The organism is Paenibacillus hubeiensis, from assembly GCF_032334105.1.
In the GTDB taxonomy this organism is placed as follows: Bacteria; Bacillota; Bacilli; order Paenibacillales; family Paenibacillaceae; genus Paenibacillus; species Paenibacillus hubeiensis.
The window spans coordinates 749,730-807,400 of sequence record NZ_JAVYAE020000002.1 but is presented as its reverse complement, the minus strand read 5'-3'; the positions used below and the strand labels follow the sequence as shown (position 1 = coordinate 807,400).

Genomic DNA, 57,671 nt, shown 5'->3' with positions numbered 1-57,671 from the left:
GGAGATATTTTTTACACGTTACTCGGGTGCTTGATCTTAACGGCCGCCTATCTGGTCGTTGGATATGCCCGGAACTACGCGCATTACCAAGCGTTGAATGAAATAACCGGTAACGGCGGTAACGGCGATGACGTTATGGTCGCTGCCATACCAAAACCGCTCAGTTATGAGCAAAGGCTGTATACAGCTTTGGCGAGAAAGCTTCATCAAGCGAAGCTGGATACCTTGCGGAAGTGCCATGAGGAGCGGAAGGACTATCATGACTTTATCATGTCTTGGATTCACGAGGTGAAGCTTCCCATCACGGCCGCCCATCTGTTGATGAGAAACAGTGCCGGCAAGTCGGCTGAGGAGCTCGTGTATAAGCTGGAGGATGAAGTGAATAAAATCGATCATTATGTAGAACAAGCGCTCTATTATTCCCGGATCGATTCATTTTCGAGGGATTATCTGATCGCCGAGGTTTCTTTGAACCAGATCATGCGGGCATGTGTCCGCAAGTACGCCAAGCTATTCGTTGCCAAACGGATCCGGTTTACCATGTGGGAAGAAGAACACGCGGTTCACAGTGACGCCAAGTGGCTTGGATTCATCGTCAACCAAATCATCACCAACGCCTTGAAATATACAAACCAAGGAGGTGCCGTTACCTGCTCCCTCGAGGACAATCCAAGCGAGAAGCGGCTTTTGATTCGGGATACCGGCATCGGAATCCTCCCGGAAGACCTCGGAAGAATTTTTGATAAAGGTTTCACCGGATCAACAGGCAGAAATGACGCAAAATCAACGGGTTTGGGATTGTACTTGGCCAGCCAGATGGCCGGCAAGCTGGGGCACCGGCTGTCTGCGCGATCAGAAGCGGGCCAATATACAGAGCTTGCGATCAGCTTCCCTAAATCGCGTAGCATTTATGGAAAGGTGTAACGTTACTTGCTGAGAACGCTGAAGGCTGCTTTAAACGTGTAACGCCGCTTAAATCTCCCGCAAGAGAATGGCGGCGTTTTTTATGCCGTTCATCCCTACTTATGTTTACCTTCCAATTGGTTGCTTATCTGAAACAGCTGCTCTGTTAATTCTATCCCGGTCTGTTCTCCTATGATATTGGAGTACCGATCAAACTTCGATATCCGGTTGAAGCTCTTTCCCCTTGTCTGTGGAGTAAATCAGCGACATTCTGCCTTTTTGTTCAGCGTACACCAGGCCTTTAGCCGGTAATGAACCGGCGACTGGTTATTTAGTTTTGTTTGAATGTGATAGAACGTTTCAGACTTTATCGTAGAATAAAACGATTCGATGGGGCATTATCAGCGTGCGCACCCTTGCAGGACATGCTCATGGTAATGCCTTTTCCCTTTACAGCTTCTTGATATGCCTGTTGTCAGCCTTTCAAAACAATGGGGATTGGAAAAAAACAGCTATTCCGGTTGGGTGTGAATATCAGGAAACAACTGCAGGCCTTTCCTTGTTCTGCATAGCTCCTAATGCAGACCATGCCGACGTCATGTACAAGTGTGCGATCCCGTGCGCAACAATAAAAAAAAGCCCGGTCACTTTGAACTGCACCCCAATTGTTAGACACACTCTAACAGTTGGAGGTGCATTTTTTTTATGACTAAATTTACGAAGGATAGGAAATTGACGATAATTCAAGGGTATGACCCAGATCTTCTATCACAGATGGAATACGCAAATCAAATGGGCGTTACCAAGTCCCAATTCCAATATTGGTTGAAGCTCTTTGAAATGCATGGCGAGTCTGCCTTTACTAACGTCTATACAAATTATACGGCAAGCTTTAAACTGGACGTACTCAATCATTTAGCTCAATCCAACGCTTCTCTCATGGATACCGCTGCTTTGTTTAAGCTCCCGGACTTCTCCATGTTGTATTTCTGGCAGAGAAAGATGGAGTCAGGCGGTATAGAAGCCCTTGAGCCAAAAAAGAAGGGGCGTCCATCCATGAAGAAAGATTCCAATTCATCTACCAAACGATCCGTAGTAGAAGGGTCTGTTGAAGCACTCGAAGAACGGATCAAGCAGCTCGAAATGGAAAATGAGTATCTAAAAAAGTTGAATGCCTTAGTTCAAAACAAGGGAAAATCACCAAACAGGACAAAGCACAAGTCGTCTGGGAACTGAGGCATAAATATCCGGTGTTGGCACTCGTACAACTGGCTGGTATCCCGCGAAGCACCTATTACAACATCATTAAGCGTATGAACCAACCAGATCCGAATGCCGATTTGGAAGCGGAGATCCAATCCATCTACGCAGAACATGACGGACGCTACGGTTATCGCCGCATTCGTGATGAATTGGCGATCCGTGGGTGGAAAGTGAACCACAAGAAGGTTCAGCGGCTCATGAAGAAAATGTCTCTTCAATGCCTGGTTCGTATGAAAAAGTATAAGTCATATAAAGGGACCGTCGGCAAAGTTGCACCGAATCATCTGGATTGCCAGTTCACGGCGGAGGCACCCAATGAGAAGTGGGTGACAGACATCACGGAGTTTAAGTTATTTGGAGAAAAGCTGTATCTATCTCCCATTTTGGACTTGTTCAACGGGGAGATTATCACCTATACCGTGGGTTCACGCACAACGTATTCTCTGGTGTCGAAATGCTGGATGAAGGGCTGAAGCGTCTGCCGGAAGAGCACCATCTTCTTCTTCATTCCGACCAAGGATGGCATTATCAAATGAAGCCGTATTGCCATGCGCTTAGGTCGAGAGGCATTCTCCAAAGCATGTCGCGAAAAGGGAATTGTTACGACAACGCCGTCATAGAGAACTTCTTCGGCATTCTCAAGTCGGAGTTTCTGTACTACAACGAGTTTGAAAATGTGGAACATTTCAAAGAAGAACTAAAAAAATATTTGGAATACTACAATACCAAACGGTTGAAGGCAAAAATAAAAATGAGCCCGGTACAGTACCGAACTCATTTTGAGAAAGCTGCCTGATGAAATCACCGCGTCTAACTTTTGGGGGTCACATCAAATTAGCGACTTCAATGGGAACATGTTCTTATCCCTCGACAATTCAGAACGAATCGTTGAACGTATCGCTACCAGCGATGTATGCTCTGACACGTCTGTCTAAAAAAAATAATAGATTCAAGCGTTATCCGAATTGATAAAAAATCCTGCATTCTCCTTAACCCACTCTGCGAACGTATACGGTTTGTGTCCTGTTACTTCCTCCACTGTCGACATAACGGTATAAGCAGATTTAGGCGGATTAAGGTGCCAACGAATCACGTAATCTATTGCATCCTCCTGAACACCCATTTTCCTCATCTGTTCACGTTCTTCTTCTTCAGAGCTTTCGATAAATTGAATTTCACGTCCAATAACCTCACTGATTATCCGAACTTTATCTTGAACCGACAAACTCTCAGGCCCTGTTAATGTATATATATGACCTGCATGACCTTCCCCAGTAAGTGCAACTGCTGCGACTCTTCCAATATCGGCTTCATGGACAGGAGCAATCCGTGATCCTCCGAACAGGTCTCGAACAACCCCCTCGGAGCGTATAGAGTTCGCCCATTTCCGTGCGTTTGCCATAAATTCAAAAGCTTGAAGCTGCGTCCACACCAGACTGCTTGACTCAACCGCCTTCTCAAAAGGGCCCTTCTCTCCGTTCCACAAAACGGTAACCCTTCGCACCCCGGCCTTCTCAGCAAGCTCAACGATTTCTGGTCCTGTTTGTAACGGGGCATATTCGGCACCTGTTGTAATTAAATGCATGCCGCAGATGCCAACCAACGCAGAGACTAGCGTACTTGGATCACTTAAATCTCCCGCGACAACCTCTACACCATGAGGAAGATTGGCTTGCTGCGGATTACGTGTCAATGCACGTACCTTTTGCCCCCTTTGAAGAAGTTGGTCCACGACATGCCGCCCTACGGTTCCCGTTGCCCCAGCAACTAATATAGTCATTTATTATCCTCCTCCCGTTTTTGCACCATCCGATTGATTTTTTCAGCCAAATTGAACTTCGCTTTGGTTAAAGCATCCAATTGTTGGTCAATCTCGTGCATTTTCGACTGATACATAAGCAGCAATTCCTCACAATAGACGTCTTTATCTTTATGCTCCTGTTGCTCAGGAAATCTACAGAAGATAATGTCCCGAATTTGGTCAGTTGTCAGCCCTAAACCTAAATAAAGCTGAATGGTGTTAATGGATTCGATCGCCTTTTCGTCATATTCTCTATAATTATTTTCTTGACGAGATGCTTTGATCAATCCTTTCTCCTCATAATAACGAATCGAACGGGCACTAACGCCAGTTATTTTTCTTACCTTTCCGATCTTCAAAATGATCACCTCATCGATTGGGAACGTTAGCTTAATTATAAAGCTTCACATTAATGTAAAGGTCAAGAAAAAAGATTAAATAAAAAAGAGCCCCTTAGGGGATGGCAATTAGTCAGTCATAACTCGCAGGATGTTGTTCGGTTTCGTAATATTTGCTGTAATAAACTGCCCGTTAGTTTAATGGAATAGCTTTAAAATCCAGTTAGATATTTATCTAATCGGAAATCGGAACATGTTCTTGTCCATTACGGCAATCGGTACAAGTTCATGTCCTTCGATAATAAATCAGGTTGAAATGATTGTATCGCTTGTATTCCATCTGCTCCATTTGATGCGATACGTGTTTGATACCCCTCTATAGAAAGGCCGTATGAAAGTAAATCTGCAATAGGTGCGTCATCTTCAATGATTAGAATTTTTGCTTTGTTCATTTTGATCCTAGTCTCTTAAATTACTAACGTCTGGAAAGCATCGCTGACAATGTCTCTTATCTTAAAGATCTATTTAAAAATAATCAATTTCGTTGATGTTCACTCAGTCATAGATAGTTTCACCTAATTTTCAAAAGTAAAATGAAATAGGTTGTAGAACTTATTCAACTGGAAGCATCATCAAAGTATTCTACACTTTCTTTAGGTATTTATAAAATCGGCAATCTGACTATGATTTATCCTTGGCTTGGGCTGGTTGTTTGTATGGATTTTAAGGTGGCTTGTACGGTAGTGGTCCGAAAGAAAAAAAGGCAACCCCTCGGAATCAAGAAGAGGTTGCCTTTTTGCGTTTGTATTCGATCAGAATCGTTTGTATATGCGCCGACCTTAAACTTTAAGTTCAAGTGCGAAAACTTGATTCAAATGTCTGCGAAGCTTGGCGATATGTTGTTCGATATCCGGATTAGTGATCACATCGTGGATGCTGAAACTTGCCAACGGCTCCATGCCAATGAAGCGTTGAGTAGCGTGAATGTGCTCCAATGTCCCTTCCAAATCCAACCCTTTGAAGAAGCCTTCCGAGTTGTTATATTCGCTCTCCGGAGCATTCCAAGTCGTGGAGATCATGTACTTCTTCCCTTTCAACAGTCCGCCTTGCCCATACTTTTCGGCTCCTTGGAACATCACGCCATATTCATAGACTTCATCGATATACTTTTTGAACAGCGTAGGCAATGAGAACCAGTAAATTGGAGTTTGAAAAATAATCGTGTCGGACCACTTGAATTTCTCCTGTTCTTCTTTGATATCGTAGCCGTCTTGAACAACCGTCGTTTTTATGTTGTATTTTTCCGACAAGTTGGAAATCATCTCGTCAACCAACGTTTTATTCAATCTTCCTTGCGAATAGGGGTAGAACTGATGACCGTTAATAATTAAGATATTATTCATGATGATTTTCTCCTTTAATCTCTTTGGATTTGTGAATGTGTTAAAATTGAAGCATAATAAGTGATGGCTTTATCTTAACTTGATTCGGTTCATCCAAGAAGAACTGTGTTTATATCATTGTTCCCCCTAACGTTATTCGCGATTCTATATTTCGCAATCCTAATACTGAGAGTATCAGCTTGAAAGGAGCGTTCTGCTATGAGCGACGATCAACGCCGTCAGGAGCTCGGGCAATTTCTTCGTACGCGACGGCTTCGGCTCTCGCCGGAAGAAGCGGGCCTGCCACACACCGAATTTACGAGAAGACGAACGAAAGGACTCAGGCGCGAAGAAGTTTCAGCGCTTGCCGGGATTTCGCTGCCTTGGTATACCTCTTTGGAGCAGGGACGTGATATCAACGTTTCCGACCAGGTGCTGGACAGTCTGGCTCGCGTTCTTCGCCTTGACCAAGATGAGCATCACCATCTCCATTTCCTTGCAAATCCTCGCCAAAACGCCTTCATTCCGAAGGAAGAGGAGCCCGCGGTGTCTTCTCCGCTGAACTATTTATTGGATCAGATGCCGCTCTGCCCCGCTTACATTACCGACGCGAAAATGAATGTACTAACTTGGAATCGTCTGGCTCTCTCGGTATTCGGCCCTTTCGGTACGGCCAACAGCCGCGAACGCAATATGATCTGGCGCATATTCATGCTGTCATCCTACAGAACGATGTTCATCGACTGGGAAGACTTGGCTGCATCTCTCCTCGGCCACTTCCGCGTGATGTACAGCCAGAATCTCGAAGATACTTGGTATACGGAGTTCATCGTGGAAATGAAGGAGAGTTGCCCCGAGTTTGCAACCATGTGGGAGAACTACGAGGTTCGTTGCACGAGCAAGCACCCGCAAGCGATTACGCATCCGCGGGCTGGATTACTGAACCTGTCAACGCTTGTCTTGCCAGTTCAGAACGGAAGCGGGCAGTTCCTGCATGCTTATACGCCTGATCTGCAGGATGGCTCGGCTGAGCGCCTAGCCCAACTCGCGGAGGAAATGACGGTTAAGCAATAAACAGCAAAGTTGTTTAAGCACCGGCCTATAAACGGCCGGTGCTTTTTTTCGAATAGCAATTTTTTGTTGACTAATCTAATATACGACAATCTCATCCACTTGAGCCTGATGGTCAGCAACTCGTAGGTGAGATTGTTCTTGTTTCTTCCAACATCCGAATCGGGCGGTCTTCAGCACTCTTACAGTAGCGCCAAAAATCGCCTTACCTATGATAAGGTTCACCACGATTGATCTTAGAGTATCCTGCCTGTTAGTTAAGTGAATCGAAGAGCGAGATATCGATTAGATATATACCTAATCGATAATAGGAACAAGTTCTTGTCCCTCGAAACTGATTGCTTGCTGCAACAACGATTTTAACGTGGGTTGTAGGTTAGCGGTTCGATAGAAAAAAGCAAACTCTTTGATCAAGAAGAGCTTGCTTTTTTAGTTTGTATTCGATCAGAATCGTTTGTATATGCCGACCTTAAACTTTAAGTTCAAGTGCGTGGGAAACCCAGCAAACATTTAAGAAGGTGTTACAAATCATGGAAACCAACCTGAAACTCCGAAAGAAGTCCCCTTCAGCCATTCCGGTACATCAGCTGCACCTTACAATCTGCTGATTTCTCCCCGAGATCCGTGCGGTAGACGGTGATTCCATGTGGATTTTTCACCCCACGTCGATTACAATGAATTTAACCATTCTGATCAGAAGTTTAACTAAAAATATCATTAGGAGAATCAACAAATGATCAAATCCCAACGCATCAATCAGATTAAAGAATACGTTTTTGAGCATGAATCAGTATCCCTTGAGGAACTGGTCGAGCATTTTGGGGTATCCAAAAATACGATTCGCCGGGATGTTCAATCCCTGGTAGATTCCGGAATAATAAAAAAAGTGTACGGCGGGGTATCTGTCAATCATTCCAAGCTTGTTGTCTTCAATGAACGTCGTGACCAAAACTTGACCAAGAAGCAGGAAATCGGCAAGCTGGCTTCCCAGTTCGTGGAGGACGGCGACGTTATTTTTGTCGATTCGGGTACGACGACTCTGGAGCTTCTTCCCTACATTCATCACAAGCAGCTCACGATTGTCACCAACAATTTCGATTTTATTCATGAAGCCAAGCCGTATCCTTCCCTTTCCATCTTTTCAACCGGCGGCATGCTTGAACGCAAAACGAATTCTTTTGTCGGGTTCCAAAGCATCGAGCTTCTTAAGAAGTATAATATTAACAAAGCATTCGTAGCGTCCACGGGGATTTCGATTACAAACGGTGTAACCAACTCGTCTCCGCTGGAGACCGACATTAAAAGCACGGTTGTGGAAAAGAGCCTGAACGTGTACCTGATGATTGATGACAGCAAATTCGACAAATACGCGATCACGACGTACTGTTCCCTCAGCGACATTGACTACCTGATCACCAATAGCGTGCCAAACATAACCTACCAGCAATACGCATCAGAACACGGGATCACCATCGTGACACCATAACGACCGAAACCCAAAAGCAGCACGTTCCATTCCTCTGTTTGGCACAGAATGGAACGTGCTGCTTTTTTGTTGGCCGTTATTTGGCTTTCAAGCTGAGCGCTTTGCCGCTGGAACCGAATTCCCGGATTTTGGAGCGCACCGTTTCTCGAATGGCTGCTCTGGCAGGCGTCAAAATGGTCCGCGGTTCCGTTGTTTCCGTATCCGCTGCAAGAGTCTTACGCAGCTGATGAGACCAAGTTGTGACGCATTCGGTGTTGATGTTCACTTTGGCATGACCCAGTTGGATTGCTCGCTGCAATTGGTGCCGCGGAATGCCTGAGGCGCCGTGCAGTACAAGCGGAATACCCACCATTCCGGATATCACTTCCATCTCTGCGAAGCCAAGCTTTGGCTCCCCGACATATCTGCCGTGGACGGATCCTAGGGCAGCCGCAAGAGCATCAATGCCTGTTTCCTCCACGATCCGTTTGCATTCATTCGGGTCCGCATATTGGATGCCGCCGATCAGGCCATCTTCCATGCCGCCCACAGTGCCAACCTCGGCTTCGACGGAAACGCCTTTGGTGGCTGCATATGCTGTGACTTTTTTTGTATCTCGTATATTGTCGTCGATTGGACCATGGGACCCGTCGAACATGACGGAAGTAAACCCCGCGTCAATGGCGCGCAGACAATTCTCGACCGTCTTGCCATGGTCGAGATGAAGGGCTACGGGTACCTGAATCTTTTTCTCTTCAACCAGCACACTTACCATTGCTGCAACAGTCCGGTAACCGCCCAGAAAATCAATGAGCCGATCCGATGCCGCTACAATGACCGGCGCCTCTTCCTGCTGCGCCGCATCCAGAATGGCATGAACCCAGGATAGACCGTTTACATTGAATTGGCCGACACCGTAATTCTCCTCTTTTGCTTTCTGCAGCATTTCCTTCATGGATACCAAGGGCATGACCATCACCTCCCATCACTCTCTTTGCTAGCCGAGGCCCAGCCCTTCTTTCATTTTTTTCAGCATAATTGCGCTTGATTCTTCCGGTTTGTCGCTATATGCAAACACTGCATTCGTAGCAATGCCATCAAACTTCATCTCGCGCAGCTTGCGGAACAATGTATCAAAATCAACGTCGCCTTCACCGATGTTCAAATGCTGGTGCACCGTCACCTTGGCGTCCGGCGGATTGACAATGTAGCGCAATCCGTATGCGGCCTTATGGTTAAAGGTATCCGCAAACAGCACATGATCCAAGAGATCCCCCGCTTCATCCAGCATTTTGGCAATATCGCCTACGCCGTCATCATAGAAGAACGTATGGGCAACGGAGTATACAAGTTTGATCCATGGGCGATCAAGCGCACGGATCATATCGATCGCGCCGGTATTGGTCTCAATAAAATCATAAGGATGCGCTTGCAGGTTAAGGCGAATGCCTTCCTTCTCGAAGACCGGGATCAGTTCGTCCATCGACTTGACAAACTTCTCTTCACAGATAAAGGGTTCATATTTGGAGCCGCTGAATTCGCTATTCATCAAATCCACGTCCAGCTCAACGGCGATTTCAATGGCACGCTTCCAATTCCGAACGGCCGCCTGTCTTCTCTCTTCATCCGGTCCAGCCCAGTGGTACAGCGGCAGAAGGGAAGAAAATTTCAGGCCCGCCTCGCTCATCCATTTTTTGACCTGCTTGATCTTCGCTTTATCCACCTTGGGATATTTGTAAAATGGACAGAAATCCTCGCGAGGCGAAAGCTCGATATATTCATAGCCCAGATCGGCGACCTTGAAAATCATCTCTTCCATCGAAAGGGAATCCCTGAAATGCGTCGGATCGTATGCCAGCTTCATGCTTGTTCCTCCTCTTTGCCTGTATTGGATTTAATACTGCTTCGATTTTTTCAACATGTCTACCTTCCGCTGGTATGCACGCTGTATCCCCTCTCGTTCCGATACTTCTGCCACTCCGACATGCCACCAGCTATCGTAGCCATCTGTCATCGTTTTGGGCAGCACTTTCATCTCGATCAAGGTGGAATTCGGCTGCTTCTTTGCATCCTCCAAGGCCGTTATCAGCTCTTCCACGGTGTTGGCGCGGTAGACCTTTGCTCCATACGCTTCCGCGATCTTGGCGTAATCAATGTTCATGATCCGGTTATCCCGTGTTCTGAATTCGCAGTAATAGCTTCCTGAGCCATGATCCATTTGCAGGTTGTTGATGCATCCGAAGCCGGCGTTGTCGAACAGCAAGACGTTGATTTTTTGGTGATACTGGATCGCCGTGACCAATTCGGAGTGCAGCATAAGGAAGCTGCCGTCGCCTACGATGGAATATACCTCGCGGTCGGGATTCGCCAGCTTGATGCCGAGCGCGCCCGATACTTCATATCCCATGCAGGAATACCCGTATTCCAAATGGTACGTGTTACTCACTTCCGACTTCCAAAGCCGCTGCAAATCTCCCGGGAGCGAACCGGCGGACGACACGATAATGCTGTCTTTGTCAATCGTATCGTTAATGGCAATCAGTGCCGTCGTTTGCGGCAATTCCGATGCCAGTGCATCGGCATACTCATTCATCGTCTCCTGGGTGAAGTGCTGTTTGACCTCTGGCACAAAGCCTGTACGCTTGAATTCCACTTTGGAGAGACGTAAGCGTTCATCGGCCCATTCCTGCTGCAGCTCTGGAATAATCGGTCCGAATTCGCTGATGTACCCTTCCAGCCGGTCATACAGTTGGGTCAGCGCTTCCTTCGCATCAGCCACCAGCTGTAAGCCATCCAGCTTGTAAGCCTGCATTCGGCTCACATTGATGTTCAGAAATTTCGTGCGATCAAAATCAAACGCCGTCTTGGAGGAAGTGGCAAAATCGGTATAGCGGGTCCCGATGCCAATGACCAGATCGGCTATGCGGGCGGCTTTGTTTGCTGCGAGTGTTCCTGTAATCCCCATTCCGCCCAGATTGTTCTCGAACGTGCTCTCGACGGCGGATTTGCCTGCCTGCGTCTCTACCAGGGGAATATCGTATTTCCTGGAGAACGCGATCACTTCTTCTCTCGCTCCGGAGTATTTTACGCCTCCGCCGACCAGAATCAGCGGCTTGCGGCTGCTGCGGATCAGCTGCTCCGCGGCTTGCAGCTCCCGTTCGCTTGGCTGCAATCGATCCAAATAGTGAACGCGCTTCTGAAAGAATGTCTCGTCGAAATCGAACGCTTCCCCTTCCACGTCCTGGGAAATGCAGATGGTGACAGGTCCGCTCTTGACCGGGTCGGTCAGTACCTCGAAACCCCGAATCAACGCGCTCATCAGCTGCTCCGGACGCGTCACGCGATCCCAATAGCGGGACACCGGCTGCAGCGCATCGTTGGTCGTGACGGCCATGCTGTATTCCTGCTCGATCTGCTGCAGAACTGGGTCGGGCTGCCTTGTTGCAAACGTATCCGCAGGCAGGAACAGCACAGGCAGGTTGTTGGCAAGTGCCGTACCGGCGGCTGTTACCAGATTGGCAGATCCCGGGCCCGATGAGGTGGATACCGCATATATTTTTCGCCGCAAGGTTTCCTTGGCATAAGCGATTGCCGCGTGAGCCATGCCCTGCTCGTTCTTGCCCTGATACACCTTCAGATGACCGGCATCCTGCTCCAGCGCCTGACCGATCCCCAGTACGTTGCCGTGGCCAAAGATGGTGAATATCCCTTCGACAAAAGGGGTCTCTCGACCATCGACATGAATGTACTGCTGGTTAAGAAATTTGATCAATGCTTGCGCTGTTGTCATTTTGATCTTGTTGCCCATGATTCAACTCCACCTTTATTGAAGTGTTATCCTGATATCAGGAATGGATGACAGGCTGATTGGCAATCAGTGCTTCAATCTCGTTAACGGTTGGCATCGCTTCCGACGAGCTGTGCTTGCTGACCACGATGGATGCCGAAGCGCTGCCGTATTTCAGCGCGGTCTCGATGTCCTTGCCGGAGATCAGGGCATACAGGAATGCCGAAGCATACGAGTCGCCGGCACCAAACGTCTTGAGCACTTTCGTCTTGTATGCCTGTGCACGGAAGACGTCGCCGGATTTGGTGTAGGCATAGGAGCCTTCGACCCCGTGTTTGATAACCACGATTTCCGGTCGATGACCGAACAGCGCATGAATGGTATCTTCGTTGATTCCGCCTTCTTGGCCTTCCATCACGTCATATTCATCGCGCGTTCCAATGACAATGTCCGATAGTTCGGCTACCAGCGAGTAGTACACAGACGTCTCTTCTTTGCTTTTCCACGTGTAGGGACGATAGTCCAATTCGAAAACGACTTTCGTCCCGTTCCGCTTAGCCAACCGAACAGCTTTGAGGACCGCCTCCCGGGAAGGGCTTTGAGCCAGCGCCGTACCGGAGACCAGCAGTATGCCCGCCTGTTTGATGTATTCCTCGTCCACTTCTTCCGGTCGCAAATACAAATCCGCTACGTCGTCCCGGTACATCAGGATGCTGCATTCCTCGGGGCTCTTGATCTCTGTGAAAGCAAGGCCTGTCTTATGCCCTTCCTGGTCAACGACAAGCCGGGACGTATCGATTCCGGCGTCACTCATGTATTTCCGGATAAAGCGGCCATGCTGGTCATCGGCAATTTTGCCGATAAAGCCAGCTTTGAGTCCAAGGCGCGACGCTCCGATCGCGATATTGGCCGGAGAGCCTCCCACATACTTGACGAAGGTCATCGTTTCCTCCATCGGGCGATTGTATTCTGCAGCATTCAGGTCAATGCAGGCTCTTCCGATCGCGATCAAATCATATTTCTTTTCTCCGCTTGTTCCACTGTTCATGCTCTTTCCGCTCCTTTTCGGTTAGTTGCGATCCAGAATCCATTCATGATCCGGGTCGTTGTGGAACTTCCATATCCGTTGGGGGCCTGCCATAACATTCAAATAGTACGACGTATATCCATCCGGCACACCAACCGGATGATATCCGGCAGGCACGATCACCACGTCCCGATGCTCGACAGCCATGGTCTCATCCAGCGTTCGGTCATCCGTGTACACCCGCTGGAACAAAAAACCGGCAGGCGGATCGATTTCATGATAGTAGGTCTCCTCCAGGAACGATTCATGCGGAAGCCGATCCTGATCATGCTTGTGGGGCGGATAGCTGGAGAAGTTGCCCCCCTCCGTATAGACTTCCACCACAAGAAGGCTGCTCGCAGTCGGATCATGATCAGGCAGGATATTGTGGACCATGCGTTTGTTCTGATATTTTCCCCGATGCTCGACGCCGACCTCCCCTGCTTTGATCCATTTCGTGGGAAGCGGCTGCAGCGCAGGCGCGTAACACAGAGCAACGGTAGCTTGGGACGCCGCTTTGATCGCGAAGCTTTTGCCGCCGGATACGAATACGCTATCTGTCGGTTTCTTCTCGAAAACGTCCATTCTCGTTCCTATGCCTTCAAAAACATGTTCTCCTTCGGTAACGGTAATCTTGCCTGTCAAGGCAACGATGCAGCATTCCTGATCCGTCAGCGACTCTTCATAGCGCCCTTGCGCTTGGAGGTCAATCAATTTGAAGCCGACGTATTCCAGTTCGGTGTCTTGCGTCATCAATTGATGAACGATTGTGACAACGCCTTCCTGCTGTGTTGAATTAGGCTTGCGCAGAAGATGACTGACCACGTATGAATCCCTCCCGTTTATTCAAATTCCGGTTCCGTATAACGTGCGGTCACGACTTTTTTGCGAGTGTAGAAATCCACGCTGTCTTTCCCGTTGGCATGCAGCGTGCCGTAGAACGAAGATTTCCAGCCCGAGAACGGGAAGAATGCCATCGGAGCGGGTACGCCGAGGTTGATGCCCAGCATTCCCGCATCGATATTTTCACGGAAATAACGAATGGCGTGCGCATTTGTGGTGAAGAGGCATGCCCCATTGGCGAATTCCGACTGATTTGCGATTTCCACCGCTTCCTTCAGGTTTTTCACCCGAATAATGGACAATACCGGAGCAAAAATCTCTTCTTTCCAAATGGTCATATCGGTTGTTACGCCTTCGAAAATGGTTGGTCCAACGAAGTAGCCGTCTTCCAGCAGATGATCCCGACCGTCCACCAGGAGCTGCGCCCCTTCTTCAATCCCTTTTTCGATGTAGCGGATCGTACGCGTTTTGTTCTCTTCGCGGATGACCGGGCCAAGAAATACCCCGTCCTCCAAGCCGTTCCCCATTTTTACGTTTTGCGTTTTTTCTTTGAGCAGTGCGATGAATTCATCCGCAATGCCTTCTTCGACGGTCACGACGGCACAGGCCATGCAGCGTTCACCGGCGGAACCGAATGCTGCGCTTACCACGTTCGTGACCGTATCTTCCAGATTGGCATCATTCAGGACAATCGTATGGTTCTTGGCTCCCGTCAACGCCTGTACCCGTTTGAGATGTTCACTGCCTTTTTTGTACACGTACTCGCCGACCGGCTTGGAGCCAACGAATGAAATCGCTTTAATTTCCGGATGCTCCAGAATTCCGTTGACGACGTCATGAGCTCCATACACGATATTGAATACGCCAGCAGGCAGCCCGGCTTCGGTAAACAGTTCCGCAAGTCTTTCGGTCAGGAGCGGCGTACGCTCGGAAGGCTTCAAAATAAAGGCATTCCCCAGCGAAATGGCCATCGGGAACATCCAGCAAGGTACCATCATCGGGAAGTTGAACGGCGCAATGCCTCCGACGATTCCGATGGGATAACGGTAGTTGGCAGCCTCGACGTCCGTTGCAATGGAGGCCAGCGAATCTCCCATCATTAGTGAAGGCGTTCCTGCGGCAAATTCGACGTTCTCTATTCCGCGCTGCACCTCGCCGAGTGCTTCATGCAGACTCTTGCCGTTTTCGATCGTAATCAGGCGGGCCAGCTCGTCCTTGTGCTTCGAAAGCAGCTGCTGGTAATTGAAGAGGATGCGTGCACGTCTTGGAACTGCGACCCTCTTCCATTTCTCGAAGGCTTCTTTCGCAACTTGCACTGCATAGTCCATGTCCTCTTTGGTCGACAGCGGAACCTGGCATATCCGTTCTTTCGTAGCCGGATTGTAAACGTCTTCATATTTGGTCGCGCGACTTTCCACCCATTGACCGCCGATATAGTTTTTCAATTTTCTTGCCGTTGTGTTCATCGTTGTGGACATCGTCAAGCTCCTCCCTCAGGTTGAAAATAAGAACCATAAAACCAGAGACATTTCACGGTTTGTAAAGTACATTTTTGATTATGTTTTGGTTATGTTTTTATGATATCCGATAAAAAACTAACCGTCAACCCAGTAAAAAAACTAAATATGATCATTTTCCGATTCTTCATGCCTGCATATTGAACGTCTATGCGAGCAGGAACAACAGCGGGATTGTAAAGATGGAACATAAGGTGGACATGACGATATATTGCGAAGCCTCCTCCCCTTTCCCTCCATAGGTTTCGGCAAAAACGGCATTCGAGGCCCCTGAAGGCATGGCGCTGACCAAAAAAGCGATCCCGAGCAGCACGCGGTCGTCCAACACCTGCTTAATCAACAGAAGACAGGCCACAGGGACGAGGATCTGTCGCACGAGAACGAAGAGGTAGGTCCGCTTGCTCCGTAGCAGAGCCCCCAGCTTATTGCCGGCAATCATCGAACCCGTGAGGATCATGGCAATGGGCACCGTTAGTCCCCCAAGCCAGCGGCTTGCTTCCAGCAGCGGCGTAGGCAGCCTTGCATTGAACAGGAACATGATGAAACCTGCGGCGGTTGCAAGTATGGCCGGATTGCCCAACAGCCTGGACAGCGGCGCCATTCTGGCCCCGGCTCCCGAGAATATGCTTCCCCCCAAGCTGAACAGAGCCAGATTGAACACGGTGTTGTAGGTGACGAGTATCGCCAGTCCCCGGTCTCCGTACAGCCCCTCCACCATCGGCATGCCGATGAACAGAATGCTGGAGAACACGCAGCAGCCTACCCAAATTTCCCGTTCCCCCGTCCGCAGTAACATTTTGGCTGACAGAAGGCCGGCAGCAAAGGTGAAGAGCAATATGGCGACAGCAACAAGCATCGTGACGCCAATGTCGCCCAGTAGTTCCCTGGAGTAAGGAATTTGCAGGCTGTGCAGTATGGCGCCCGGCAGCACGATGCCCAGCAGAAGTTTGGACAACCCTTCCATGTGGGATTTGCGCAGCAGCTTCAGCCTGAAGGCAATGAATCCGACCGCCATGTAAATCAACAAAATGATATTTTCGTGGATCAAAATATCGAGCATTCCTGTGCCTCCCTCCTGGTTGCGGCAGGAACATTATAATTCTATTGTTATATTTTTGTCTATTTTTAATAAAGTGTTGATAATATTTTGGTGTTATTTTATATTAATTGTATCAAATCAAACAGGAGAGTGCCTATGAAAGCCAGACGTCTGCAGGATATTGAAGAGTACGTTCACTCTCATAAAAGCGTCACTCTGGATGAATTGTGCCAGAAATTCGAAGTTTCCAAAAACACGATAAGGAGGGATATCAACCAGATTGTACGCAAAGGCGCCGTTGAAAAAGTGTATGGAGGCGTCACCTCCGCCACAGAGCTTATTCCGTTCGAAAATCGGGGAAGCAAGCATTCGTCCGAGAAAAGCATCATTGCCCGTTTGGCCGCCTCCTGCATCGAAGAGAACGACCTGATCTTCATCGATTCAGGCACAACAACCCAGCATATGGCTGAGCATCTTCCAGCGAACATTTCGTTTACGCTTTTGACGAACAGCCTGGATATCATTAATGGCGCATCCGAACTGCCGCTGGTGAATTTGCTGGTGATTGGCAATACTTATAAACACAAAACCAAATCGTTCGTAGGCATTGACGAACCTCGCATGCTCGACAAATACAACGTGAATAAGGCCTTTATGGCGGCAACCGGCATCAGCACAACTCACGGCCTTACCAACTCGGATTTGCTGGAATATGAGATCAAGAAGGTCATTGCCAAAAAGGCGGAAACGCTGCTTCTGCTCGCAGACCCCAGCAAGTTCGGCAAATCAACCCTGTTAACCTATGCACCACTGGAAAATGTGGACATGATCATCAGCTCCGAACCACTTCCCGATCCGTTCCAGCTTTTTTGCGAATCACACGGCATCGAGGTCAAAATACCCTAAACAGGACACTACAGGAGGAAATCACATGCCATTATTGCGATTTGACGTTATTGAAGGTCGAAGTCCCGAGGAAATGAAAAAACTGCTGGATGCCGCCCATTATGCCATGGTCGAGGCCTTCCAGGTTCCTATGCGGGATCGGTACCAGATTGTGCATCAGCACGCTCCTCATGAAATGATCATCGAGGATACCGGCCTGGGTTTTGAGCGTACCAACCAGGTCATCGTCATTAGCGTCGTCAGTAAAGAGCGGACACCGGAGCAAAAAGAAAGGCTGTACAAGCTGCTGGCCGAGCGTCTGCAGCAGGAATGCGGCATTGCCCCAAGCGACGTGATGGTATCCATTGTCGAGAACGGAACCGGCGACTGGAGCTTTGGATTCGGCCGGGCGCAGTTTTTAACCGGCGAATTGTAGATCGGGCCGGGCGGAGTGTCTTCAAGTTGTTAATCTCCGAATCAGCTTATATGCAGCATGCCTTCTGTCTTAAGAGAGAAGGCATGCTGTTTTGGTATAACCGGTCATTGCCGTTATGTCGTCCGTAGCCCGCCCGATTTCGTCCGACCTGGGATTCCAGCTGAACAACAGAAGTCAGGCCTGGGGCAGCCCGGAACGCTTTCCCTCACATTTAACACACAAACATCCGGGGTCGACCGAATGAACAGGCGACCCCGGATGTTTGTGGTTGTAATCATTTGTATCGTGTCTTATACAAGAATGGTCCTCAGGACAGCTGCAGCTTGTAGTGCCTGGACACTACCTGCAGCGTCGTTTCCTTGGCTGTTCGGATCGCTTCTTCCGCATCCAGCTCATAATACTCCGGACGGAAGAGCTCGACCGATACAACCCCGTCATATCCTTTCGCCTTCAGCGTAGCGAAAATAAAATCGAGGTCAATCGCACCCAGACCAGGCCATACCCGATCTTCATCGGTCAGAAAACCGATAGGGAAATCTTCGGTATCGTCGATATGCACAATAAAGATTTTGGACACATCCGCTTGCAGCAGGTCCCCGCGCTTGGAGCCCATCGCATGGAAATGGAAGCAATCGAGGACGAGACCCACATTCTCGCGGGCAACTTCCTCAACAATGTCGTAAGCTTGACCAAAGGTGTTCACTGTACACTGCGGATGTCCGACAAACTCCAGCGCAATTTGGATGCCATAAGGCTGTGCCAGATCCGACAGCTCTCGCAGTACCTGGACCGAGCTGGCCTTGATTTCGGCATGCGTTATCTTTTTTTCGGTCACGAGCGGAACGGCAACGATGTATTGCACACCCAGCTGTGAACCAATCTCCAACATTTGGCGATACTCTTTCAAGAGCTCGCGATACTCGGCCTCATCCCGGTTATTGAAAAATACAAGAGCGTTAAAGGCCAATGGTTTGATATGGCTGGACCGGAAAAATTGCGCCAGTTCATCAACGGAACGTTCCTGCAGATACTCGGGCAATTTGTCCATGGTACGGATTTCGATATAATCATATCCGTGTCTTTCGCAGTATTCCAGATCCTTGGCGAGATTCGAGTTGTTCAGGGTGGTTGCCTGATTAAAACATAGTTTCATCGTTCATTCTCCCATCCGTATGTGTTTATACCTTTTCATAAGCGGCCCGAGGCTCCTGCCCGGCCTGTCAGACTTGAACGCGGTTGCCGGCCTCGTTGCCGTACAAAGCCGGTTTCTCCCCCAGTTCCACCAACTCCGGAATGCCGGACTCCTGTGCCTTGACACATGCATCCGCCGTAACCGCAGCAATATAGCCATCCCATGCAGTAGGTCCTTGCGGTTCGCCTTTCAGTCTGATCGCATCAATGAAATCCTGGAGCTCACGATCGTATGCATCAATGAAACGCTGCTTCCAGTCCATCAAAATATGCGTTCCTAGCTGGGCCTCTTTACGGAAACTAATGCTGGGAACCTCAGGTAGTTTGATAATGCCTTCTTCACCAATGACTTCGCACTGAATGTCGTACCCGTATTTGCAGTTCACGAAAATTTCCGCGTTGATCAGGATGCCTCCCTGCGTTTCCAGTGTGACGACTTGCGGATCACGCAGATGGCTGGATGCATGTCTTGTTTTTTTGGGGTAAGCGACTTGTACTGATTTATAATCATCGTTCACCAGCCAGTGCAGTACATCAATCTCATGGATAAGCGTATCAGTAATCGCCATGTCGGTCGTATATTTGTCATCTACCTCAGGGTTGCGGTGCGCACAGCGGATCATCAAAGGCTCGCCGATAAATTTGCTCTCGATTGCCTGTTTGAGCTGTTGGTATCCTTGGTCGTAACGGCGCATGAAACCGACTTGAACGAGTTTTTTTCCATGCTTGACCTCCGCTTGGACAATTTCCATACATCCTTGGGCCGTTGTCGCCAGCGGCTTTTCGCAAAATACGTATTTCCCCGCTTCGATCCCCGCCATAACGCTCTGCTGATGGGCCGGGCCCCAGCTCGTTACAAGAATCGCGTCAACGCCGCCGGATTCGATCAACGTCTTATCGTCGGGAAATACCTGCGCATCCAGATTGTAATTATCGACTGCCGCTTTGGCGGCCTCGGCATTAACGTCGGTTACCGCAACGATTTTGGCTCCCGACAAGTTGTTCGTGATTCTCCGGATATGCTCCCGGCCGATTGCTCCTGTTCCAATAACGCCAATGTTCAAAGTCATGATATGATTCCTCCTGATTTTTTTCATGAATGCAGCGCTTACATGATTGATATTAATCGGTCGATGCCGCATTGGCACCATAGCTTTCCTGCATATGGCGAGATTCTTTCCCGTGGTTGCGGAAGTTTTGCTCCAGCTGTTCCAGCGTCAACCCCTTGGTTTCGGGCAGGAACAATTTAACGAACATGATCGCCAGTACGCCCAGCACGACGAATACATAGAAGGTGGCCGACAAGCCCATGCTTCCGAGCATTACCGGGAATAGCAGTCCAATGGTAAAGTTGACAATCCAAAGAAAGAAAACGGTTATACCCATGCCGAATCCACGCAATCGAAGCGGGAAAATTTCGGATAACATAAGCCAGGTTACTGGCGAGATCGCCCCCTGCTGAAAGGCCAGGAACGTCACCGTCAAAGCAAGCACAACGTATGGCAGCGCGGCTGACCCTTGCAGGACTGACGATAGAATCGCAATTAACAGCAGTGCTGTTGTCGTGCCTGCGAGACCGGTGATCAGCATCGGCCGACGCCCCACCTTGCCAAGCAGCCATATCCCCACGAAAGTGGCCACAACCGAAATGACACCGTTTGCAATATTTCCAATCAGGGCAGCGTCCATGGCAAATCCTGCGTCTTTCAAAATTTCAGTTCCATAGTACATGATGGAATTAACGCCTGTGATTTGTTGAACGACGGCAATCCCGATTCCTATGAACAGGATGCGCCGTACCCAAGGAATCGCCAAATCCTTGAAGCCGGCCTTTTGCAATTCCTTTTCCTGGTTAACCGTAGTTTGGATCGCTGCAAGTTCTTCGGCTGCCTTTTCTTTGCTGCGAATTTTGCCAAGCACGCCAAGCGCTTCATCGCTTCTCTGTTTGGTTACGAGCCAGCGTGGGCTTTCGGGTACCCGAAACATACCGATGAATAGGAAGATTGCAGGCAGAGCGGCAATGGCGATCATATATCTCCATACATGGCTGGTATCGCCAAAAATAGTGCCTAAAATGGCATTGATCACAAAAGCCAGCAGCTGGCCGCTTACAATCATCAATTCATTTCGGGTAACAATCGCTCCGCGCTGGTCCGCCGGGGAGACTTCGGCCAGATAGGACGGTACCGTGACGGACGCGCCGCCAACGGCGAGCCCCAGCAGGAAGCGGGAGATGACCATGATTGTTACGTTAGGTGCAAGCGCGCAGCCGATCGTGGAAATGAAAAACACGATGGAAAGCAGCATGATGTTTTTTCGTCGTCCATTGTAATCGGACAATCGCCCTCCGAATACAGCGCCCAGCGCGGCACCGAACAGCAGCGAGCTGGCGACGAGCCCTCCTGTGAAGGAGGTCAGGTTAAGCTGGTCTTCGGCAGACATGAAAGGCAGCGCACCGTTGATGACCCCGGTATCATAGCCAAACAGCAGGCCTCCCAGCGTGGATATCAATATGATCTTGGTCAGAAAGGACTTTTTAGCGGATTCGGTGTTCATAAGGCTGTCCCTCCTCGGATTCGCATGTTGATTCAAGCAGCTTCTCATCAATGTATCGGCGGGCAATTAGAGCGTATTCAAGGGGATTCGCAATGGCGGGATCCTGTTCGGCTTCAACGACAATCCAGCCCGTATAACCTGCCCCCGTCAGCTTACGGTACACCTCCGTGAAATCAATGCAGCCGTCTCCCGGAACCGTGAACATTCCGCTCAGGAAAGATTGCAAGAATGATTTTCCGACTTTTTTGCATTCGTTCATCACCTCGGGTCTGGCATCCTTGAAGTGGACATGCTTGATGCGGCCGATATGTCGATTCAATACGGTCATATAATCGCCGTCGGAGACATAAATATGGCCCGTATCATACAACAAATGCACATGCTCCGGATCAGTGCCAGCCATCAGCCGGTCGATCTCCTCCGCTGTCTGGACACCCGTTCCCATATGGTGATGGTATACCAGTTTCAAACCGTATTCCTCGGCAACTTTGCCAAGCTGGTTCAATCCCTTGCACAATCCCTCCCATTCATGGTCCGAGAAATGCGGTTTGTCGGCAAAGACATTATTCTCCAACCCCTGAACGCTGTAAGTTTGTTCAGATACAACGATGGCACTTGCCTCTACCGCTTGAAGATAGCTGCACTGTCTGCGGAAAGATTCGAGGACGCCTTCCATGCCGTCGCGGATAATATAACTGCTGAACCATTGTGCCGCGATCTTTAGCTTGCGCAGCCGGAGCTCCTTGTTCAATATGGCTGCCTCCGGAAAAAATCCGCCGACCTCAGTCCCCTGAAATCCAGCAACGACGATATCGCTCAGCAGATGCTGAAGCGTGTTTCCTGCGCCTATTTCCGGGAGGTCATCATTGCGCCAACCAATCGGTGCAATCCCCCACAGGATGCCTTGATGTTTCATAAGCACTCTCCTTCAGATGAAAATAATGAGGCATGACTTGGAAACCAATTCCCCTTTTTTTGCTTGATTGATAATGTAATGATAAACTTTTGATCATGATGTGATTATATAGTAATATTAAAAGCGCTTTCAGTCAATATTTTTCTTCCCTTTTTTCTTAACATTCCTTAATTACCGTATGAATCCATAATAAATCGGGGAGTAAACGAGTCATATCCTACCTTTCTATTTGGTTATATTGATTATATTTTGGTTATATATTATCAATTTATGATTATTTTCTTGGTGAATATCCATACTTCATCAAATTTAATTGAAATATATGTAATAAAACAGTTGAATGCGCCTCGTTTGTGCTGAATTCAGGTCCGGGATGCCCAAGTTATGAACAATATGTTTCCACAGCACTTGTACCGCTCCAATCAGGACACCTGTCCAACAGGTGGTTTGCTCTTGGGGTATAACCCCTGTTGCCAAACTGCGCCTAAAGACGCTAGCCTGACCACAAATCCGTTCAGGCTCAGTGTTTTTGTCACTTTCACTTACCAGTTAAACTGGTTTATTATTTCTTGCTCCCGTTGCTGCTGAACGGATCTTCGTGCTCTTTTACACTCAGCTTATCTACTGCTTGGTCATGTGCTTCCTGGTTCTCGAATGTACTTTCTTACCGTTGCTTCATTTAAACCCACCGTACTCACGTAATATCCTTCTGCCCAGAATTTTCGATTCCCGTATTTATATTTGAGCTGGGCATGCTTCTCAAAGATCATTAGCGAGCTTTTTCCTTTTAGATATCCCATGAACGATGAAACTGCAATTTTCGATGGGATCGCTACCAACATGTGTACATGATCCGGCATCATATGACCTTCTATAATCTCTACACCTTTGTACTTACATAAGCGTTTGAAGATTTCAATCAGATCTTTTCTCACTTGATTATAAATCTCTTTCCGTCTATACTTCGGGGTGAATACAATGTGGTATTTGCACATCCACTTTGTGTGAGCTAGGCTATAGCTCTTGGTTGCCATCTAAGACCATTCCTTTCCTTGAGCCTGAACATCTCAAGTATGCTCATAGTGGTCAAACCCTCAATCCCTCCACCCGCATAGAGGGTGGTTTTTTGTTTCGTGCGTTTCGCGCACTCAACTGGCTAAAGCCAGAATAAAAAGGGAAAGGCATTTAGCCTTTCCCTTTTTATTCGCACATTTTGATAACTGTCATATCTTCTTTTTTTCAATTCTTTTATTTTCTCCTTACAAAAACAGCATTTTATTTACTGATTTTCTCTATCACTTCAAGTTCTTGCGTGGAATAATATTTCTTATCATCTTCTGTTAAGTAAAATGCTTTTGGTTCATCTGAAACTCTTAACACAATAGATTGAAAATCATGCTCGTGAAATTCAGTATAATTTTTATTATAAAAATAATCACTCTGTCTTAAATCGTGATTGATGTGATATGGGTATACCCCGGTTCTATGATTATCCATGATTTGTTCTGCTTTATCATACTTGTTCATATAATCACTCCATTTCTGAAATCATTTCCTTTACTCGTTCAATCTCTTCATCTGTATGAGGAGTGAGTTCCACCTGAGTTAAGATCAACATACCACTGAAGAACTTCCTTTTCTGATTTGAGATCATTAATATTAACTTTAATTGAATCACTAATTATACGAATTTGGTCTTCAAAATTCGTGAATATAAGAACCAAAAACCGGAATTTCTCCATTTATAAATCTGCGAATTGCTGTAAGTCTCTGTAATCCATCGATTCCGTTGACTGGAGACACAGCACGTCCTTCAGTTGGTAGAATGGCGAATCCTTTACCCATGATTTCTTCCGAAAATGCAGGATCAGGCACTTCGCTAAGAGATTTGATCTCACCAGTGATTGGACTAAATATCTGTTGATCTTGTGCTTTCCCTCCCCTGCTACTTCAGAGGCTGTTGATTAGAGCGGTGATTCCCGTAGAATAAGCCGCGATTTGGTTTTAGCATTTTTGGATTTATGAGCCCCACCAAGTGCAGCATCACCTTGCGCCATTTTCGCTGCAAACATCAATGGAATAATAAAGTCATAACCCAGTGTCGCCATGGAACTAACAACAATAGGCAACAACGCATAGTGCATGCCTGTGATGATTAATATTGACATCATACCACCAATTAGAATACTTGCGAATATGGATGCGTTATCAAACAACCATTGGATTCCACCTAACAAACCATTACCGATAATGGATCCAAGTGGTCCAATCGCAATTAATGTTAACGGTACGGATAATAACAACAAAACTAAAATCTATTCTTTCTATATCTTTCAGATTTCAATAATTAGAGTAATGATTCCATCTATACTCCCTAAGTCCCTACTCGTTTTTTACAGGGATTTCAAGAATGGATTCAAATCCAATATGACATCTCTTCTTCTGAAGCGAGCAATTATAAAAATATACTCAAGAATAAAGAAAAATGGATGGAATTAAAAACAGAGTATTGGAGCCAATATAATAAAATGAAATTTGGATACATCAAATATCAGAAAATTGCCGGTCGTTGCGATAGCTTGATCTGGATCCATCAGTGTTTGCTCCGCTAAGTGCTTCAATTGGATCTCCAAAGAGCTGCAGGTCCATCTTTAAAGAACCACTCTTACTTATAGATGATTTTTTTACCGCTTTTGCCGCTGCCTTTTTTGCAATTTCCTATGAAACGGCTTTAACAACTTTCCTTGTACCAATTGCCGATTAATCGACATCAATTCTTTGTCTTCTGTTCTTTCAAATCCTTATGATAAAATGCCGTTACTCCAAACCCTCCAATAGAAATTATCATTACAATAATTGCATTACTAGAAACCAAATCCTGCACATCTGAAAGATGGAGCATCTCCTTAATCAAACTTCCTTCGTATGGCGACAGTGTCGCTCCCAGGTTGTACGAGATCAATACAATTGTTGTGCCTAATTTCGCCATTCTGGCGATTTGTCGTGCAAAGATATGCAGTAAATATGGCATAATGCAGCGAAACGAAAAACCGATGACCATTGAACAAAAGGTCGTAAGAATGATACTTTGTGAGACTGTCGTAACCAACATTGCTCCTCCAAGTAACATCATCGAGGAGGCCACGATATAATGTCCGAAAATTTTGTATATCTTACCAAAGGAAAATCCAGCAATAAAAGCTCCTAAACCTAAAAATGCAAGCATATTACTACCATTTGTTGCATTCCCAATCTTTTGCTCCAGAAGTAATGGTGTAATCTGTATATTGTAATTAATAAAAATCATTACGATCAAAAACAATAAAACGCCAAAACCGATCATGACTTGAAGTGATTTTTTATCAAGTGTATGATCTGAATGCGTTGTAAGCTGTTGCTTTTTATTTTCATTAAGTCCTCTTCGATCAGAAGGAATGAAACATAAAAATGCGATGAAAACAGGCAGTGCCAGTCCATAAACACAAAATGAAGTATGCCAGCCCATTGGCAAAAGTTGACCAACCAGTAGCGTTAGGCAAATACCGCCTAAACCTTCAAAAGCACTTTCTAAACCGATCACGGTTGCCTGTTTACTTGGATTCTCACGATACATATCACTTATCATCTGAATAATTAACCTATTAAACAAGCCTATACCTAGCCCAAATAAACAACGCGAAACGAATAACAATGAAAAATGCTCATGATATAATGCGGGAAAAATTCCTGCAATGAGAACAAGCCCTAATCCTGTAAGTATCGTTACTTTCTTTCCAATCACTTGTTCCAGACGATTTCCGATCAAAACACCCAGAATAACAAACAGTGAAGGGATTGTCGTCAGTAAGCCTACATGGGTTAACGATATGCCTGGAAAAGCCTTCGCGATGGCAGGTATATTAGCGGCGATTACTGGACCTGAGGAGATTAACAACGCAACGGACAGTAACGAATAGGTTCTAAGCTTCTCCTTGGATATAATAAAAGACCAACTCCTTTATGGCTTCACTTCGTTGTAGGAGAGAACGCAATAACGCATTAAGCCAATGACTTCATGCGTTATTGCTGATTCGTTAGAGCACTGTACCATTGCTTTCAATGACTTTTTTATACCAATCAAACGATTTTTTCTTGCTGCGTTTCAATGTCCCCTTTCCATCGTCATCTTTATCAACATAAATAAAACCGTATCTTTTACTCATCTGCCCCGAACTGGAGCTTACTAAGTCAATACATCCCCAAGTTGTATACCCCAACAAATCTACGCCATCTTCCTCCACGGCGGTTATAAAGGCTTGGATATGTTCGCGCAAATACTCGATTCGGTAATCATCTGCAATAATCCCCATCTCATCAGGCGTATCGATCGCCCCCAATCCATTTTCGACGATAAATAGCGGCTTCTGATAACGGTCATATAACGAGTTCAATGTTATCCTTAAACCTTTCGAATCGATTTGCCATCCCCATTCACTCGTTCTCAGATGTGGATTGCGCAGTGTTGGGAACAGATTGGCTGCCGTTTTTGTATTTACTTCCGGGTCTGCACTTGTTAACCTTGAACCATAATAACTGAAGGATATAAAATCAACGGTATTGTTTCGTAAGCATTCCTCATCTCCGTCTTCCATCACGATATTAATATTCATTCGTTCCAACATTTTCTTCGCATAGTTCGGATACTCGCCACGGGATTGTACATCGACGAAGAAATAATGCTCACGATCTCTTGTCATTGCTTTCCAAACATCCTCTGGTGCACAAGTATACGGATACGTGTTGGCACCCGCCAACATACAGCCAATCTTCATCTCGGGATTGATTCTACGAGCAATTTCAGTTGCTTTTGCACTTGCAATTAACTGATGATGAGCAGCCTGATACTTAACAGCATCTTCATTTTCGCCTTCTTCAAACACAAGCCCGGAACTTCCGAAAGGCAGGTGTAACAACATGTTGATTTCGTTAAAGGTAAGCCAGTATTTCACTTTATGCTGATAACGGTTGAAGATCGTTTCACACAATCTCTCATAATGACCAACCATTTTCCGACTTCTCCACGAACCGATCGTTTTCACCAAATGGATGGGCACGTCAAAGTGGGTAATCGTTACTAATGGCTCGATCCCATATTTCAAGCACTCGTCGAACACATCATCATAAAATTTCAAACCCTCTTCGTTTGGAAGCTCGTCATCTCCATTAGGGAAGATTCTTGTCCATGCCAACGATAAACGGAAACACTTAAAGCCCATTTCAGCAAGCAAGGCAATGTCTTCTTTGTAGCGATGATAAAAATCGATCGCCTCATGGCTTGGATAGAAATGCTCATTATCACATTCCAGCATTTTCATTTTACCTCGCAACACAGGAACACGATCTTTGCCTGCCGGAATGACATCAACGTTGGATAGTCCCTTATTCCCTTCTCTATATCCCCCTTCGCATTGATTGGCCGCAACGGCTCCACCCCATAGAAAATCTTCTCTTAGTGCCATCTATAACACTCCCTCAACTTAAATAATCGTTACGCTTTTACAACTAACAATGTATTGTCAAAATTAATATGTTGTTGACTCGTTTCTGGTATTACATCTGAGTAGCTATAGGTGTTGGTGACAATGATAGGCGTTTGAGTAACATAGCCCTCCTGTCTGATTTTTTCCAGATCGAAGGTTATCAGTGTCTGTCCTTTCGTAATTCTCTGGCCTTCTTCAACAAAAGCTTCAAAGTATTTCCCATTCAGTTTCACTGTATTTAAGCCAACATGAATTAGAATTTCGACCCCCTCATCGGACAATAACCCCATCGCATGTTTCTTAGGAAACAAGGATACAATCTTGCCATCAAAGGGAGCAATTACTTTGCCCTCACTAGGTTCTATCGCAATTCCTTTTCCCATGGCCTCAGCTGCGAAAGCTGCGTCCTGTACATCCTGGAGTGGAATGATTTGACCTTTAATTGGAGTCGTAATAACGATTTCAATGACTTTATCCGTAACCGTGCTCACGCTTTCCGTGCTTTCAATAGGATCTTGAGCCGGTACATCTTTTTCGTATTTCAAACTGAGCAAATAGGTAAGTGCTGCCGTCACAACAGTTGTTATAACTAGTGCGATCAGAATGTTATATAGATTCCAGATATTTTCGCCAATGTACAACGGAATCGCTGGAATTCCTGAAGCGCCTGTCGCATAACGAGAAACATCCATTAGCCCTGCATAGAGTCCACCACTGGCAGCTCCAATCATACCCGCTACAAGCGGGTATCTCTTCGGTAAATTCACACCGTAAAGAGCTGGTTCTGTGATTCCCATCAACGCTGTAATACCACTGGAAGCAGAGATTTGTTTTAATGCTTTATCCTTGGTTCTCATCCCTACAACTAAAGCCGCGACACCTTGTCCAATACAGTTGATCATCGCTCCAGGACCGAGGATATTCTCATATCCTGATGTGGTGATTTGAGCGATGGATAGAGGAACAATATTATGGTGCAGTCCAAACATAACCAGTATTGGCCAGAAGGTTGCAACCAGGAAAATAACCAACCAGCTACCGTGTGCACCCAAGAAATCAAAGCCCATAGCCAAGTACGTTCCGAAAAATGATCCTAGAGGCCCTAATACCGTCAAGGCTAGAATTCCCGCCACTAAAATGGTGCACATCGGAACAAAAATAACTTTTACTGCATTCGGAATGATCTTCTTAAACATAGATTCAATATAGGATTGTGACCAAACGATCAAGAGAATTGGAACCACAGATGAACTATAAGATACAAGAGTTAGTGGGATCCCAAAAACACTTACCTCATTTCCATCTAAACGCAATTGCGTCAAGTTTGGATGAAGTAAAATACCCGCTAAAACGAGCGCTAGGACGGGACTGCATTTTAATTTGTTCGCAGCCGAATATGCCAATAGAAACGGTAAGAAGTAGAAGATGGCATCCGACATAAGACTGACTACATAGTAAGTTTGGGAATCTTTAGATATCCAGTTGAACAAAATCAGTAGCGCGAGTAATGCCTTGATCATACCGGCGCCAGCTATAGCAGGAACAATTGGGCTAAAAGTTCCAGATACGAAATCAATTAATTTCCCCAAAACACTAACTTTTCTAGCATCAGTTGGCTCTCCCGATGAACTCATGTTGGGTTTAAGGTGCTTGATCACTTCTTTGTAAACGTCTTCAACATGTGTCCCAATAACGACCTGGAACTGTCCGCCACTCTCGATCGCATCAATAACACCATCGAATGACTTAAGCGCATTTTGATCTGCCTTGCTATTATCATTCAGTGCAAATCTAAGCCTGGTCATACAGTGAGTCAGCGTGGATACATTCTCACTACCGCCCACTTTCTCTACAATATCCTGAGCTAACTTCTCATATTTCTTGCTCATCCATAATGCCCCCTCTTGTTGTTGCCGTCTAAATGAATGGAGCCGTAAGCGTTTTAAATAACTTTTCCATACAAAAAAAGCTATTTATCATTAATACATAAAGGCTGCATTCATTACACCTTTAAAATATCATCAGATAAACAGCTATAGCCAATGCCTATAATTTATACTTTATTATGCTTGAAAAGCATTTTTGATATGCTCCAAAAAACGTACCGCAGTTTGACTGAATATCTTATGTTTTTTCCAGACAATCACCGTCGGAAACTGAAGTTCCGGGTAAAAGGGTCTAAAGCATAGCGTGTCAGACTGCTTCATTGTAAGCGCACCTTCAATACAAATTGCAGTTCCTAATCCCTGTTCGACGAGGTTAAGCACGTTAGATATTAAATTGTAGGTCGCTACAAAGTTTAGATGTGCGTATTCATCGGCAAACCAGCTTGCAATCTCGTTTTGTACGACAGACCGACTGGATATGAGCAGAGGCACCCCGAATAAATCGGTTGAAGTTATATACTCATTCTGTGCGAGTGGTGATGAGGTCTTCATAAGGACTCCCCAGCGCTCTTTTTGAGGCAGCCTGATAAAATCATATTTCTCAATGTGAATTGGCTCTAATAAAATACCTACGTCGAGCAGTCCTTTATCTATACGCTCCTTTATGTCATCGCCCGTTCCACTAAAGATATGGTACTTAACCTGTGGATACTCGACATTGAACTCTTTTAGCAGACTTAATATCACATTAGATGTTAAAGATTCAACACTTCCAATGGAGATGGTTCCTCCCACCAGGTTATGCTGATCCCTAAATTCCTTCTCCGTTCGATCCGCAAGAGTAAGGATCTCCTCTGCCCTTTGACGCAAAAGCATACCTGCCTCCGTTAGTGTTATTTTGCTTTTCCCACGGATAAACAACTGGGTTCCTAAATCTTTCTCCAAATCAGCCAATTGCCTACTTAACGTAGGCTGTGTTACATGGAGAATCGTTGCTGCATGCGTTATATTCTCTACACGAGCAACTGTTAAAAAATATCGAAGCACTCTTAATTCCATAATTTCCTCCTAAGATGCATCAAAAGAACGATTTTAGTGGTGCGATGAATTCGTAGTCTTCAGCTAACGATTAACCTGAGGATGACAGTTGATTGGGATGATCAACTGCCTTTCTTAACTAATATGGGTGATTATACATCAATTAGAGTGAGATTACTTACTCAATGTATTATACGCCTCATCGGATACAGGCTCTGACCAATCGGTTTAACCTGGTGTAAGTGCCAAGTGCACAAACCAGCTATCACTTGTAGCTCGATGTCAATGTTTGATTTTAGCTGGTATGTTAATAACATCTCCGGCTTTGAGTCATTGTGCTTCCTTGCCTTCTTCCTGATGCCAGCCCTATAATCAATACTTGTTCTTTTGTGATGCGCCTGCCAGTTGTTACGGGCTCCTGGAGCAAATGTTACATTTCATATAGCTGTATTCAGCGGACTCGGGTCTGTAAACATTATCGTGTGAAGAAGGTAGACGTTCAATTTGAAGTTAGATAACTACCTATTCCGAATGACACAATGTTCTTGTCCTCAGTTTGAGACAATAACTTGATTCCTAAACAAAAAAGCCGCTATAATAGCGACTTTGAATAGAATAATGTTCTTGTCATACAACATTTTTCACATAAGTAGTGCTTTCAAAAAAGTCGTTGTTCCCCCAGTAGGATAACGGGAACCTTTCCAGCTTAGTTGTGTCTTATAGAAGAATAAAGCCTGCGCGGTATTATACCCAGACCTTTCGCCCCAGTTCTGGGTTACCATCCAATAGCCGCACCATCGCATCGTGGGTCGGTACCCCCGAGCAGGAAGCCATTGTCATCGATCATAATGGCGTGCGCATGTCCCATGACTCTAGCAAAATCTTCAACTGTGTGCACCGCGTGTCCGGCCAGCCGTAAACGCTGCTGCACTTCTGCCGCGATCCGTCCCTCCACTCTCAATTCTTGCGTTGCCTCTCCCCATGTTCTTCCCCACACCCAGCGGGGTTCACTGACAGCGCTCTGGGGGGCCATGCCATAATCCACCATGCGGGTCAGCAGCGCGGTCTGTGTCTGAGGCTGACCTTCTCCTCCCTGGGTACCGTACAAAATATACGGTTTCCCATCGCGGCAAGCCATTGCCGGCATCAGCGTATGAAAGGTTCTTTTGTCCGGTTCCAGCCTGTTCACATGCGACGGATCAAGGGAGAAGAACGAGCCTCGGTTCTGCAGCAAAATACCGGTGCCTCCCCCAACCACGGCCGAGCCGAACTCAAAATAAAGACTTTGGATAAATGAAACGGCATTGCCCTCACTGTCTACTACCGCCGCATATGCCGTATCATGGCCTACCGGCTGGGTGTTCATCGGAAGGGCTCGCTCCATATCGATGCAGGCTGACAGCTTCGCGGCATAGGATTTGGATAGCAGCCGGTCCAGAGGAATGGAGGAAAATTGTGGGTCTGTCAAATAACGATCGCGGTCACGGAAGCTCAGCTTCAGCGCCTCCACGAGCAGGTGATAATACTCATAAGAACCATGCTCTATACTCTCCAAATCAAACTGTTCGAGAATTTGAAGCGCCATTATACCGGTAAAGCCCTGTGAATTCGGTGGAACCTGATAGAGATCAAGCCCTCGGTAACTCCCTTTGACCGGTTCCACCCATTCACCTCTGTGTCTCGCAAAGTCCTCCAGTGTCAGCAGACCGCCCTGCTCCTTAAGTGAGCGAACTATCTCTTGACCAACACTGCCTGAATAAAATACGTCTCGACCCTGGTCCGCAACCTGGAGCAGGCTGCTTCCCAAAGCAGACTGCACAAAGCGGCTGCCCTGCTCCGGGACCTTGCCTCCAGGCAGATAGATGGCGGCTGTCTGTGGATAAGCTGCCAGCACATCGAAACGCTCGGCCGTATTGACATGTTGGTCCGGCGACAGCGGGAAGCCTTTCAGCGCATATTGGATCGCGGGCTCAAGCACCTCTGCCAGCGTCTTCGAGCCATATTCCTGTAATATGGCATCCCAGCCGTCCACCATCCCCGGCACGGTGATGACGCTGCGCGGCCCCCGCTGTGGGATGGCTGATTCGCCCGCAAAGCTGGCGGCGGTAATCCGGCTGCCCGAACGTCCACTCGCGTTATACGCCCTGACCTTTCTCTCTTCGGTGCTATAGGTCAGCCAGAAGGAATCGCCTCCCAGTCCCGTCATATGTGGGTATACGACGGCAAGACAGGCGCTCACCGCCACGGCGGCATCAAAGGCGTTACCTCCTTGCTGCAAAATACGCGCTCCTGCCGCGCTGGCCAAAGAGTGAGGACTGACTACCATCGTCTGTGTGCCTGTGACTTGTGGAGCCATCTTGCCACCTTCTTTCTCTTCTATGTTCAACTGACGATAATTCCTGTTTGTTGCCAATCATGTTACCAAATCAGACGCGAATGTCTGAGCTGTATGCAAAACAGACTGCCATCTGCCGGAGGCATACACCCAGCGACTCATTTTTGTACCTGATAGCAGCTGCGTGACATCCGAAGCATCCGTGACTACAAAGTTGCAGGCATGCCCTTCTTCTATTCCATACTCGTCGCAGCCCGTGATTTCTGCAGGTATATCCGTGATCATCCGCAGCAGCTGTACTAAATCCCGCTCACTGCCCATATGGGCTGCATATGAGGTGATTTGGGCAATCTGTATCAGATCCGCGCGGCCGAACGGATGGAACGGGTCTTGAATATTGTCGGAGGCTGCAGCAAGCGGAATGCCTTCTGCAAGCAGCTCGCGAATGCGTGTTGTGCCCCGTCTTACCAGGCCGCGATCTTCCCGCCCCTGAAGATACAGGTTCACCGCAGGCAGCGTTACCGCGTTCAGACCGGCTTCCTTCATCTTCGTCATCACATGCTGTGCATCTTTTTCTGTCATTGCGGACAACGAGCACAGATGATCTGCCGTCACTCTGCCCTGATAACCGTAGCGAAACGTATGCTCTGCGATGCTCAGCACGGTTTTTTTTCCGGGATGATCACTTTCATCTGCATGCAGATCGATGGGTACGCCGAAACGTTCCGCTAACCGAAAAATTCTGCCAATCTCTCTTTCAGGGTCATCTGCCAGATGAGGGGCTCCACCCAGTACATCAATTCCCATCCGCACTGCTTCCTCGATAGCCTCATCCGCAGCTTCATGATTGCCTCGGAACGGAACCATGAGCGCATATTGGATAGCCATACTGCCCTTCAACTTCTCCCGTACTTCCAAGGCTGCCTCGATCGTCCGAAAGGCCACCTCCCGCCCCAAATGAACGGGGAAGTCAAGGTGGCTCCTTATGGTCGTGGTCCCGTAGCTCAGTGCCATTCTGGCGGCCGTCAGCATGCGTTCCGCTAGCTGCTCCTTGCTGAATGTCTGTACAGCCTGGCTGTAATTATAAATGGCTTCATGAAGCGTACCGGATCGGTTCGACACCTGCTCAAGCGAGAAGGCCTTATCCAGATGCATATGACAGTCAACCAGGCCAGGAAGCATCATGCCACCCTGCAGATCGACGCAATCCGCGTCTGCCAACCGTTTCAGATCTGATCCGGTCTGATGCAGCACCATCAGACGGCAAGCACCGCTTTCCCGTGCATCAAGGAAACGGTCCTGCCGACGGACACTAACCCAATTTCCAACCTCCGCCTTCAGTTCATAAAGACAGAGGTCTTCCCGGTGCGGAAGGCGTACATTAATGAAACGCAGCCCTGCACTCATTGTGCGGTAGCCAGCGCCTGAAGCACGGCCAGATCCTCCTCGTCCAGCTCGGTGGCCGGCCCCGCTTTGATCATATCCGAGAACATTTCGTCCGGTACCATGGTCGTCAGACAATACAGACGTGTGCTGCCCGTGTTAATAATATCGTGATGGTTGCCCGGTGGAATGATAATGAATGAGCCTTGGCGGATCGGAGTCTCATACTCGCTGCCAACTTTGGCTAGCCCCTCCCCTTTTAACACATAAAAATATTCATAAGCCTCCCGGTGTTCATTGGATGGAGTTCTGCCTCCAACCTCGAAGATCTCCACAAATGAAGTGAAAGGAACCTGCTCCCTGTCGCACAGCAGGATGAACTTATTCGTATCCTGTGCGGAAATTTTGTGGACGGGACAATTCTCAAAGTTGCCAGCAACCAGACCTGGAATGTGCACCATATACGTTCAACCTCACTTTGATTGATTTGAATTTATGCTTCGCTTTTCATCTTTTTACCGGCAGCCTCAAACAGGATATGTCCTGTTCTGTACTGCGAACAGCCGTGGTGGCAATCTTCAACCCACCTGTTCCTGTGCTGTTCATCTCGTCCCTAACACCGTTCGGATGCCGGGCGAATAACGGGAAGGCGCTGCCTGTCAACTCAAGCCGGACATACGAGCCAGCCGGCAGGGTAGCCGCCAAGGGACGCAGCCGGATCTGCGCTGTTCTCCATTCATTGGAAGCACCTGCTCCTTCACTGCAGATTTCCGTGCGACCCACACTCAGCAGCCGGGCCGTCCCTTGCTCGGATACGGTGGTGAGGATGGCTACCAGATCCGTCGGACCTCCCAATGTTTGGTACTGAACGGACAACTCCGGGGACCCAAAAATCGGGATATCCTCTGCAAGCGGTCCTCCCGTATATACCAGAATCTCTTGCCGTTCCTGAATGGCAGCCCGGTCGGACGGCAGGTAAGAGTCCAGACGCATCGGCAGACGTGAGTCATACACGAATACATCCGGCACAGCCTCCTCCACATCTTCCTTATGCTTTTCGAGTCTCCCCCCTCCTGCAGCACCGTTCGCCGGGGTCTGTGACCCCGACAGATAAAACCATTCGGACGGAGAGGCCCCATCCTCAAATAGAGAAGGCAGCTGTTCCGCCGTATGCCATTCATGACTCAATTGGTCAAAATATCGGATCGGCAGTTCACCAGACAGTTCCATGTCTTCCTTGCCCTTCAGCCAATAATCAAACCAGCGCAGCTGTTCCAGATGATGACCACCGTCCGCCTGCTCGCCATGATCGATTCCGCCCGCTCTGCGCCCCCATGGAATGTGGGCCCACGGGCCGACAATGAGCCGATGAAAGCAATCCGATGTGGCCGTAGCTTGCAGAGCCTCGAACGACTGCAACGTTCCCATGAGGAAACCGTCATACCATCCCCCAATATGAAGCGCCGGCACGGGTTCCTTTACGATCTCTTCGATCCAGTTCATCTGCTCCCAGTACTCATCGTACGCTTGATGATCGATCCAATCATAAAATGCGGGAAAGTATTGCTCCAGAATCGGATGTCTTTCATTCAATGGCATTTTCCAAAGCATCTCCTCAGGGCTGCGCATGAGTCGTGAGCATTGCTCGGCCGTTTCGAAGTCACCCGCTCTTTGTGCCGTGTCACGAGCCAGCTGGAAAGCCCACGGCAGATGGTTGCCAAGTGCGAACGAGCCATGCGGATAAAATAAGCCATGACACATGTCTGCCGGACACATGCTCGGTGCAATCGCCTTGAGCGCAGGGGGGTGAAGGGAAGCTGCTGCCCATTGTGTTAGGCCTTGATAAGAGAAACCGTACATGCCTACTTGCCCGGTCGAGCCGGACAGACCGGCTGCCCACTTGATGGTATCAAATCCGTCCTCTGCTTCTTGAACAAACGGATTAAATTCGCCTTCCGACTCTCCCCGCCCCCTGACGTCCTGAATTACTACGATATATCCCTTACTTGCATACCAGACGGGGTGGGCATGCGTAACGGTAGAAGCAATTGACCGTCCGTAGGGCTGGCGCATCAGCAGCACAGGATATTCTCCTGTCTCGTCAGGCATGTATATATCTGAATACAACGTTATGCCGTCGCGCATTGTGCAAGGAACCTTTCGGCGGATGACTACATTTCCAAATTTCATGCGACTCGCTCCTTTGCTGTAGATACGGATTGACCATAAGAATCCGTATGGCACGTCAACTGCTGCAGGTTGCGCCATTCTTCTGTCATCCGTTGATCAGACGCCGCTGACAGCCGAACGCTTTAATTTCTCCTGATTCAAAATTCCCTTCGGGTCGTTGCGGTGTTTGATTTCCCACAAACGATCATGGGCATATGATCGCCCGCCTTCCTTCAAATCCCATGTATGCGGATTATTGACGATAACCCGGTTTTCCTCGTAACGTTCCATCAGCTGGTTCAGGTTTTCCTCCGTTGTGAACGGAACCAGTGGCAGGCCGGAGATCAGCAAATTTCCGTTTTGCTTGGCAAACTCGATGTGATTCATCACTTCCGGATATTCCTTTTTCATAGAGGAGATTTGCTCAAGGGCACAGGATGAATCAAAATTCAGCTGCAGATAGGTTAAGCCGGGGTCTGCCTTGCGCGCCCACAAAGTCGTATGATTCCATGTGAAATCGGAGACCCCTACACCCTTGTGGTACTGTTCGGCAGAGACCTTCATCGCCAAGTGACCTTCATATTCCGATAGGATACGTTCAAGTTGGGATTCGTTGGCTGTATCCACTTCAAGTAATGCGACAGCATGGTCAGCGGGGAGATCAAGCGGAAGAAAATAGGACGGAACCGGCCATTCATGGATCGAAATTAGCCTTTTCACCAAGGAAGTGTCCTCAGCAACCGACTGCCCGAAGCGAAAAGCCTGTTCAAAACGGTCAAAGGTTACGGCCCACTGCATCCATTCCACTCGGGGAGCCAGATTGATTTCCACTTCGGACAAAATGCCGATGGTACCGTACGTATGCAGGTAAGGCAGCACCTCGTCTCCCTGGAGCTCAATGGTACGGGGATGAACCTCAACGGTCTTGATTTTTAGAGAACGTACCAATCCATCCCAGATCGTCCCCCAGCTGATCGAACCGATGCCGCCAAAACCGCCGCATAAAAAACCGCCGATCGTCGCGGATTGAAAGGTGGAAGGCATCGTACGCAGCTCGTAACCTGCCTTGCGGGCAGTGGATTCCATTTTGCCGAGTCTGGCCCCGGCCTGGATCCGCATCGTGCCTTCTCCCACTTCGAGCACCTTGTTGTATTTGGCCAGATTCAGGACGATTCCGCCTGTGACCGGAACGCATTGGCCGTAGTTGCCGGTTCCGTTCCCCCTGATGGTCAGCGGAACTCCCAGCTCGGCTGCAATGGAGAGTAGATTGTCAAGCTCCTCCTCGGTACGCGGACTGGCGATGCACTCGGCGACCTTACCCTGCAGCTGACTGGCCAGCACAGGAGAGAAGTGATGATAATCCATCGAATATTTGGCAAGCGCCGCCTCCTCCCACTGCAGCAATTCCGGATCCATGCGTTCTTTCAATACGGCTATCCAATGTTCATTCATTCGGTTCCCCTCCCGTATTTGTAATACTGATCTCCCAACGGAATCTCTTAGGAATTCGGCAAGAATTCATCCGTAAACACCTTGCTGACATCAGGCTCCTCTTTTAATGCCCCAATCTCCTTAAGCTGCTTTCCGAGCTCCGTCCAGCGTTCCTCTGTCATGTAGCCAACACCATGTGTCGCCGCATCACCTTCATATACAAACGGGATAAGCGCTTCTGCGGCATAGTTCAGCTTTTCTTTCGTAAAATCAGGGTTTTCCTTTAAAATGACGTCATTCACGGTATCATAATTGGTCCTGTAATAATCCCAGCCCTTCATCGAAGCCTCGACATAACCACGCACAATATCAGGATGATCCTGAATATACTGCTCCGTGGTGAACAGCACATTGGAATACGGGTTATAACCGGCATCCGCCAGTAGCAGGAAATCAATGTCTACATTCTGCTGCTTCATCTCGTACGGCTCACTGGTTACATATCCCTGAATGGCAACCGTTTCATCGGCTACAAAAGGAGCCAGAGAACCTGTATAAGCCAATTCCTTCACGTTACCCAATTGGTATTTACTCTTCACAAAATCCCAGAACACCGAGCCCGTCCCCACGTAAACAGAGCGGTTGTTCAAATCGGCCAGGGAGGACATGTTCTGGTTGGCATGAACCATAAGTCCCTGCGGGCTTTTCTGGAATATCGTCGCAATCGCTACAAGGGGGATTCCTTCTTCACGAGCGACCAGCAATTGATCCGCTGTAGCCAGTCCGAACTGCGCCTTGCCGGAAGCCACGATCTGTGTTGGAGACACCTGCGGCCCACCTGCCTGGATGGTCATATCGAGACCGGCCTCGCTGTAATATCCTTGTTCCTTTGCCGCATACAGCCCCCCATGCTCCGCTTGTGCAAACCAGTTCGTCACCTGTGTAATTGCCGTGAGTTCCTCGCTTCCCACCGTAGCAGCGGCATTCTGAGGAGTTGGCTGATTCCCGCAAGCCGCCAGCAATGCGGATAAGGAAAACAATGCTGCCAGTAAAACGACAGTTCCTTTATGTCTGTATTTGTTCATCTCATTACCACTCCCCAAGGAAAATTACGGATGATTTACTCTACTTCTGCTACCGGATTTCGAAGCGTCATAAAGCCACTGATTCTACACTCGGCGACATCTCCTTGCTGAATCCGGACGGAACCGGGTGTGCCCGTCATGATCACATCTCCCGGATAGAGAGTCATCATCTGTGAAAAATACGAGACAATGAACCATGGATGATACATCATGCGAGACACCGTATTGCTATGAATAATCTCATCATTCAACACAGTTTCAACGACGAGACTCTGCAGATCGCCTATTTCATCAGGTGTTATGAGTTGTGGTCCAAGACTGAAAAATGTATCGGATACCTTGGATCGCTGCAGGAATCTGGGATTCCGTGCGTGAATGTCCTGGTTCGTCATATCCAGCGTTGCGGCAAAACCGGCAATGACCTCCTGCGCACGTTCTTCCGGCACATTTTTGCAGGTTCGGCCGATGATAATGCCAAGCTCTGCTTCTGATGTCACATTCACATCCTGAGCCGTCAGCTGGATATACTCTTCCGGCCCGATCAGGCTTGAGTCCGGCTTCATGAAGCAGACCGGCTCACGCTCTGGAGGAGTAGATGCGAGATCGATCGCTTTTTGCATATAATTCATGCCAATTCCCCATATTTTGCGAGGGTGGCGGAAGAGAGGAGCAGGTATAGCTCCCTCTGAAGGTATGAAAGGGATGGATGAAACTGTTCTGTCCCCGTGCTTCTGGTACCACTGGACAAGCTCCTCTAGCTGGCCTTGCTGCAAGATCTCTATAACGGAGGTGCCCCATGTGCTTCCTTCCGCCTTGTTGATCTCCTCCAGAAGAAAGAATCGTTCCCCATGTTCGATCGCGGCCCGTTCACCATCGCCGTGTTTCAGACTGACGAGCTTCACAGGGTGCTTCCTGCTGGCTGCTGAACCGGTTCAGTCCCGCGGACATCGGTGATTTCAAAATCACACAGTTCCTCCAGCGCCTCCGACAAAATCGTTGAGATTCGTTCCTGAATAATGCTGCCTTTCTCCGGCGTGGCCGTCGTCGCATCACCAGCAATACCGGTAGCAGAGATATCTGCCATCTTCCAGGCAAAGCGAATTTTCCCTTCTAATGTAAGAAAGCGGTAAGAGGACATATCAGGAAGCTCTTTGACGAGGAACTCCTTCTTGACCCAGTCCGGTTTAATGGACATTACGAGAGAGGTCTCATAATCGCCACCATGAATACCGTATTCCAGCTCCTCGGAAGACAGGAGATCCTCTGCCACATTCAGACTGCTGGGACTGAGATAGAAAACCATCATCCCCGTTCTGATCCGTATTTCTCGGGATACTGTATTCAGCAAATCTACGTTGCCGCCATGGGTATTAAACAACAGTAACTTGCGAAATCCACTAGCCTTCAGACTTTCTGCAATGTCCAGCATGATAGCATGCAGTGTGCTCGCCGATAAGGAAATGGTGCCCGGAAGTCCGATATGTTCATTGCTTTTGCCATACGAGACCGGAGGCAGCAGCCAGATCTCCTTATCCGCCCGCACTCGCTCCAGCGTTTGGGATAATGTCGCTTCCCCAATCAAAGTGTCCGTATATACGGGCAGATGGGGGCCATGCTGCTCCACAGCTCCGACCGGGAGAATAATCAGCGCCTTCTCCTTCGGCAGTTCTTTGACCTGTTTGCTTGTCAGACGGGGCAAAAATCGTTCCTCCCACGCTGTTCCTTCGTATCGTTGAAACATAACTGACACCCTTTCTCCTGCGGCTTTAATGTTTTTTTGCGTAGCTTAATGTCCATATATCGAATGATGCTCTTATCCTTTTATTGCTGAATTTAATGCTGGAAAAAGGGATGCAGCCCATTTAAGCAAACGTTGATCCTGTCCCGGACCAGCGATGAGAGAAATACCGACCGGACAGCCCAGTACCTCCGCAGCGGGGATCGTAAGCTGAGGCAGACCGGACAAGCCGGCAATGCAGGTTAAACGCATCGTTTTCACTCTTCGTTCTTCAATTAAAGGTCCTCCCAGCCCCAGCTTCGGGGCCGCTCCAGTGGTCGTAGGAATTACAAGCACCGTATCCGTTCTGAGCAGGTCAGCCATGTACTTGCAAACCCCAACCCGGCGTTTGGCTGCCTTCTCCTGATCGGCACGTTCAACGGTGCTTGCCCAGGAGAATCGCCCGGCCGTATCTGGTCCGAAGGTCGGCTGCTCACGTTCAATCCACGCCCCGTGCTCCTGCCATATTTCATAGCCCTGGATCGCCCTGAACATGGTCATCCATTCAGGTAGACCCTGCGGGGCGATGCGAACCGTTTCATGGCTCGCAGCCTTGCCGCACAGTAACTTCAGGTAAGGGGTAAGCGCCTCTTTGCTCTCCGTGTCAGCAAGCTCCCACGCATCCTCACCGATGAGCACCCGGCTGAAGCCTGTACCCGAGTCTGTCTGCGGCAAAAGCACTTCTCCTACCCGGAACAGCGTCTCGAGATCACGTGCCATCCAGCCGACGGTGTCGAAGCTGGGTGCGAGTGGGATAACGCCTTTCGCAGAGACAATGCCATGTGATGGACGCATTCCATAAATTCCACAGTACGAAGATGGCACACGTACCGATCCTCCCGTATCCGTTCCAAGGGAGAATTCAGCAAGCCCAGCGGCGACAGCTACCGCCGATCCGCTCGATGAACCGCCAGGGATACGATCGGGAGCCCTTGGATTCACTGGTGTTCCATAATGAGCATTTTCACCATTCAAGCTGAACATCAGCTCATCCGTATGCGTCATCCCCGTTAGCCTTGCTCCTTGCTGCAATAGCAGGTTGAGCGTTTCCGCGTGTTCCGCCTCGGGCCCATGCGTCTGGAGCCAACGTGGATTACCCGCGCCATTTGCATGGCCACGGACGGCAAACACATCCTTGACCATAAAGCTGAGTCCGTTCAGACTACCCTGTCCTGTCGGTTCAACGTTTACCTGGTTGACAATGGCGTTCCATTGGTCCTTCATTGCGTCATCCCATCCTTCCGTTCAGCCTTCTAGCGATGCCAGCTCTTCCGAGTTGTTTCTCTCTATAGGGGTCGCTGCCCCGTTCAGCTCATCTACCAACCAGGTGGAATCCGTAACGAAGCCATAACATTGCTTGATATTGTACAAGGTCGCTTCTATGCAGAAATCCGGGGAGCTTGTTGCCGAGCAATCCTCCAGAAGTATGCCGTCATATCCGAGACAAGCCGCGTCCTGCAGTGTATGCATGACACACTGATCGAGATTTACCCCGGCAAACAACACCGTTTGAATATTGAGATTGCGTAGAATACTGTCCAGTGGTGTATCCCAAAACCCGCTCATGCGGTATTTATCCACATAGATATCATCTGGGGACGAATCCAGGCCATCGACAATTGCCGTTCCCCAACTGCCTTTCTCCAGCACCTTGGAGCCGTTCCCCGGCAGCGGGTCCCCGATGCCGTTGCCCCGTCCATCCGAATTGTACACATGAAGCACGGATGGCGGCACGTTCATTCGGTCTTCCCGGTTGCCCCAGTTCACCCAAATAACAGGCACTCCCGCTTTGCGCAGCTCGGGCATCAGTCGGTTCAGCCGGCTGACCGGGTTAAGGAGCGGAGAGGTATCGACCCCAATGGAATCCAGCCATCCACCCGGTGTACAGAAATCATTCTGCATATCGATGACAATAACTGCCGTATGCTCGAGATCAAATATGACTTTCTGCGGCTGTGCAGGGAGGGTTATTGACTTGCCGTACTTTTGCGTTCGTCTTAGATCCACCAGCGTTTCGGACACTTGCCAATAGCTCTTTCGATTTCCAAGTTTGAACATATTAGGTCCCCTCATTTTTTCTGAAATTTCTGATTTGAAGCTTCAAATCCTTTTGGTTCAGGTTTATGGCTTCATCAGATACTCCGTTGTAAACGCCTGGGTAACATCTAGCGCCTTCGTTAATCCTCCGCCCTTGATCATCTGATCCTGCAGGGTGCTCCAGCGTTCCTGTGTCATGTAACCAATCCCATTTGCCTCAGATTCTTTGTTAAGAATAAAGGGTTTTTCCTGCACTGCTTCATAATTCATTGCTTCTACCGTCATATCGGGATTATAGGTTTGAATAAACGGGTTTACCTTTTCATAGTTGTCTAGATAATAGCTCCAACCTTTCTGACTTGCCTGCACCACAGCTTCAACAACATCAGGGTGCTCTTTAAGGTAATCTTCCGTCGTAAAAAGAACGTCTGCATAGTTCGCGTAACCGGAATCGGCGATTTTCAGATAGTCCACCTCAACCCCCTGCTGAGAAAGTGCGTAAGGCTCATTCGTGATGTAACCCTGATTGAGCGAACTGGGGTCATTGATAAAATTGACAAGCTGCCCGTTATACTTCATTTCTTTTACATCTGTCAGATTGTATTGGCTCTTGATATATTCCCAGTAAGGCACCGCTGTACCGATGTATACGGTTTTGCCGTTCAGGTCTGTGAAATCCTTAATGTTCTCCCCCTTGTGGTACATCAGAACCTGCGGTGTGCTTTGAAAACCGGCAAGGATACCGACAACAGGGATTCCCTGTTCCCGCGCCTTCAGAATTTCATCCGCATAAGAGATACCGAATTCAGCTTTGCCTGCAGCGACTAGCTGCATGGTTGACACCTCGGGCCCTCCTGGCTGAATCGTCATGTCGATCCCTTTGTCCTTATAAAAGTTCTGCTGCAATGCCGCAAAATAGCCTCCATCTTCCCCTTTGGCGTACCAGCCCTCGATCAGTTTCACCTGCTTCAAATCTGTTCCGGCTTCCCCTCCCGCCGGGGCGGCGGATTCTAGAGCGGAGGAATTGGAGCATGCGCTTAGAAGCAGTAGGATCAAAGATGCAGCCGAAAGCAGCCATTTCTTGTAACGAAAGTTCATATGATGTTTGGACATGTTGGATCTCTCCCCCGGTTCTGGTATCATTTCATTGCTGATTCATGCCAGGACTTCAAAAGTTTGTTCGACACCATGTTGATGATCAGGAAAAATGCGATTCCCAGGGCGGATGCCGCTAAACCGCAGGCGAACAGGTAAGGAGTTTGCAGGCGGGTTGCCGCAACGGTAATCCCGTAACCGAGTCCGCCTTGTCCGCCACCAATGCCTGCAATGTATTCACCCACGATCGCTCCGACAACCGAACTGGAGCATGAAATTTTCAGCCCTGCCATAATGTACGGGAGTGCCGCTGGAAATCTAAGCCTCCAAATGGTTTGCAGCTTGCTTGCATTATACAAATAGAATAAATTCTTCATGTTCTGATCCGTTGAGTTCAATCCGATCAGCGTATTCGATAAAATCGGGAAAAAGCTGATTAAGAATGAAATGATCACAATGGCATTTATTCCCGCTCCGAACCAGATCACTATGATTGGCGCTACCGCAACGACCGGAATAGTCTGTAGGATAATAGCGTAAGGATATACGCTTTTTTCCACTGTTTTGGACAGGGCCAGCAGAATGGCCAATGAAATACCGAGCACGACACTGATCGTAAAACCGATCAACGCCTCCACAATGGTTGTGCTTACCGACGTAATCAGATTCACGCTGTTCTCAGCAGCGGCCGCGGCAATATCGGATGGCTTGGGCAAGATATAGGGGGGCATTCCGAGGATCCGCACGATTAATTCCCATCCGCCGATAAACAGGACAAACACGACGATTGGCGGCAGAATTTTTTTCAGCAGTCCAATGACTGGACTCTCTTCTGCCGGATGATGGCTGCGGGCATTGTCCTTCCCGGAAGCTCGGATACCTGGTGTCGTTTCAACGGCTGGATTAGCTACCATCTCTTCCATGTTGCTTCCCTCTCCTCTCATTTCTGGCTATCAATGTTTCAGTACATTGGACACGCTGCGTACATATTCGCCGAATTCAGGCCGGGTCCGGAATTCGTCATCTCTCGGATAAGCAAACGGAATATCGATAAAATCCGAAATTTTACCGGGACGAGGCGTCATCACTACGACTTTCGTCGATAGGAACACACTTTCGAACACGTTATGCGTAATGAACAGAACCGACATCTTCTTGTCCTGTTCCCAAATATTTAGCAGTTCATCCTGCAGCGTCTGCCTGGTAATTTCATCAAGGGCGCCAAACGGTTCGTCCATTAAGAGCAACTTGGGACGGGATATTAACGCTCGTGCAATAGATACTCTCATCTTCATTCCGCCTGACAACTCACGGGGCAGCACCTTCATATAATCCTTCAGGCCTACCAGCTCTAGAACCCGCTCCCCTTCGGTAATTCGCTCCTTTTTGGATACGCCACGCAAAGTAAGAGGCATGGTGACATTATCAATCAGCTTGGACCACGGGAGCAGGGTATGCTCCTGAAATACAAAGGCAATTTCATTCTGTTTACGTGCTTCCTTTGGGGAAGTACCCAGCACGGTCAGATGACCGGAGGTCGGTTCCGTCAAACCGGCAATCATATTAAAAATGGTAGATTTCCCGCAACCGGAAGGACCGACAAAACATAGAAATTCTCCTTCCCCCACATGCAGATTCGCATGCTGCACAGCTACAGTGCCATTGGGGTAGATTTTGCCGACATCATCGATAACAAGCATGGAACGGCTGTCCTTTTGGGCCGCTGCCTGTTGATTTTGGGTGAGCTGCATCTGAATCCCCTCTTCTCCTTGAAGTTGTGTCCTATCATATAGCCAAAAAATAAGAGTGTAAATATTCCTGACACAATTTTGGTTTTTTATCTAACGGTATACGCTTTACGTTGGTTCAAAAACAGAATATTCTATATTTTAAGTAAACTTACATAACATATATATAACAAAAAGGATTGCGGGAATTCGACAAGACCCTATATAATTGCTTAAAAAGTGACGTCGTGTCCGGCACCTGATTCAGATATGTATCGTTTAGGAGGATGGATTAACATGCATTTAACTATAGAAGATGCCTTGGCGGTGTACCCGTTATCGGAAGGGAAGTTGGCAGCCGGTAAAAAAGGAATTTCCCGAACGATCAGCTCCATAAACTTGATGGATGCGCCGGATGTGATCAACTGGATGAAAGAAGGGGAACTCTTGTTGACTACAGCTTATGCGATTAGGGATTCACCCGAGGAATTTGTTAATTTGCTGCAAAAGCTCAATGAACGTGGGGCCTCCGGGCTTGGCATCAAGCTTGGTCGATACTGGGCGGAAATACCAGAGATAGCCCTGCTGGAAGCCGATCGGCTGGGTTTGCCCCTAATTGAGCTGCCTTTTCAATTCACCTTCTCCGAGCAGATCACTGCTCTCTACCAATCCGAGTTCCAACGTGATACCCGCCGGCTGAATGAATTGCTTGAAACGCAGAAGAAGCTGGTGGATTTTGCAATGCAGGCGGATGAGTACACCAATTATTTTCAAAGTATCACAAGCATTTTAGGGGTTCCTTTAGCCATCGTTACCTCTGAAGGACAGACCTTGTATAATATGACGCGCTGTTCCAATATGGAGCTGTTGAGCGATTGGCCCTGGAATCAGGCCAATCGGTTTTACAAGTCGGCGAGCAACCTGTTGTATCGTGTCCCCCTGCTGAAAAGCGGAAAGTCATACGGTTACTTGCTGATACAAACTGAAAATCTGCTGGAAGCACATGAAATGGAGGGAATTTTTCACCAAGCTGCCGTTATTCTTTCCTATCATCTGGAGGTCATCCAGAATCAGGAGGCTACTGCGGCAGGCAGTCGTCTTGGCACGGCCATGGAACGTTACTTAAAGGGGAACGCCTCTCTGAAAACGGTGCTCGAATTTGCCGAAGCATTGGGAAGCACATTTTGGAGCATGCCCTACGTATGCATGGTATCTTCCACAAGAGCGGATGCTTGGGACCATGAAAGTCAGAGGCGCAAACTGAGGGAGATTCAGAATAAGCTTCAGGATCATCCCAAAACGTCCTCCTTGGAATCCCATCATTTTTATGTGATGAACCGCATATATTCACTCTTCCCCCTTCTAGAAGAAGAGGCCAAGGATCGAAGGAAGTATGAGAATTCGGTACGTTTGTATGCGGATTTGATGCATGCATGGGACCACGGAACAAGGACATGTTTTATCAGTAAAGTGAGAACGGGCATGGAGGAGTTCATCGACGGCTTCCGGGAGTGCGGGGAGGCTGAGAGAATCAGTACAGAGCTTGGTTTAAGCGAACCGGTTGTCATGTTTGCTGACCTGGAGTTTATTTATCTCTTCAAGCATATTCCACAGGAGGTTATGGTCAGGTATTGCTCTTATTTATTCCGTCCACTGCTGAACAAAGAAGAGGAATACACCAGCGAGATGATGCACACACTTGAAGCCTATTTCGCCAACAACGGCCAAGTGAATGAAACGGCACGTGAGCTATATATCCATCGCAACACAGTGCTGTACAGGCTGGAGAAAATTTCGGGGCTGCTGAATCTGGATTTGAAGAATACCGATCATCTGCTGCTCTTGAAGCTGGGACTTATGTTTAGGCACATGATGTCGCCCAAGAGACAAATTTAAAGCGACAGTTGACTACTAACCTTCACCTTTAAAATGACACAACACAAGACTTTCTGTAATGATAAAATTTAAATAAATCCCAATATGTATTTCCCTATATCATGTTTCAATAATTAAGTAAGGTGTACTTCCGTTCCCATTCCCCAACAGGCGGAAGAGACTTTTGCTTTTCACAAGCAAAAGTCCCCTTCCAAAATTAACGGCTTCAAAAATTCAATTTTTCACATATGTCTCGACTGTTTTTTTGAAAGACATTATGTGCATCACTTGGAAAAAAGTTGTGTATGGCAACAGCTCGATACCAAACGAGAAAATACCTGCCCCTCTCCCGGCAGGTATCAACATCGATCACTAAATATTAGTCCAGAAGGCTGTAGATCTGAATGCTCTCCACCTTGGCATCCTTGATATGAAACGTCATCACATCCACATAATTGGATGGCTCGTAACGGAAGTCATCCTCCTCATCAGGGGCTCCATCACCAAGCAGTTTCCCCTCAGGGTAGGCATTTTTGAGTGTATCCAGGCTATCTCCTGCTTTAATGTTTCGCACTGTCGCGTACTTAGGATCTGTAATTTCGATATGAAAGATGGAGTCTTGCTTCCCCTCCGGTATACTAATTGTTTTAATCTCCAGACCAGGATACGTATAAACCTTTTCTGTAAAACCGATTAACGTATCCATGTTTGTTCCATCGTCGGCACTGTACGTATGAGATTTCAGGTTATCCGGTTTGCCCAGCATCTGTTCCATCTGATCTTCATTCGCTGTATCCGAAATCGCAATGGTGTGCTCATTATAGACAAAAGCAAGCTCCTTCAGCACCACATTGCCTTCCTTCTCCATCGAACCTTCCTTAATAGCTTCAGCACTCTGTCCTTCCGAATTTTCTGAAGCAGGCGCAGTGGAATTTGATGCCCCTTCGTCTTTGGCATGTTCGTCGGGCGTGTTTTTTTCAGCCGAGTTCTGCGCCGCTTCTGGAGACTTGGCACCATTGGACTGACAGCCCGTCAGTGCCATCGTTAGTAAAATACTCAGCAGGATAACAGCTGTAGCTTTGTTGATCCATTTCATCATGATCCCTCCATAAATGTGTGATTTCTTCTTTATGAAGTGATTATAAAAAAAGCATTTGTTAGTCTCATAACAGAATTGTATCACTCTTGTAACGTTAACTATTTACGCGCATGTTTACGCACGGGGTAACACAATCGTAACGGTCGTTCCTTCCCCGATTTGACTTTCCATGTCGATATATCCATTAAACCGCTCTACAATCTCTTTGCAAATCGAAAGTCCAAGACCTGAACCGTTCGCTGTACTTGCATTTTTCGCCCGGTAAAAGCGTTCCTGCACTCTCTCCAGCTCATCGCCCGCGATACCGATTCCTTGATCACGTATCCGTATAACTACCTCGCTTGGCGTATGTGTAAGCTTCAATTCGATTAGCGATGGACTGCTTGAATATTTGATGGCATTGTCCACAAGGTTGGCGATCGCATGGGACATCAGCATTGGATTCACGTTGGCGTGGACTCTCGTCAGAAGCTTATCCTCCGGTTCCGCTTCCGCCTCCCTGAACATAATCTTGATCCCTTTATCCTTAGCCTTCGCTTCCATATTCATTGCCACTTGCTGAATCAGTTCGTTCATTTCCGTTTTCCGAGCTTCCAGTTCGTTAGAACCAGCCTTGTCAAAGCGGGATAGCAGCAACAGTTCATTAATCAATCGTGTCAACCGATCCGATTCCTGCAGCAGATGACCATAGATTTTTTGCAGTTCCTTGTTCTCATTCTCTTCTTCAAACAAGTATTGAGAGAAACCACGAATGGCTGCCAAGGGTGTTTTTAACTCGTGAGATACGTTGGAGACAAATTGTTTCTGGTACTGAATGTAATCATGAAGCTGCCGCCCCATGGAATCCAGCCCATCTGCCAGCATGCCCAGCTCGTCCTTCCGGTTAAGATGAACTCTTCGAAACTCTTGTCTAGAGAAACTTTGCACTGCGCCAAGCAGCAGTTTAATCGGCTTGGTTGTGCTGCGGGCAATCCACAGACTGGATAACGTAATCAGTACAATAAATCCGCCTGCACCCGCAAACAGGACATAACGGATTTGATCCATGATTGCATAAAAGTACGAAATGTCCTCCACGAACTCATACACATAAGCGTTTTCGTAATATTGATTCTGAATGGGTGTCGCAAAATAAAGCAAATGATCTTCCGTTACGGTGTAGGCATAACTGCCGTTCAGCGCTTTCTCAATATTCTTTTCAAAAATAAGAGGTTTTCCATCATTAATGATGATGCCATCCACAGCCAAACCCAGCAGCTGCTTGGAGCTATCATAGATACGTACTTCCCTGCCTGAAGCTTTCAGCTTCTCCAGAGCAAGTCTGACAATTTCTTTTGTCTGCGGCTCTCCTGTCGATGATCTATGCTGATTCAACACCTCACGGAAGGACAACTCGGACAGATCCGCCTTCTCCATCATCTGTTTTTCAATGGTAATGAAGCTGTAATAATCGATGGCTTTATTCACCGCAAAAATAATGATGCCAAAGGACAGCACGGAGAAAAATAAATAATTCAGCAGTAACCGGGTTGCATACTTCAGCCCTCGCCACCTCCAAGTTGATAGCCAAATCCATAGATCGTCCTGACATACTTCGGTTCGTCCGCATTATCCTCCAGCTTCTTCCGTAATCGCATGATGGTCATATCCACACTGCGACTGTCTCCCATAAAGTCATATCCCCATCCGATCTGCAGCAGCTCATCCCGGGTAAAGATTTTCTCTGGCCTTTGGAGTAACGTTTCCAGAATTTTAAACTCTTTGGCCGTTAAAGACACGGGTACACCGTTTTTCAGCACCCTTCGGCTTTCCAGATCAAATGTCAGATCTTCATGAATGATGCGTGTAGATTTCACTTCTGCTCCTTCACTTGATTCCTCCTTGCTCTCGTTTCTTCTCAGAATCACCTTGATTCGAGCAAGCAATTCACGATTGTCAAAGGGTTTGGTCATATAATCTTCCGCCCCTAGCTCTAGTCCGAGCACCTTGTCGATTACCTCATTTTTGGCAGAGAGCATGATCACAGGAACGGCACGTTTCCCGGTGATTTCCTTGCACAGGTCATATCCGGAGCAGTCAGGCAGCATCAAGTCAAGCACCACCAGGTCCGGCCCAAAATCATCCAGCAGCTGCAGGGCTATTTTACCGTCCTCAGCCGTTTGAACGACGTAGTTTTCTCTTCTCAGTACGAGCTCAATTAAATCTCTGATTGCGACTTCATCGTCAATGACAAGTATTTTCTTCAATGTGCACCCCTTTTAGCCTTGTTCCCCAGCTTGAATCATAATTTACCCTCATCTTAGCACAGACACTTTAGATTCCTCCACCAACTGGAAGATGAGGTTTATTCCACTGAGCCCAACATAACTTGTAATAAACCCGAATAATTCCAGCCAACGTTGGCTCAATTTTTGCCCTGCTCATCTTCTTCGCTCTGGCACGCGGCGGAACCGTTAACAAAGAGAGGCGGAAACCGATACCGTCGTTCATTAGATATTTTTATAAAGATGCTGCCAGGGCATAAAGGTACAAGATAAACATAAAAGGACCGAAAGCATTCATCGATGGAAGATGAACACTTACGGTCCTTTTTTATTTTTGTATTGAAATTTCATCCATTCTTTCAGTGCCTGAACAACCTGCTGAAGCTGTTCCTATCCTGTACCTTAGGTGCGCTGTCTCCCTTTTGCATCCAATAGTAGCCAAATTGACCAATCATTCTTCGTTTGTTTAACGATGATGTTAATTAAACGATCGGCAGCAACGGACGTGCTATTCCTTGTTCGAGCTCGCCCGGCAGATTCCTAACCCGCTTCCGCTACACCTTCAAATCTCTCTTTCTGTACGAAACATATGTCATTCTGAGCAACAAAGCGACGATTATTGTGGACAGCAGCACGAAAATCGAGCTGAACCCGCCTTGAAAAAGCAACTGCTCCGCTTCGAAATATTTAATGGGAGTGAAATATTTCAACCCATCCAAATTGGGATTCATGTCGATCATCTTGGCCATCATCAACGAAATCAATAATGCGACAATGGTCAGTGGAGAAGCGGATTTGGGGTTTCTGCCCATCGCCGCTATGCCCGCACCCGTCACCATAAAGATCGACTGTAGCATGAGCATGCCCGCCATAAGGTTCATAATTTCTCTGGCAAAAGTCTCCCCATCGTTAAAATATCCGACCATGAGAATCGATGAAATGCCCGTCATGATATTTAACGCCAAAACATTGGAAAAGCCGGCCGACAGCTTCGCCGTTAAGATCCGGCTTCTGGAAACCGGCTTGACGATCAGAAATTCCGTCGTTTTGTCGCTCTCTTCTTTAGCGATTACGCCAGCTCCAATCATCGCGGCATGAATCGTTGCCATCACGACTAGATAGTAGTAGCATAAACCGTAATATCCAGCGGCGGTCGACAGGTCGAAAGCGCCCCGCAACCCGAGCAGCACCTTCACTGCCGCTGGAAGCTGGGTTACAAGCTCGTTGAGGGACTGGTTCCCGCTATATTCCGTGCCAAATTTCCACATGCTGGCCGCAACGATATAAAACACGCCGATGCACCAAATGATGAGCGATTTTCGATAGGCTTTCATTTCTCTCAGATACATATTCATGTAATGATTCCTCCTCAAGCAGCATGAATGTCTTTCTTATCGTAAACGGCATAGCCGGCGGCAACGCTTGCCGCGATCAGCAATATGGCGGTCAGCACAAAAGGCGCTTCGTACGATCCGTAACGAACGATCCATTCGCTGTCGAAATAGTGGAACGGAATCAAGTATCTTACGTTATAGCCGCCCATGACGGGCTTGAGTGCGTTATATACGATTACGCTTAACAGCAAACTGCCTACAGCGATCCCTGTCGCTGATTTCATGTTGGGGAATACGACCGCAATTAGCAAGCCCAAGGACATAAAGATCAACTGGACGAACCATAAAGACATGTCGATCATAAAAAAAATTATCATGTTGACGGCGTCTCCGGAAATAATGATGGCCGTCATGATCGTAACCGCAAAGCAGACGAACGTAGTGAAAGTCAGACAAACCGTTGCCGCGCCGAGCTTTGACGTCATGATCTGCTTGCGGGAAACCGGCTTGGTAAACAGAAAATCCGCCGTTTTTCCGCTTCTTTCCTTAAACAAAACGGTAGCGCCCAAGATCATCGCCTGCACCGCTCCCAGCTCGACCACGCCCTTAAATACGAACGTATAAAACCCCATATAGCTAGACAAGCTATCCTGGGAAAGCCCCAACAAGCTTCGAACCGCTTCCGGATAACTTTCCAAAGCTTTCTCTATGATGGCGGCATTCTCGGAAAACGCCGGGTAGAACATGGAAATCAGAACAATCCAGGCCGATAAGGCGAAGGTCCATAAAATCGTAAATCGGGTGTTCGCTTTCAATTCGCGCGCAAACATATTCACCGCTTCTCACTTTCCTTCCCGTAGTAATGCATGAAAATTTCGTCAAGATTAGGCTCTTCGATCAGAAGATTCGATAGCGGAACTTCCGAAAGCTTGCGAAGAAGCGAATTGATATCCCCCTTGTAAAGGAAGCTGAGCTGTTTCCCCTGCGCTACCGCATTGCTTACGCCGTCTATCGAGAAAAGCTTCGGATCGGCTTGGTCCGATAGTTCGGCTTGAATTCTTTTATAGCTGTTTGCCCGCAGCGTGCTTATCTTTTCGAGGCTGATGATTTTCCCTTCCTTGATAATGGCAACGCGGTCGCACATTTTTTGAACCTCGCTTAGAATATGCGAAGAAAACAAAATCGTCGTCCCTTTTCGGTTTTCCTCCGCAAGAAGATCGAAAAATCGTTGCTGCATCAGCGGATCCAAGCCTCCGGTCGGCTCGTCGAGGATGATAAGCTTCGGTTGGTGCTGCAGCCCCTGTACGATGCCTACTTTCTTGCGGTTCCCGTAAGACAGATCATCGATTTTCCTATTCAGATCGAGGTCCATGATTTCTGCCAGCTCCATCATCCGTTTGCCGCAGTCCTTCTTGTAAAAGCTGGCCGAATACTTCAAAAGATCGATGACTTTCATCTTGTCGTAATAAAAAACTTCCGAGGGCAAGTATCCGATTTCCTTTTTGATTTCCACGCTTTGCTTGATGAAGTCTCTTCCGAAAATTTCTGCTCTCCCGCTTGTAGGATAGATGAGCGACAATAACGTTCGAATCGTGGTCGATTTTCCGGCTCCGTTCGGTCCGATAAAACCGAAAATTTCGCCTTCCTTCACGTCGAAGCTTACATCTTCAATTCCTCGGGCAGCGCCGTATCGTTTGGTCAAGTTATTAACCTCGATTGCATTCATACAAATCTTCCTCCTCGCAGGATATGCATTACGCTGACTAACCGTACGGTCAATATAATTTAAAAAAAATATTGGCTCCTACCGATAATGATTCCCATAAGTCGTTTTATAGCTTTGGACGAATGCATCTTTGCATTCTTCATCCGACATTTTGTAGTGGGCTTTCCATTCATCGAAATAAACAACAAAACTAAGCATCGGCATAAGCCCTGTGAAAAACCGCTCCACCAATGACTTGTTGTCGATTTGCAAAGGATATCCGTGTTGCCCCAATGTGTTCGGTATGCCTTCCTCTTCTTGATCGCGGAGCAGATCGGTAATTCGGAATAGGATGGAGCTGTGGCTTCCTTTTTTCAACGACTCGTCGAACAAGATGCGCAATATCGCTTTTCTATTCAAAAAGAAATCCAGGGACTGACGGATGGCGGCATCCATATGCCGATCGATCGCTTCGTTGTCTGAATGGGAATACTTGAACTTGTCGAGCTGGAATGTTAATTTTCCTTGTTGTTGCATGTCGTATCGTTCCTCGGACAGCCGCTTGATTGCCTCTTGCTTCATTTCGAGAATGAACGTGTCCAGAAGACTCTGCAAAATCTCTTCTTTATTTTTGAAATAATAAAAAATGAGCGCTTTCTTGACGTTGGATTTTTCTGAAATTTCCCTTACAGAAGTGCCGTCAAAGCCTTTCGTCGAAAAAAGCTCCTTGGCCGCCCTCAATATTTTCTCTCTGCTTTCTCTGGCTTGTTCCGATAAATCGCTCAAAACGCTACCTCCATGTTAATCAACTAACCGACCGGTCAATCGGTATTATGGCATGCGTACGACCTCATTGTCAATCCTTTGCCCCCCCTTTCGGGTAGCTTCGCCGTGTCAACAACCTACCGGTTACTTTCGGTAAAGCTTCATAGCGCATTTCCAGTTTGGGAAAACCGGTAGTTCATGGGTTCGGTGGGTCTAAATACAGGACACGAACTTGTACCGATAAAATAAAAAGGCCGCTATAATAGCGACTTCAATGGGACCATGTTCTTGCCCCTCGACAGCGCCGCAAGGTCAATGACCCTACCACCGACCGAAGAGCTTTGAAATTTGGAGAAGCAAATGACCAACGCCCCAGGGTCAGTCCGATTGCTTTCATCCTTACTCATGTTTCTTCAGGCCCGATAACCGGATCCGAAATTTCAAGATATTCTTGTACTTCCGGTCACCCGAATTTATTAAATACGAGTGCTTTCAAATGAGCGGCCTCTTCTTATATATTTTTCAAGAAATCACTTATTTATGATATGATTCTCCGGAATAACTGGAGCGGCAAGTTTTAAGGCAACTTACCACTACTTATGGTACGGTTCGGCGTATTATCTGTAGAGCGAAATCGAAGGCACCCAGTAGGGTGCCTTCGATGTTCTTACTGTCTCTCTTTGGCGAGTTGGATAAACGAACTCAAATCCATCAACCAACCTTGTTGGGACACTCGTTCACTGTACAGAACGTGCAAGTGCTGCAACAGAGCCGCGGAAATCGGGTCTGCCGTCAGCCGTCCACAAAAGCTCTGTCACAAATGTATGGCGATTCGGATCGTATAGCGGATCTCCTATAATGTTCTTGTATGTTCTTGCGTGGAACACAAATAGCGTCATTTCGCCCGTCTCTGACACCGTGAAGGAATTATGACCGGGACCATACATAGAGATGCTCTCATCTGTCGAGAAAACCGCTGCTTGCGACTTGCGCCATGAGGCGGCATCGAGCAAATCAGCATCCGCATCGGCTTCAAGCAGGCCCATGCAATAATTGAAATCTGTGGCGCTAGCCGAGTAAGAGAGGAATACCCGATTACCCTTGCGAAGAAATGCCGCGCCTTCGTTCACTTTATAACCAATGATCTCCCAGTCATATTCCGGCATCGAAATCATCGTTTGCGGTCCAGTCAGCGTCCACGGATTGCTCATTTTAGATATATACAGATTAGAGTTACCTTCGATATTCGGATCCTTTTGTGCCCATACGTAATAACGGCTGCCATTATGCTCAAAGGTAGTGGCATCGAGGGAGAAGCTTTCCCACGCGGTACGAACCTGCCCTCTTTCCGTCCAACTGCCTTCGAGCGGATTGGCACTTTCATTCTCTAGCACGTACATCCGATGGTCAAACAAGCCTTCATTCGTTTCCGTCGTGTGTGCGGCTGCGAAATACACGTACCATTTGTCATCAATAAAATGCAGTTCAGGCGCCCAAATATTGGCACTAAGGATACCCGTCTCGCGCTTTCTCCAGATCACTACAGGAGTTGATGTAACAAGCCCCTCAAGGTTCTGGGCTCTACGGATTTCAATCCGATCATACTCCGGAACGGATGCTACGAAGTAATAATAACCGTCCGAATGTCGGTACATAAAAGGATCTGCTCTCTGCTCGATTAATGGTTGAATGTCGTTTAACACTCTTTGTTGGAATTCCATCTTATCACCTGTTTCATCATAATATTTACTACCCTTTAACAGCACCTGCAGTCATACCGTCTATGAAATATTTCTGGAAAGCAATAAACAGGATGAAAATTGGAATGATGGAGAAAAAGGAGCCCACGATCAAGAGGTCATAGTTATTGCCATAAGGAGTTAACAACGTTTTCAAACCGATTGGAAGTGTAAATTTACTCTGATCTCCGAGCACCATAAATGGCCACAACAGATTATTCCAGCTATTCATACCATTCAGAATGGCCATTGCCGCAAAGGATGGCTTCATAATCGGCATAATTAGTCTGAAATAAATCGCATACTCGTTTGCGCCATCAACCCGCCCAGATTGAATAATTTCTTTGGGTATGCTTCTTAGATATTGCCTGAAGAAAAATATGGTCGCGGCATTGGCTATACCTGGCAGAATGATTGCTGAATAGCTATTCACCATTTTCAAATCATTAATTAGGCTGTACAAAGGAACCAGCAGTATTTCGAAAGGCACCATCATAATGAGCAAAACACATATAAAGAGGAAGTTCTTACCTTTAAAATCATATGCTGCAAAACCATATCCAACAAATGCGCTTACAAAAAGTGTTAGAACTACTTGAACGATTGTTAAAGTCATACTGTTCCAAAACCATACAAAGTAATCATGTTCTCCAGTAAACAGATAGATGAAATTGTCAAAACTCATAATACTAAAATCCAAACTTAGGTTAAGACCATATCTAATTAATGATTCACCTGGTTTAAAGGAAGATAGGGCCACTGCAAAGAATGGAATCATAATTATAACGAATAGTATAATGAACAAACAAATAATTACTATTCTGGAAATAAAATTATTCCTTGTCTGACTTTTGCCCACTTTAATCCTCCTCCTTTTTGAACATTCCACTAAATTTCAACTGCGTTAAATTGATAACCATAGCAATGACTAACAGAATGATACCAACTG

At 47.5% G+C, this 57,671-nt stretch carries 49 protein-coding genes and 3 pseudogenes (2 of these 52 cut by a window edge); 7 read left to right on the top strand and 45 right to left on the bottom strand.

The genetic code is table 11. From position 1 onward, the window contains the following. Positions 1 to 924 carry the 3' portion of a sensor histidine kinase gene (locus RSX24_RS10100; RefSeq protein ID WP_343260482.1) on the top strand. Its footprint begins 114 nt before the window's first position, so 924 of the gene's 1,038 nt are visible here — the last part of the coding sequence; its start codon lies off the left edge, out of view; the stop codon is at positions 922 to 924. Positions 925 to 1,608: 684 nt separating this feature from the next. Beyond that, a pseudogene (locus RSX24_RS10090) lies at positions 1,609 to 2,962 on the top strand (IS3 family transposase). Positions 2,963 to 3,115: 153 nt separating this feature from the next. Here the strand turns inward: RSX24_RS10090 and RSX24_RS10085 are convergent. The 4 genes from RSX24_RS10085 to RSX24_RS10070 all read right to left on the bottom strand — a co-directional run bounded on the left by RSX24_RS10085 (position 3,116) and on the right by RSX24_RS10070 (position 5,708). Then, positions 3,116 to 3,946 (bottom strand): NmrA family NAD(P)-binding protein, encoded by an 831-nt coding sequence (locus tag RSX24_RS10085; protein WP_343260481.1) that lies wholly within the window; start codon positions 3,944 to 3,946, stop codon positions 3,116 to 3,118. Continuing rightward, a complete protein-coding gene (locus RSX24_RS10080; protein WP_343260480.1) occupies positions 3,943 to 4,335 on the bottom strand; it encodes a MerR family transcriptional regulator in 393 nt (130 codons plus the stop codon). Before RSX24_RS10080 ends, RSX24_RS10085 begins: the two co-directional genes overlap by 4 nt. Positions 4,336 to 4,571: 236 nt before the next feature. After that, positions 4,572 to 4,757 (bottom strand): response regulator transcription factor, encoded by a 186-nt coding sequence (locus tag RSX24_RS10075; RefSeq protein WP_438286785.1) that lies wholly within the window; start codon positions 4,755 to 4,757, stop codon positions 4,572 to 4,574. Positions 4,758 to 5,144: 387 nt separating this feature from the next. Then, positions 5,145 to 5,708: an NAD(P)H-dependent oxidoreductase gene (locus RSX24_RS10070; protein ID WP_343260479.1), complete on the bottom strand. Its 564-nt coding sequence runs from the start codon at positions 5,706 to 5,708 to the stop codon at positions 5,145 to 5,147. A 198-nt stretch (positions 5,709 to 5,906) separates the two neighbouring features. Between RSX24_RS10070 and RSX24_RS10065 the strand changes: the two genes are divergently transcribed. After that, positions 5,907 to 6,761 (top strand): helix-turn-helix transcriptional regulator, encoded by an 855-nt coding sequence (locus RSX24_RS10065; RefSeq protein ID WP_236412869.1) that lies wholly within the window; start codon positions 5,907 to 5,909, stop codon positions 6,759 to 6,761. 730 nt (positions 6,762 to 7,491) lie between these two features. Continuing rightward, complete coding sequence (locus tag RSX24_RS10060) at positions 7,492 to 8,244, top strand: DeoR/GlpR family DNA-binding transcription regulator (protein WP_236412868.1); 753 nt, start codon at positions 7,492 to 7,494, stop codon at positions 8,242 to 8,244. Between the two features lie 76 nt (positions 8,245 to 8,320). Here RSX24_RS10060 and fba read toward each other — a convergent pair whose 3' ends face one another. The 7 genes from fba to RSX24_RS10025 form a co-directional block, all read right to left on the bottom strand. Further along, the gene (gene fba, locus RSX24_RS10055; RefSeq protein WP_343260478.1) at positions 8,321 to 9,193 is read right to left on the bottom strand and encodes a class II fructose-1,6-bisphosphate aldolase; all 873 of its coding nucleotides are present in this window, start codon (positions 9,191 to 9,193) and stop codon (positions 8,321 to 8,323) included. Positions 9,194 to 9,220: 27 nt separating this feature from the next. Continuing rightward, positions 9,221 to 10,087, bottom strand: a complete 867-nt coding sequence (locus RSX24_RS10050) for a sugar phosphate isomerase/epimerase family protein (RefSeq protein ID WP_236412866.1) — start codon at positions 10,085 to 10,087, stop codon at positions 9,221 to 9,223. Between the two features lie 30 nt (positions 10,088 to 10,117). Beyond that, positions 10,118 to 12,031 carry a 3D-(3,5/4)-trihydroxycyclohexane-1,2-dione acylhydrolase (decyclizing) gene (gene iolD, locus RSX24_RS10045; RefSeq protein ID WP_343260477.1) on the bottom strand — a complete coding sequence of 638 codons (1,914 nt, stop codon included), beginning with the start codon at positions 12,029 to 12,031 and terminating at the stop codon, positions 10,118 to 10,120. Between the two features lie 37 nt (positions 12,032 to 12,068). Further along, positions 12,069 to 13,058: a 5-dehydro-2-deoxygluconokinase gene (iolC, locus tag RSX24_RS10040; RefSeq protein ID WP_236412863.1), complete on the bottom strand. Its 990-nt coding sequence runs from the start codon at positions 13,056 to 13,058 to the stop codon at positions 12,069 to 12,071. A gap of 21 nt (positions 13,059 to 13,079) precedes the next feature. After that, positions 13,080 to 13,901 carry a 5-deoxy-glucuronate isomerase gene (gene iolB / locus RSX24_RS10035; RefSeq protein WP_343260476.1) on the bottom strand — a complete coding sequence of 274 codons (822 nt, stop codon included), beginning with the start codon at positions 13,899 to 13,901 and terminating at the stop codon, positions 13,080 to 13,082. 17 nt (positions 13,902 to 13,918) lie between these two features. Further along, complete coding sequence (gene iolA / locus RSX24_RS10030; protein ID WP_236412977.1) at positions 13,919 to 15,385, bottom strand: methylmalonate-semialdehyde dehydrogenase; 1,467 nt, start codon at positions 15,383 to 15,385, stop codon at positions 13,919 to 13,921. 199 nt (positions 15,386 to 15,584) lie between these two features. Then, positions 15,585 to 16,496: an AEC family transporter gene (locus tag RSX24_RS10025; protein ID WP_343260475.1), complete on the bottom strand. Its 912-nt coding sequence runs from the start codon at positions 16,494 to 16,496 to the stop codon at positions 15,585 to 15,587. Between the two features lie 135 nt (positions 16,497 to 16,631). Between RSX24_RS10025 and RSX24_RS10020 the strand changes: the two genes are divergently transcribed. After that, positions 16,632 to 17,381 carry a DeoR/GlpR family DNA-binding transcription regulator gene (locus RSX24_RS10020; protein WP_343260474.1) on the top strand — a complete coding sequence of 250 codons (750 nt, stop codon included), beginning with the start codon at positions 16,632 to 16,634 and terminating at the stop codon, positions 17,379 to 17,381. Positions 17,382 to 17,406: 25 nt separating this feature from the next. Next, positions 17,407 to 17,796 carry a tautomerase family protein gene (locus RSX24_RS10015; protein WP_343260473.1) on the top strand — a complete coding sequence of 130 codons (390 nt, stop codon included), beginning with the start codon at positions 17,407 to 17,409 and terminating at the stop codon, positions 17,794 to 17,796. Between the two features lie 307 nt (positions 17,797 to 18,103). On the opposite strand, the gene iolI is transcribed toward RSX24_RS10015, so the two are convergent. From iolI to RSX24_RS09890, 24 genes and pseudogenes are all read right to left on the bottom strand, one after another. Next, positions 18,104 to 18,949 carry a 2-keto-myo-inositol isomerase gene (gene iolI / locus RSX24_RS10010; RefSeq protein WP_343260472.1) on the bottom strand — a complete coding sequence of 282 codons (846 nt, stop codon included), beginning with the start codon at positions 18,947 to 18,949 and terminating at the stop codon, positions 18,104 to 18,106. A 67-nt stretch (positions 18,950 to 19,016) separates the two neighbouring features. Then, on the bottom strand, positions 19,017 to 20,057 hold the full coding sequence (gene iolG, locus RSX24_RS10005) for a bifunctional inositol 2-dehydrogenase/D-chiro-inositol 1-dehydrogenase (RefSeq protein WP_236412857.1): 1,041 nt from the start codon (positions 20,055 to 20,057) through the stop codon (positions 19,017 to 19,019). Positions 20,058 to 20,109: 52 nt separating this feature from the next. Beyond that, positions 20,110 to 21,543, bottom strand: coding sequence for a sugar porter family MFS transporter (locus RSX24_RS10000; RefSeq protein WP_343260471.1), 1,434 nt, complete (start codon positions 21,541 to 21,543; stop codon positions 20,110 to 20,112). Further along, on the bottom strand, positions 21,524 to 22,459 hold the full coding sequence (gene iolE, locus RSX24_RS09995) for a myo-inosose-2 dehydratase (RefSeq protein ID WP_343260470.1): 936 nt from the start codon (positions 22,457 to 22,459) through the stop codon (positions 21,524 to 21,526). The genes RSX24_RS10000 and iolE overlap by 20 nt, the downstream gene beginning before the upstream one ends. 562 nt (positions 22,460 to 23,021) lie before the next feature. After that, positions 23,022 to 23,493, bottom strand: a pseudogene (tnpA, locus tag RSX24_RS09990) (IS200/IS605 family transposase). A gap of 241 nt (positions 23,494 to 23,734) precedes the next feature. After that, the gene (locus RSX24_RS09985) at positions 23,735 to 23,986 is read right to left on the bottom strand and encodes a hypothetical protein (protein ID WP_343260469.1); all 252 of its coding nucleotides are present in this window, start codon (positions 23,984 to 23,986) and stop codon (positions 23,735 to 23,737) included. 258 nt (positions 23,987 to 24,244) lie between these two features. Beyond that, positions 24,245 to 24,762 (bottom strand): annotated as a pseudogene (locus RSX24_RS09975) (PTS glucose transporter subunit IIA); the annotation flags it as partial. A gap of 467 nt (positions 24,763 to 25,229) precedes the next feature. Next, positions 25,230 to 26,393: an MFS transporter gene (locus tag RSX24_RS09970; RefSeq protein ID WP_343260467.1), complete on the bottom strand. Its 1,164-nt coding sequence runs from the start codon at positions 26,391 to 26,393 to the stop codon at positions 25,230 to 25,232. Between the two features lie 139 nt (positions 26,394 to 26,532). After that, entirely contained in the window at positions 26,533 to 27,957 is a 1,425-nt protein-coding gene (locus tag RSX24_RS09965) for a 6-phospho-beta-glucosidase (protein ID WP_343260466.1), read from the bottom strand. Positions 27,958 to 27,986: 29 nt separating this feature from the next. Next, positions 27,987 to 29,867: a beta-glucoside-specific PTS transporter subunit IIABC gene (locus RSX24_RS09960; protein WP_343260465.1), complete on the bottom strand. Its 1,881-nt coding sequence runs from the start codon at positions 29,865 to 29,867 to the stop codon at positions 27,987 to 27,989. A gap of 174 nt (positions 29,868 to 30,041) precedes the next feature. Next, positions 30,042 to 30,923, bottom strand: coding sequence for a LysR family transcriptional regulator (locus RSX24_RS09955; RefSeq protein ID WP_343260464.1), 882 nt, complete (start codon positions 30,921 to 30,923; stop codon positions 30,042 to 30,044). A 754-nt stretch (positions 30,924 to 31,677) separates the two neighbouring features. Next, positions 31,678 to 33,258 carry a gamma-glutamyltransferase gene (gene ggt / locus RSX24_RS09950; protein ID WP_343260463.1) on the bottom strand — a complete coding sequence of 527 codons (1,581 nt, stop codon included), beginning with the start codon at positions 33,256 to 33,258 and terminating at the stop codon, positions 31,678 to 31,680. A 57-nt stretch (positions 33,259 to 33,315) separates the two neighbouring features. Beyond that, entirely contained in the window at positions 33,316 to 34,644 is a 1,329-nt protein-coding gene (locus tag RSX24_RS09945) for an amidohydrolase family protein (RefSeq protein ID WP_343260462.1), read from the bottom strand. Continuing rightward, positions 34,641 to 35,081: a cupin domain-containing protein gene (locus RSX24_RS09940; protein ID WP_343260461.1), complete on the bottom strand. Its 441-nt coding sequence runs from the start codon at positions 35,079 to 35,081 to the stop codon at positions 34,641 to 34,643. Before RSX24_RS09940 ends, RSX24_RS09945 begins: the two co-directional genes overlap by 4 nt. A 46-nt stretch (positions 35,082 to 35,127) precedes the next feature. After that, positions 35,128 to 36,810: a CocE/NonD family hydrolase gene (locus tag RSX24_RS09935; RefSeq protein WP_343260460.1), complete on the bottom strand. Its 1,683-nt coding sequence runs from the start codon at positions 36,808 to 36,810 to the stop codon at positions 35,128 to 35,130. Positions 36,811 to 36,906: 96 nt separating this feature from the next. Further along, on the bottom strand, positions 36,907 to 38,241 hold the full coding sequence (locus RSX24_RS09930) for an FAD-binding oxidoreductase (protein WP_343260459.1): 1,335 nt from the start codon (positions 38,239 to 38,241) through the stop codon (positions 36,907 to 36,909). Between the two features lie 47 nt (positions 38,242 to 38,288). Further along, positions 38,289 to 39,305, bottom strand: a complete 1,017-nt coding sequence (locus tag RSX24_RS09925) for an ABC transporter substrate-binding protein (RefSeq protein WP_343260458.1) — start codon at positions 39,303 to 39,305, stop codon at positions 38,289 to 38,291. A 35-nt stretch (positions 39,306 to 39,340) separates the two neighbouring features. Beyond that, entirely contained in the window at positions 39,341 to 40,207 is an 867-nt protein-coding gene (locus RSX24_RS09920) for a fumarylacetoacetate hydrolase family protein (protein ID WP_343260457.1), read from the bottom strand. Then, entirely contained in the window at positions 40,204 to 41,046 is an 843-nt protein-coding gene (locus tag RSX24_RS09915; RefSeq protein WP_343260456.1) for a creatininase family protein, read from the bottom strand. The genes RSX24_RS09920 and RSX24_RS09915 overlap by 4 nt, the downstream gene beginning before the upstream one ends. Before the next feature lie 72 nt (positions 41,047 to 41,118). Beyond that, positions 41,119 to 42,306 carry an amidase gene (locus tag RSX24_RS09910; protein ID WP_343260455.1) on the bottom strand — a complete coding sequence of 396 codons (1,188 nt, stop codon included), beginning with the start codon at positions 42,304 to 42,306 and terminating at the stop codon, positions 41,119 to 41,121. A 21-nt stretch (positions 42,307 to 42,327) separates the two neighbouring features. Continuing rightward, positions 42,328 to 43,140, bottom strand: a complete 813-nt coding sequence (locus tag RSX24_RS09905; protein ID WP_343260454.1) for a cysteine hydrolase family protein — start codon at positions 43,138 to 43,140, stop codon at positions 42,328 to 42,330. A 63-nt stretch (positions 43,141 to 43,203) separates the two neighbouring features. Further along, on the bottom strand, positions 43,204 to 44,232 hold the full coding sequence (locus RSX24_RS09900) for an ABC transporter substrate-binding protein (RefSeq protein WP_343260453.1): 1,029 nt from the start codon (positions 44,230 to 44,232) through the stop codon (positions 43,204 to 43,206). A 26-nt stretch (positions 44,233 to 44,258) separates the two neighbouring features. Continuing rightward, positions 44,259 to 45,137: an ABC transporter permease gene (locus RSX24_RS09895; protein ID WP_343260452.1), complete on the bottom strand. Its 879-nt coding sequence runs from the start codon at positions 45,135 to 45,137 to the stop codon at positions 44,259 to 44,261. Between the two features lie 30 nt (positions 45,138 to 45,167). Continuing rightward, positions 45,168 to 45,965 carry an ABC transporter ATP-binding protein gene (locus RSX24_RS09890; RefSeq protein ID WP_343260451.1) on the bottom strand — a complete coding sequence of 266 codons (798 nt, stop codon included), beginning with the start codon at positions 45,963 to 45,965 and terminating at the stop codon, positions 45,168 to 45,170. Between the two features lie 273 nt (positions 45,966 to 46,238). On the opposite strand from RSX24_RS09890, the gene RSX24_RS09885 reads away from it, so the two are divergent. Next, on the top strand, positions 46,239 to 47,837 hold the full coding sequence (locus RSX24_RS09885) for a PucR family transcriptional regulator (protein WP_343260450.1): 1,599 nt from the start codon (positions 46,239 to 46,241) through the stop codon (positions 47,835 to 47,837). Between the two features lie 358 nt (positions 47,838 to 48,195). Here the strand turns inward: RSX24_RS09885 and RSX24_RS09880 are convergent, their stop codons facing one another. The 10 genes from RSX24_RS09880 to RSX24_RS09835 all read right to left on the bottom strand — a co-directional run. Next, a complete protein-coding gene (locus RSX24_RS09880) occupies positions 48,196 to 48,915 on the bottom strand; it encodes a hypothetical protein (RefSeq protein ID WP_343260449.1) in 720 nt (239 codons plus the stop codon). 114 nt (positions 48,916 to 49,029) lie between these two features. Then, positions 49,030 to 50,382 carry a sensor histidine kinase gene (locus tag RSX24_RS09875; protein ID WP_343260448.1) on the bottom strand — a complete coding sequence of 451 codons (1,353 nt, stop codon included), beginning with the start codon at positions 50,380 to 50,382 and terminating at the stop codon, positions 49,030 to 49,032. A 71-nt stretch (positions 50,383 to 50,453) separates the two neighbouring features. Continuing rightward, positions 50,454 to 51,161: a response regulator transcription factor gene (locus tag RSX24_RS09870; protein ID WP_343260447.1), complete on the bottom strand. Its 708-nt coding sequence runs from the start codon at positions 51,159 to 51,161 to the stop codon at positions 50,454 to 50,456. A 572-nt stretch (positions 51,162 to 51,733) separates the two neighbouring features. After that, the gene (locus RSX24_RS09865) at positions 51,734 to 52,534 is read right to left on the bottom strand and encodes an ABC transporter permease subunit (protein ID WP_343260446.1); all 801 of its coding nucleotides are present in this window, start codon (positions 52,532 to 52,534) and stop codon (positions 51,734 to 51,736) included. Positions 52,535 to 52,548: 14 nt separating this feature from the next. Beyond that, positions 52,549 to 53,343 (bottom strand): ABC transporter permease subunit, encoded by a 795-nt coding sequence (locus tag RSX24_RS09860; RefSeq protein ID WP_343260512.1) that lies wholly within the window; start codon positions 53,341 to 53,343, stop codon positions 52,549 to 52,551. A gap of 2 nt (positions 53,344 to 53,345) precedes the next feature. Continuing rightward, positions 53,346 to 54,239: an ABC transporter ATP-binding protein gene (locus RSX24_RS09855; protein WP_343260445.1), complete on the bottom strand. Its 894-nt coding sequence runs from the start codon at positions 54,237 to 54,239 to the stop codon at positions 53,346 to 53,348. A 78-nt stretch (positions 54,240 to 54,317) separates the two neighbouring features. Next, on the bottom strand, positions 54,318 to 55,004 hold the full coding sequence (locus RSX24_RS09850; RefSeq protein WP_236412832.1) for a TetR/AcrR family transcriptional regulator: 687 nt from the start codon (positions 55,002 to 55,004) through the stop codon (positions 54,318 to 54,320). 716 nt (positions 55,005 to 55,720) lie between these two features. Continuing rightward, positions 55,721 to 56,704 carry a glycoside hydrolase family 43 protein gene (locus tag RSX24_RS09845; protein ID WP_343260444.1) on the bottom strand — a complete coding sequence of 328 codons (984 nt, stop codon included), beginning with the start codon at positions 56,702 to 56,704 and terminating at the stop codon, positions 55,721 to 55,723. A 28-nt stretch (positions 56,705 to 56,732) separates the two neighbouring features. Further along, complete coding sequence (locus RSX24_RS09840; protein WP_438286799.1) at positions 56,733 to 57,551, bottom strand: carbohydrate ABC transporter permease; 819 nt, start codon at positions 57,549 to 57,551, stop codon at positions 56,733 to 56,735. A 31-nt stretch (positions 57,552 to 57,582) separates the two neighbouring features. Beyond that, positions 57,583 to 57,671, bottom strand: the 3' portion of a protein-coding gene (locus tag RSX24_RS09835; protein ID WP_343260442.1) for a carbohydrate ABC transporter permease. 808 nt of this gene lie beyond the right edge of the window; only the last 89 of its 897 coding nucleotides appear in the window; the start codon falls outside the window, past its right edge; its stop codon occupies positions 57,583 to 57,585.

What these genes read in the sequence shown, in the direction of transcription:
- RSX24_RS10075 (WP_438286785.1), bottom strand. Translation starts at nt 4,757, where the DNA reads ATGAACAAAGCAAAAATTCTAATCATTGAAGATGACGCACCTATTGCA.
- RSX24_RS09905 (WP_343260454.1), bottom strand. Translation starts at nt 43,140, where the DNA reads ATGTTCAAACTTGGAAATCGAAAGAGCTATTGGCAAGTGTCCGAAACG.
- RSX24_RS09910 (WP_343260455.1), bottom strand. Translation starts at nt 42,306, where the DNA reads ATGAAGGACCAATGGAACGCCATTGTCAACCAGGTAAACGTTGAACCG.
- iolG (WP_236412857.1), bottom strand. Translation starts at nt 20,057, where the DNA reads ATGACTTTGAACATTGGCGTTATTGGAACAGGAGCAATCGGCCGGGAG.
- RSX24_RS09860 (WP_343260512.1), bottom strand. Translation starts at nt 53,343, where the DNA reads ATGTTTGCGCGCGAATTGAAAGCGAACACCCGATTTACGATTTTATGG.
- RSX24_RS10025 (WP_343260475.1), bottom strand. Translation starts at nt 16,496, where the DNA reads ATGCTCGATATTTTGATCCACGAAAATATCATTTTGTTGATTTACATG.
- RSX24_RS09945 (WP_343260462.1), bottom strand. Translation starts at nt 34,644, where the DNA reads ATGAGTGCAGGGCTGCGTTTCATTAATGTACGCCTTCCGCACCGGGAA.
- iolC (WP_236412863.1), bottom strand. Translation starts at nt 13,058, where the DNA reads ATGAACAGTGGAACAAGCGGAGAAAAGAAATATGATTTGATCGCGATC.
- RSX24_RS09890 (WP_343260451.1), bottom strand. Translation starts at nt 45,965, where the DNA reads ATGCAGCTCACCCAAAATCAACAGGCAGCGGCCCAAAAGGACAGCCGT.
- RSX24_RS09925 (WP_343260458.1), bottom strand. Translation starts at nt 39,305, where the DNA reads ATGAACAAATACAGACATAAAGGAACTGTCGTTTTACTGGCAGCATTG.
- fba (WP_343260478.1), bottom strand. Translation starts at nt 9,193, where the DNA reads ATGCCCTTGGTATCCATGAAGGAAATGCTGCAGAAAGCAAAAGAGGAG.
- RSX24_RS09895 (WP_343260452.1), bottom strand. Translation starts at nt 45,137, where the DNA reads ATGGAAGAGATGGTAGCTAATCCAGCCGTTGAAACGACACCAGGTATC.
- ggt (WP_343260463.1), bottom strand. Translation starts at nt 33,258, where the DNA reads ATGGCTCCACAAGTCACAGGCACACAGACGATGGTAGTCAGTCCTCAC.
- RSX24_RS09885 (WP_343260450.1), top strand. Translation starts at nt 46,239, where the DNA reads ATGCATTTAACTATAGAAGATGCCTTGGCGGTGTACCCGTTATCGGAA.
- RSX24_RS09915 (WP_343260456.1), bottom strand. Translation starts at nt 41,046, where the DNA reads ATGTTTCAACGATACGAAGGAACAGCGTGGGAGGAACGATTTTTGCCC.
- RSX24_RS09900 (WP_343260453.1), bottom strand. Translation starts at nt 44,232, where the DNA reads ATGTCCAAACATCATATGAACTTTCGTTACAAGAAATGGCTGCTTTCG.
- RSX24_RS09985 (WP_343260469.1), bottom strand. Translation starts at nt 23,986, where the DNA reads ATGAACAAGTATGATAAAGCAGAACAAATCATGGATAATCATAGAACC.
- iolA (WP_236412977.1), bottom strand. Translation starts at nt 15,385, where the DNA reads ATGAACACAACGGCAAGAAAATTGAAAAACTATATCGGCGGTCAATGG.
- RSX24_RS09955 (WP_343260464.1), bottom strand. Translation starts at nt 30,923, where the DNA reads ATGGAATTAAGAGTGCTTCGATATTTTTTAACAGTTGCTCGTGTAGAG.
- RSX24_RS10015 (WP_343260473.1), top strand. Translation starts at nt 17,407, where the DNA reads ATGCCATTATTGCGATTTGACGTTATTGAAGGTCGAAGTCCCGAGGAA.
- RSX24_RS09935 (WP_343260460.1), bottom strand. Translation starts at nt 36,810, where the DNA reads ATGAAATTTGGAAATGTAGTCATCCGCCGAAAGGTTCCTTGCACAATG.
- iolD (WP_343260477.1), bottom strand. Translation starts at nt 12,031, where the DNA reads ATGGGCAACAAGATCAAAATGACAACAGCGCAAGCATTGATCAAATTT.
- RSX24_RS09960 (WP_343260465.1), bottom strand. Translation starts at nt 29,867, where the DNA reads ATGAGCAAGAAATATGAGAAGTTAGCTCAGGATATTGTAGAGAAAGTG.
- RSX24_RS10085 (WP_343260481.1), bottom strand. Translation starts at nt 3,946, where the DNA reads ATGACTATATTAGTTGCTGGGGCAACGGGAACCGTAGGGCGGCATGTC.
- RSX24_RS09865 (WP_343260446.1), bottom strand. Translation starts at nt 52,534, where the DNA reads ATGAATATGTATCTGAGAGAAATGAAAGCCTATCGAAAATCGCTCATC.
- RSX24_RS10060 (WP_236412868.1), top strand. Translation starts at nt 7,492, where the DNA reads ATGATCAAATCCCAACGCATCAATCAGATTAAAGAATACGTTTTTGAG.
- RSX24_RS09880 (WP_343260449.1), bottom strand. Translation starts at nt 48,915, where the DNA reads ATGATGAAATGGATCAACAAAGCTACAGCTGTTATCCTGCTGAGTATT.
- RSX24_RS10000 (WP_343260471.1), bottom strand. Translation starts at nt 21,543, where the DNA reads ATGAACACCGAATCCGCTAAAAAGTCCTTTCTGACCAAGATCATATTG.
- iolI (WP_343260472.1), bottom strand. Translation starts at nt 18,949, where the DNA reads ATGAAACTATGTTTTAATCAGGCAACCACCCTGAACAACTCGAATCTC.
- iolE (WP_343260470.1), bottom strand. Translation starts at nt 22,459, where the DNA reads ATGAAACATCAAGGCATCCTGTGGGGGATTGCACCGATTGGTTGGCGC.
- RSX24_RS09855 (WP_343260445.1), bottom strand. Translation starts at nt 54,239, where the DNA reads ATGAATGCAATCGAGGTTAATAACTTGACCAAACGATACGGCGCTGCC.
- RSX24_RS09965 (WP_343260466.1), bottom strand. Translation starts at nt 27,957, where the DNA reads ATGGCACTAAGAGAAGATTTTCTATGGGGTGGAGCCGTTGCGGCCAAT.
- RSX24_RS10020 (WP_343260474.1), top strand. Translation starts at nt 16,632, where the DNA reads ATGAAAGCCAGACGTCTGCAGGATATTGAAGAGTACGTTCACTCTCAT.
- RSX24_RS09845 (WP_343260444.1), bottom strand. Translation starts at nt 56,704, where the DNA reads ATGGAATTCCAACAAAGAGTGTTAAACGACATTCAACCATTAATCGAG.
- RSX24_RS10065 (WP_236412869.1), top strand. Translation starts at nt 5,907, where the DNA reads ATGAGCGACGATCAACGCCGTCAGGAGCTCGGGCAATTTCTTCGTACG.
- RSX24_RS10050 (WP_236412866.1), bottom strand. Translation starts at nt 10,087, where the DNA reads ATGAAGCTGGCATACGATCCGACGCATTTCAGGGATTCCCTTTCGATG.
- RSX24_RS09940 (WP_343260461.1), bottom strand. Translation starts at nt 35,081, where the DNA reads ATGGTGCACATTCCAGGTCTGGTTGCTGGCAACTTTGAGAATTGTCCC.
- RSX24_RS09930 (WP_343260459.1), bottom strand. Translation starts at nt 38,241, where the DNA reads ATGAATGAACATTGGATAGCCGTATTGAAAGAACGCATGGATCCGGAA.
- RSX24_RS10070 (WP_343260479.1), bottom strand. Translation starts at nt 5,708, where the DNA reads ATGAATAATATCTTAATTATTAACGGTCATCAGTTCTACCCCTATTCG.